Annotated in this window: 59 protein-coding genes, 1 tRNA gene and 1 rRNA gene (1 of these 61 only partly in view); 24 read left to right on the top strand and 37 right to left on the bottom strand. The window is 72.2% G+C overall.

Annotated elements, in window-relative coordinates; all coding sequences use genetic code 11:
• A protein-coding gene (locus NYZ95_RS16910; RefSeq protein WP_262852503.1) for a pyridoxal phosphate-dependent decarboxylase family protein crosses the window boundary here: on the bottom strand, positions 1-666 show its 5' end (the start). It extends 804 nt beyond the left edge of the window; 666 of the gene's 1,470 nt are visible here — the first part of the coding sequence; it begins with the start codon at positions 664-666; its stop codon lies beyond the left edge, outside the window.
• A gap of 113 nt (positions 667-779) precedes the next feature.
• Between NYZ95_RS16910 and kynA the strand changes: the two genes are divergently transcribed.
• Both kynA and NYZ95_RS16900 read left to right on the top strand, forming a co-directional pair.
• Positions 780-1,655, top strand: a complete 876-nt coding sequence (kynA, locus tag NYZ95_RS16905; RefSeq protein ID WP_262852502.1) for a tryptophan 2,3-dioxygenase — start codon at positions 780-782, stop codon at positions 1,653-1,655.
• The gene (locus tag NYZ95_RS16900; protein WP_262852501.1) at positions 1,652-2,437 is read left to right on the top strand and encodes an amidohydrolase family protein; all 786 of its coding nucleotides are present in this window, start codon (positions 1,652-1,654) and stop codon (positions 2,435-2,437) included. The genes kynA and NYZ95_RS16900 overlap by 4 nt, the downstream gene beginning before the upstream one ends.
• Positions 2,438-2,567: 130 nt before the next feature.
• Here NYZ95_RS16900 and NYZ95_RS16895 read toward each other — a convergent pair whose 3' ends face one another.
• Together NYZ95_RS16895 and NYZ95_RS16890 are read right to left on the bottom strand one after the other, a co-directional pair.
• On the bottom strand, positions 2,568-3,329 hold the full coding sequence (locus NYZ95_RS16895) for a hypothetical protein (protein ID WP_262852500.1): 762 nt from the start codon (positions 3,327-3,329) through the stop codon (positions 2,568-2,570).
• 1 nt (position 3,330) lies between these two features.
• Positions 3,331-4,020, bottom strand: a complete 690-nt coding sequence (locus NYZ95_RS16890) for a hypothetical protein (protein WP_262852499.1) — start codon at positions 4,018-4,020, stop codon at positions 3,331-3,333.
• 97 nt (positions 4,021-4,117) lie between these two features.
• On the opposite strand from NYZ95_RS16890, the gene NYZ95_RS16885 reads away from it, so the two are divergent.
• Both NYZ95_RS16885 and NYZ95_RS16880 read left to right on the top strand, forming a co-directional pair.
• On the top strand, positions 4,118-5,164 hold the full coding sequence (locus tag NYZ95_RS16885) for an NAD(P)-dependent alcohol dehydrogenase (protein ID WP_262852498.1): 1,047 nt from the start codon (positions 4,118-4,120) through the stop codon (positions 5,162-5,164).
• Positions 5,165-5,191: 27 nt separating this feature from the next.
• Positions 5,192-5,578 (top strand): DUF1304 domain-containing protein, encoded by a 387-nt coding sequence (locus tag NYZ95_RS16880; protein ID WP_262852497.1) that lies wholly within the window; start codon positions 5,192-5,194, stop codon positions 5,576-5,578.
• 15 nt (positions 5,579-5,593) lie between these two features.
• Here NYZ95_RS16880 and NYZ95_RS16875 read toward each other — a convergent pair whose 3' ends face one another.
• The 5 genes from NYZ95_RS16875 to NYZ95_RS16855 are packed head-to-tail and all read right to left on the bottom strand — an operon-like array spanning position 5,594 to position 10,640.
• Positions 5,594-6,751 carry a MalY/PatB family protein gene (locus NYZ95_RS16875; protein ID WP_262852496.1) on the bottom strand — a complete coding sequence of 386 codons (1,158 nt, stop codon included), beginning with the start codon at positions 6,749-6,751 and terminating at the stop codon, positions 5,594-5,596.
• A gap of 30 nt (positions 6,752-6,781) precedes the next feature.
• On the bottom strand, positions 6,782-7,447 hold the full coding sequence (locus NYZ95_RS16870; RefSeq protein ID WP_262852495.1) for a M23 family metallopeptidase: 666 nt from the start codon (positions 7,445-7,447) through the stop codon (positions 6,782-6,784).
• Positions 7,448-7,478: 31 nt separating this feature from the next.
• On the bottom strand, positions 7,479-8,414 hold the full coding sequence (sigJ, locus tag NYZ95_RS16865) for an RNA polymerase sigma factor SigJ (protein WP_262852494.1): 936 nt from the start codon (positions 8,412-8,414) through the stop codon (positions 7,479-7,481).
• Positions 8,411-9,607: an NAD(P)/FAD-dependent oxidoreductase gene (locus tag NYZ95_RS16860; RefSeq protein WP_262852493.1), complete on the bottom strand. Its 1,197-nt coding sequence runs from the start codon at positions 9,605-9,607 to the stop codon at positions 8,411-8,413. Before NYZ95_RS16860 ends, sigJ begins: the two co-directional genes overlap by 4 nt.
• Positions 9,608-9,662: 55 nt before the next feature.
• On the bottom strand, positions 9,663-10,640 hold the full coding sequence (locus tag NYZ95_RS16855) for a helix-turn-helix transcriptional regulator (RefSeq protein WP_262852492.1): 978 nt from the start codon (positions 10,638-10,640) through the stop codon (positions 9,663-9,665).
• Between the two features lie 71 nt (positions 10,641-10,711).
• Between NYZ95_RS16855 and NYZ95_RS16850 the strand changes: the two genes are divergently transcribed.
• The 3 genes from NYZ95_RS16850 to NYZ95_RS16840 are packed head-to-tail and all read left to right on the top strand — an operon-like array spanning position 10,712 to position 12,177.
• A complete protein-coding gene (locus NYZ95_RS16850) occupies positions 10,712-11,146 on the top strand; it encodes a VOC family protein (RefSeq protein WP_262852491.1) in 435 nt (144 codons plus the stop codon).
• 9 nt (positions 11,147-11,155) lie between these two features.
• Complete coding sequence (locus tag NYZ95_RS16845) at positions 11,156-11,914, top strand: class I SAM-dependent methyltransferase (RefSeq protein WP_262852490.1); 759 nt, start codon at positions 11,156-11,158, stop codon at positions 11,912-11,914.
• 53 nt (positions 11,915-11,967) lie between these two features.
• Complete coding sequence (locus NYZ95_RS16840) at positions 11,968-12,177, top strand: hypothetical protein (protein WP_262852489.1); 210 nt, start codon at positions 11,968-11,970, stop codon at positions 12,175-12,177.
• A gap of 2 nt (positions 12,178-12,179) precedes the next feature.
• Here NYZ95_RS16840 and NYZ95_RS16835 read toward each other — a convergent pair whose 3' ends face one another.
• A complete protein-coding gene (locus tag NYZ95_RS16835; protein WP_262852488.1) occupies positions 12,180-13,370 on the bottom strand; it encodes an epoxide hydrolase family protein in 1,191 nt (396 codons plus the stop codon).
• A 61-nt stretch (positions 13,371-13,431) separates the two neighbouring features.
• On the opposite strand from NYZ95_RS16835, the gene NYZ95_RS16830 reads away from it, so the two are divergent.
• From NYZ95_RS16830 to NYZ95_RS16790, 9 genes are all read left to right on the top strand, one after another.
• The gene (locus NYZ95_RS16830; RefSeq protein WP_262852487.1) at positions 13,432-14,421 is read left to right on the top strand and encodes a helix-turn-helix transcriptional regulator; all 990 of its coding nucleotides are present in this window, start codon (positions 13,432-13,434) and stop codon (positions 14,419-14,421) included.
• A 19-nt stretch (positions 14,422-14,440) separates the two neighbouring features.
• On the top strand, positions 14,441-15,841 hold the full coding sequence (gene leuC, locus NYZ95_RS16825) for a 3-isopropylmalate dehydratase large subunit (protein WP_262852486.1): 1,401 nt from the start codon (positions 14,441-14,443) through the stop codon (positions 15,839-15,841).
• A gap of 74 nt (positions 15,842-15,915) precedes the next feature.
• Positions 15,916-16,713: a flavodoxin family protein gene (locus NYZ95_RS16820; RefSeq protein ID WP_262852485.1), complete on the top strand. Its 798-nt coding sequence runs from the start codon at positions 15,916-15,918 to the stop codon at positions 16,711-16,713.
• A gap of 14 nt (positions 16,714-16,727) precedes the next feature.
• Entirely contained in the window at positions 16,728-17,825 is a 1,098-nt protein-coding gene (locus NYZ95_RS16815; protein ID WP_262852484.1) for a FecCD family ABC transporter permease, read from the top strand.
• A gap of 21 nt (positions 17,826-17,846) precedes the next feature.
• Positions 17,847-18,854 carry an ABC transporter substrate-binding protein gene (locus NYZ95_RS16810; RefSeq protein WP_262852483.1) on the top strand — a complete coding sequence of 336 codons (1,008 nt, stop codon included), beginning with the start codon at positions 17,847-17,849 and terminating at the stop codon, positions 18,852-18,854.
• Positions 18,851-19,678, top strand: a complete 828-nt coding sequence (locus tag NYZ95_RS16805; protein ID WP_262852482.1) for an ABC transporter ATP-binding protein — start codon at positions 18,851-18,853, stop codon at positions 19,676-19,678. Before NYZ95_RS16810 ends, NYZ95_RS16805 begins: the two co-directional genes overlap by 4 nt.
• Positions 19,678-20,421, top strand: coding sequence for a class I SAM-dependent methyltransferase (locus tag NYZ95_RS16800; RefSeq protein ID WP_262852481.1), 744 nt, complete (start codon positions 19,678-19,680; stop codon positions 20,419-20,421). The genes NYZ95_RS16805 and NYZ95_RS16800 overlap by 1 nt, the downstream gene beginning before the upstream one ends.
• The gene (locus tag NYZ95_RS16795) at positions 20,418-21,062 is read left to right on the top strand and encodes a DUF2238 domain-containing protein (RefSeq protein WP_262852480.1); all 645 of its coding nucleotides are present in this window, start codon (positions 20,418-20,420) and stop codon (positions 21,060-21,062) included. Before NYZ95_RS16800 ends, NYZ95_RS16795 begins: the two co-directional genes overlap by 4 nt.
• A 64-nt stretch (positions 21,063-21,126) precedes the next feature.
• Positions 21,127-21,546 (top strand): PPOX class F420-dependent oxidoreductase, encoded by a 420-nt coding sequence (locus tag NYZ95_RS16790; RefSeq protein ID WP_262852479.1) that lies wholly within the window; start codon positions 21,127-21,129, stop codon positions 21,544-21,546.
• Positions 21,547-21,733: 187 nt separating this feature from the next.
• On the opposite strand, the gene NYZ95_RS16785 is transcribed toward NYZ95_RS16790, so the two are convergent.
• The gene (locus tag NYZ95_RS16785; protein ID WP_262852478.1) at positions 21,734-22,894 is read right to left on the bottom strand and encodes a PucR family transcriptional regulator; all 1,161 of its coding nucleotides are present in this window, start codon (positions 22,892-22,894) and stop codon (positions 21,734-21,736) included.
• Positions 22,895-23,038: 144 nt separating this feature from the next.
• Here NYZ95_RS16785 and NYZ95_RS16780 point away from each other — a divergent pair, with 144 nt between their 5' ends.
• The 4 genes from NYZ95_RS16780 to NYZ95_RS16765 are packed head-to-tail and all read left to right on the top strand — an operon-like array spanning position 23,039 to position 27,292.
• Positions 23,039-24,391, top strand: coding sequence for a flavin-containing monooxygenase (locus NYZ95_RS16780; protein WP_262852477.1), 1,353 nt, complete (start codon positions 23,039-23,041; stop codon positions 24,389-24,391).
• Positions 24,388-25,218: an SDR family NAD(P)-dependent oxidoreductase gene (locus tag NYZ95_RS16775; RefSeq protein WP_262852476.1), complete on the top strand. Its 831-nt coding sequence runs from the start codon at positions 24,388-24,390 to the stop codon at positions 25,216-25,218. Before NYZ95_RS16780 ends, NYZ95_RS16775 begins: the two co-directional genes overlap by 4 nt.
• Positions 25,215-26,588: an MFS transporter gene (locus NYZ95_RS16770; RefSeq protein WP_262852475.1), complete on the top strand. Its 1,374-nt coding sequence runs from the start codon at positions 25,215-25,217 to the stop codon at positions 26,586-26,588. The genes NYZ95_RS16775 and NYZ95_RS16770 overlap by 4 nt, the downstream gene beginning before the upstream one ends.
• Positions 26,585-27,292: a TSUP family transporter gene (locus NYZ95_RS16765; protein ID WP_262852474.1), complete on the top strand. Its 708-nt coding sequence runs from the start codon at positions 26,585-26,587 to the stop codon at positions 27,290-27,292. The genes NYZ95_RS16770 and NYZ95_RS16765 overlap by 4 nt, the downstream gene beginning before the upstream one ends.
• Positions 27,293-27,467: 175 nt before the next feature.
• On the opposite strand, the gene NYZ95_RS16760 is transcribed toward NYZ95_RS16765, so the two are convergent.
• The 6 genes from NYZ95_RS16760 to NYZ95_RS16735 all read right to left on the bottom strand — a co-directional run bounded on the left by NYZ95_RS16760 (position 27,468) and on the right by NYZ95_RS16735 (position 32,665).
• Entirely contained in the window at positions 27,468-29,213 is a 1,746-nt protein-coding gene (locus NYZ95_RS16760; protein WP_262852473.1) for an AMP-binding protein, read from the bottom strand.
• A gap of 59 nt (positions 29,214-29,272) precedes the next feature.
• On the bottom strand, positions 29,273-29,719 hold the full coding sequence (locus tag NYZ95_RS16755) for a nuclear transport factor 2 family protein (RefSeq protein WP_262852472.1): 447 nt from the start codon (positions 29,717-29,719) through the stop codon (positions 29,273-29,275).
• The gene (locus NYZ95_RS16750) at positions 29,658-30,977 is read right to left on the bottom strand and encodes an NAD(P)/FAD-dependent oxidoreductase (protein ID WP_262852471.1); all 1,320 of its coding nucleotides are present in this window, start codon (positions 30,975-30,977) and stop codon (positions 29,658-29,660) included. The genes NYZ95_RS16755 and NYZ95_RS16750 overlap by 62 nt, the downstream gene beginning before the upstream one ends.
• Entirely contained in the window at positions 30,974-31,174 is a 201-nt protein-coding gene (locus NYZ95_RS16745; RefSeq protein WP_262852470.1) for a ferredoxin, read from the bottom strand. Before NYZ95_RS16745 ends, NYZ95_RS16750 begins: the two co-directional genes overlap by 4 nt.
• 37 nt (positions 31,175-31,211) lie before the next feature.
• Complete coding sequence (locus NYZ95_RS16740; protein WP_262852469.1) at positions 31,212-32,108, bottom strand: pyridoxamine 5'-phosphate oxidase family protein; 897 nt, start codon at positions 32,106-32,108, stop codon at positions 31,212-31,214.
• A gap of 80 nt (positions 32,109-32,188) precedes the next feature.
• Positions 32,189-32,665, bottom strand: a complete 477-nt coding sequence (locus tag NYZ95_RS16735; protein WP_262852468.1) for a VOC family protein — start codon at positions 32,663-32,665, stop codon at positions 32,189-32,191.
• A 111-nt stretch (positions 32,666-32,776) separates the two neighbouring features.
• Here NYZ95_RS16735 and NYZ95_RS16730 point away from each other — a divergent pair, with 111 nt between their 5' ends.
• Entirely contained in the window at positions 32,777-33,367 is a 591-nt protein-coding gene (locus NYZ95_RS16730) for a CGNR zinc finger domain-containing protein (protein ID WP_262852467.1), read from the top strand.
• A 70-nt stretch (positions 33,368-33,437) separates the two neighbouring features.
• Here the strand turns inward: NYZ95_RS16730 and NYZ95_RS16725 are convergent.
• Positions 33,438-33,511: transfer RNA gene (locus NYZ95_RS16725), tRNA-Pro, on the bottom strand.
• 100 nt (positions 33,512-33,611) lie between these two features.
• Between NYZ95_RS16725 and NYZ95_RS16720 the strand changes: the two genes are divergently transcribed.
• The gene (locus NYZ95_RS16720) at positions 33,612-34,838 is read left to right on the top strand and encodes an APC family permease (protein ID WP_262852466.1); all 1,227 of its coding nucleotides are present in this window, start codon (positions 33,612-33,614) and stop codon (positions 34,836-34,838) included.
• A gap of 40 nt (positions 34,839-34,878) precedes the next feature.
• Complete coding sequence (locus tag NYZ95_RS16715; protein ID WP_262852465.1) at positions 34,879-35,493, top strand: alpha/beta fold hydrolase; 615 nt, start codon at positions 34,879-34,881, stop codon at positions 35,491-35,493.
• 8 nt (positions 35,494-35,501) lie between these two features.
• Here NYZ95_RS16715 and der read toward each other — a convergent pair whose 3' ends face one another.
• The 19 genes from der to NYZ95_RS16620 all read right to left on the bottom strand — a co-directional run bounded on the left by der (position 35,502) and on the right by NYZ95_RS16620 (position 53,828).
• The gene (der, locus tag NYZ95_RS16710; RefSeq protein WP_262852464.1) at positions 35,502-36,851 is read right to left on the bottom strand and encodes a ribosome biogenesis GTPase Der; all 1,350 of its coding nucleotides are present in this window, start codon (positions 36,849-36,851) and stop codon (positions 35,502-35,504) included.
• On the bottom strand, positions 36,848-37,540 hold the full coding sequence (cmk, locus tag NYZ95_RS16705; protein WP_262852463.1) for a (d)CMP kinase: 693 nt from the start codon (positions 37,538-37,540) through the stop codon (positions 36,848-36,850). The genes der and cmk overlap by 4 nt, the downstream gene beginning before the upstream one ends.
• A 26-nt stretch (positions 37,541-37,566) precedes the next feature.
• Positions 37,567-38,649 (bottom strand): prephenate dehydrogenase, encoded by a 1,083-nt coding sequence (locus tag NYZ95_RS16700; RefSeq protein ID WP_262852462.1) that lies wholly within the window; start codon positions 38,647-38,649, stop codon positions 37,567-37,569.
• Entirely contained in the window at positions 38,646-39,383 is a 738-nt protein-coding gene (locus NYZ95_RS16695) for a pseudouridine synthase (protein ID WP_262852461.1), read from the bottom strand. Before NYZ95_RS16695 ends, NYZ95_RS16700 begins: the two co-directional genes overlap by 4 nt.
• Positions 39,380-40,051: an SMC-Scp complex subunit ScpB gene (gene scpB, locus NYZ95_RS16690; RefSeq protein ID WP_262852460.1), complete on the bottom strand. Its 672-nt coding sequence runs from the start codon at positions 40,049-40,051 to the stop codon at positions 39,380-39,382. The genes NYZ95_RS16695 and scpB overlap by 4 nt, the downstream gene beginning before the upstream one ends.
• A complete protein-coding gene (locus NYZ95_RS16685) occupies positions 40,038-40,898 on the bottom strand; it encodes a segregation and condensation protein A (protein ID WP_262852459.1) in 861 nt (286 codons plus the stop codon). Before NYZ95_RS16685 ends, scpB begins: the two co-directional genes overlap by 14 nt.
• Positions 40,895-41,230 carry a hypothetical protein gene (locus NYZ95_RS16680; protein ID WP_262852458.1) on the bottom strand — a complete coding sequence of 112 codons (336 nt, stop codon included), beginning with the start codon at positions 41,228-41,230 and terminating at the stop codon, positions 40,895-40,897. The genes NYZ95_RS16685 and NYZ95_RS16680 overlap by 4 nt, the downstream gene beginning before the upstream one ends.
• Positions 41,215-42,102, bottom strand: coding sequence for a ParA family protein (locus NYZ95_RS16675; RefSeq protein ID WP_262852457.1), 888 nt, complete (start codon positions 42,100-42,102; stop codon positions 41,215-41,217). The genes NYZ95_RS16680 and NYZ95_RS16675 overlap by 16 nt, the downstream gene beginning before the upstream one ends.
• A 100-nt stretch (positions 42,103-42,202) precedes the next feature.
• Positions 42,203-43,138 carry a site-specific tyrosine recombinase XerD gene (xerD, locus tag NYZ95_RS16670; protein WP_262852456.1) on the bottom strand — a complete coding sequence of 312 codons (936 nt, stop codon included), beginning with the start codon at positions 43,136-43,138 and terminating at the stop codon, positions 42,203-42,205.
• Entirely contained in the window at positions 43,139-44,251 is a 1,113-nt protein-coding gene (gene ald / locus NYZ95_RS16665; RefSeq protein WP_262852455.1) for an alanine dehydrogenase, read from the bottom strand.
• Positions 44,252-44,304: 53 nt separating this feature from the next.
• Positions 44,305-44,955 (bottom strand): NUDIX domain-containing protein, encoded by a 651-nt coding sequence (locus tag NYZ95_RS16660; protein WP_262852454.1) that lies wholly within the window; start codon positions 44,953-44,955, stop codon positions 44,305-44,307.
• A complete protein-coding gene (gene pyrG / locus NYZ95_RS16655; protein ID WP_262852453.1) occupies positions 44,952-46,646 on the bottom strand; it encodes a CTP synthase in 1,695 nt (564 codons plus the stop codon). The genes NYZ95_RS16660 and pyrG overlap by 4 nt, the downstream gene beginning before the upstream one ends.
• A gap of 175 nt (positions 46,647-46,821) precedes the next feature.
• A complete protein-coding gene (locus NYZ95_RS16650) occupies positions 46,822-47,718 on the bottom strand; it encodes a copper transporter (RefSeq protein ID WP_262852452.1) in 897 nt (298 codons plus the stop codon).
• Positions 47,718-48,884, bottom strand: a complete 1,167-nt coding sequence (gene steA, locus NYZ95_RS16645; protein WP_262852451.1) for a putative cytokinetic ring protein SteA — start codon at positions 48,882-48,884, stop codon at positions 47,718-47,720. Before steA ends, NYZ95_RS16650 begins: the two co-directional genes overlap by 1 nt.
• A 68-nt stretch (positions 48,885-48,952) precedes the next feature.
• Positions 48,953-50,656, bottom strand: coding sequence for a DNA repair protein RecN (gene recN / locus NYZ95_RS16640; RefSeq protein ID WP_262852450.1), 1,704 nt, complete (start codon positions 50,654-50,656; stop codon positions 48,953-48,955).
• Between the two features lie 2 nt (positions 50,657-50,658).
• Complete coding sequence (locus NYZ95_RS16635) at positions 50,659-51,645, bottom strand: NAD kinase (protein WP_262852449.1); 987 nt, start codon at positions 51,643-51,645, stop codon at positions 50,659-50,661.
• Positions 51,642-52,475, bottom strand: a complete 834-nt coding sequence (locus NYZ95_RS16630; RefSeq protein WP_262852448.1) for a TlyA family RNA methyltransferase — start codon at positions 52,473-52,475, stop codon at positions 51,642-51,644. Before NYZ95_RS16630 ends, NYZ95_RS16635 begins: the two co-directional genes overlap by 4 nt.
• Entirely contained in the window at positions 52,472-52,702 is a 231-nt protein-coding gene (locus NYZ95_RS16625) for a hypothetical protein (RefSeq protein WP_262852447.1), read from the bottom strand. The genes NYZ95_RS16630 and NYZ95_RS16625 overlap by 4 nt, the downstream gene beginning before the upstream one ends.
• Before the next feature lie 28 nt (positions 52,703-52,730).
• Positions 52,731-53,828, bottom strand: coding sequence for an HAD-IIA family hydrolase (locus NYZ95_RS16620; RefSeq protein WP_262852446.1), 1,098 nt, complete (start codon positions 53,826-53,828; stop codon positions 52,731-52,733).
• 44 nt (positions 53,829-53,872) lie between these two features.
• Here NYZ95_RS16620 and NYZ95_RS16615 point away from each other — a divergent pair, with 44 nt between their 5' ends.
• Entirely contained in the window at positions 53,873-54,973 is a 1,101-nt protein-coding gene (locus NYZ95_RS16615) for a DUF1015 family protein (RefSeq protein ID WP_262852445.1), read from the top strand.
• Positions 54,974-55,048: 75 nt separating this feature from the next.
• Here the strand turns inward: NYZ95_RS16615 and rrf are convergent.
• A 5S ribosomal RNA gene (gene rrf / locus NYZ95_RS16610) occupies positions 55,049-55,165 on the bottom strand.
• Positions 55,166-55,173 lie beyond the last annotated feature (8 nt).

The following is a 55,173-nucleotide window of genomic DNA, read 5'->3' as shown; positions in this document are numbered from 1 at the left end:
GGGGTCCATGCGCCCGTCGCCGTCGGTGGGCACGGTGACCACGGCGTCCTCCCCTAGGCCGAGGAGGAGTGCCGACTTCTGGACGCTGAAGTGGCTGCCTTGCGTGGCCACGACGAGGAGACGCTGCTGCAGGGAGGCGCGCTCGGCACCGGTGAGGACGCCCGACCCGTGCACGGCGAGCGCGTGCTCGCGGGCGAGGAAGAGCGCGTGCAGGTTGGACTGCGTCCCGCCGGAGGTGAAGACGCCGTCGCCGCCGTCGAACCCGATCCGGCGCGCCGTCCATCCCACGAGGCGACGCTCCATGAAGGTGGCGACCGTCGACTGGTCGTAGGTGTCGACCGAGGTGTTCACCGCCGCCAGCACCGCCTCGGCGGCGACGGCGGCGACCGCCACCGGGCAGTTGAGGTGCGCCGCGTACGCGGGATGGTGGAACCACACGGCGTTCTCGACGAACATCGCGTCGATCTCGCGCAGCGCGCGCGCCTCCCCGACAGGGGCGTCGTCGAGGTCGACGTCGGCGACGAGGCGCGCGAGGGCGTCACGGGGTCTGCCGGAGAACGGCGCAGCGACGGAGGCGACCCGTGCGGCGAGTCGCTCGACGACCTCGTGGAGAGTGTCGGCGTAGTGTGCGGACGTCTGGTGCGTCAGCAGGGCGGACCGAGTCATGCGGGCTCCTTCGGCGGTGGGACAGGAGACGCTTGTTAGGTATGGCTTGCCTAAGTTAGCGCAAGCTGGAGTCATGCGCTCGTGCACTGCGTCACATCGCATACGGTGTCGGAGTGAGTGCTCCCCAAGCGCCTGAGGGCGTACGCGACAACACCCGGGCCGTCGAGGACGGGGTGGTGACCGACTTCCGCGACCGCATGACGTACGGCGGCTATCTCGACCTCGACACGCTCCTGTCGGCGCAGCGGCCGGTCAGCCGGCCCGAGCACCACGACGAGCTCTTGTTCATCGTCCAGCACCAGACGACCGAGCTCTGGCTCAAGCTCGTGCTCCACGAGCTGGAGAGCGCGTGCCGGCTGCTGCGCGCCGACGAGCTCGGCCCCGCGCTCAAGCGGGTGGCCCGCGTCAAGCACGTCCAGGCGACGCTCGCCGAGCAGTGGTCGGTGCTGGCGACGCTCACGCCGTCGGAGTACGCGCAGTTCCGCGGGGTCCTCGGCAACGCCAGCGGCTTCCAGTCGTACCAGTACCGCGCCGTCGAGTTCGTCCTCGGCAACAAGAACGCCGCGATGCTCAAGGTCTTCGACGCCGAGCCTGCGCACCAGGCGATGCTGCGACGCGTCCTCGAGGAGCCGACGCTCTACGACGAGTTCCTGCGCTACCTCGCCCGCGCCGGCTACGCCATCCCGGAGGCCGTGCTGGAGCGCGACGTGACCAAGGCATGGACGTTCACCGCCGACCTCGTGCCCGTCTTCACCGCGATCTACGCCGACACCGAGGCGAACTGGTCCGCGTACGAGACGTGCGAGGAGCTGGTCGACCTCGAGGAGAACTTCCAGCTCTGGCGGTTCCGCCACCTGCGCACCGTCGCCCGCATCATCGGGCACAAGCGTGGCACCGGCGGGTCGAGCGGCATCCCGTTCTTACAGAGGGCGCTCGACCTCACGTTCTTCCCCGAGCTCTTCGCCGTCCGGACCGAGATCGGCTCGTGAGTCCGGAGCGCGTGCCCGCGCGGGTCGTCGACCACCACGTCCACCTCCAGCTCGTCGACGTCGCGGCGCTCGGGGACTCCGATCTCGCGGGCGTGGTCGACCTCGGGGCGAATCCGACGGTCGTCGCCGGCCTCGCCGGTTCGCTGTCGGCCGCCGGCGGCCTCCAGGTCTCCTACGTCGGGTCCTTCCTCGCTGCGCCGGGCGGCTATCCGTCCGACCGCGCATGGTGCCCGCCTGGTGCGGTGCGCGAGGTCCTCTCCCCCGCCGACGCCGGTCTCGCGGTGGCCGAGCAGGTCTCGGCCGGCGCCTCGGCCGTCAAGGTGACCCTGCACGCCGACGCCGGGCCCGCGCTTGACGCCGCGTCCCTCGCCGCGATCGTCATCGCGGCGCACGCGTACGAGGCACCCGTGCCGGTCGTCGCGCACGTGGAAGGTGCTGGCACGACCGAGCTCGCGATCGCCGCCGGGGTCGACGCGCTCGCCCACACCCCGTGGACGGAGCGGGTCGACGACGCCCTGGTCCGGCGCGCTGCCGAGGCAGGCCAGGCGTGGATCTCGACGCTCGCGATCCACGCCGACGACCCGGACGCCGAGGCCGTCGCGCTGGACAACCTCGCCCGGTTCTTCGCGGCAGGCGGCCGCGTCCTCTACGGCACCGACCTCGGCAACGGCGACCTCCCGCTGGGGATCAACGACGTCGAGATCGCCGCCCTGCGCAGAGCCGGCCTCGACGACGCCGCGCTCGCTGCCGCACTGAGCGACCCCTGGCCCCTCACCCAGTAGCCCCGAGCCACCCCTCCGGCCGGTCGAGTAGCCCCGAGCCGCCCCTCCGGCCGGTCGAGTAGCCCCGAGCCGCTAGGCGAGGGGCGTATCGAGACCCCGCCGCAGACTGCTTGTACCTGCCACCGGTCGCTCAGGTCGCGGGGCGATCCGGAGCGACCGGTTGAGTTCCGTCCTGCGACGAGAGCGCCGTCGATATCAGGGCGCTCTGTTCAGGCTCTGCCTCTCGCAACCTCGGTGGCGCCGGGGACCAGGCTTTGAGGTGTTGCAGGACGTCCCCGTAGAACGAGTCGACAAGGTCCAGGACAGAGTCGATGAAGGAGCCGCGACCTCGTCCGCGTTTCGCACCCATGGGCGCTGTGACTGCGACCCGGAACGACTTCAGCTCTCGCGCGGGGTCCAGAACCAGGAGCTTGGGGTCCTCGCGGACCATGCTCAGCAGCTCCGCGGCTCCAGCACCGCGGGACCTGGCTGCGAATACCTCGACGCGGGTGTTGTCGGGTGCGTGCTTGAGCTGGCGCACTAGCCAGTTCACTCGTGTAAGGGGGCGACCGTTCCCCGGAGCGTCGATGTCGACCGAGCAGGTGATCCGGCCAGCCCGCAGGTCAGCGCGGACGTCGATTGGACCGACTGTGTTCGGAATGCGGATCGATCCCGAGAAGCTGCTCGTGGTCACGAGCTCGTCGAGCAGCCGCTGCGATCGAAGGCCGGGGTCACCCAGTTCCTTTCGACTGATGACAGGCACGACGTCGGTGCCGAGCTGCCGCCCCAGTCGAAGGCTGGTGAACCGCAGTAGCGCGTCAAAGCGCTCGACAACCGTCTGTGCACCTTTGTCGGTGGCTCGGAGGGTTCCCGCCGAGACTCCCTCCCGAACCGCAACCCAGCTGGAGCCCATGTCATCGAACTCCAGTGCCCCGGATCGCGGGTGCTCGAGGTATCGGATCAGTTCGCCGAGAATCCACGCCTGCTCCGGATCGGAAACTCCGTGGTGCTACTTCTGCATCACCACGGTCGCGACGATGTACGACCACGACCAATGGTGAAGTGCGACCTTTCGAAGCTTTCTTTTGTCGACCTTCGTCGGATGTTGTCCCGGCATCGGGGGAAATCTCGTTGCTCACCGTGACCACCGCATCAAAGCCCTGCTCCCGCGCGACGTCGAGGTAGTGCTCCAGCTGATCGGTACGGAGTTCGTTCTTTCCAGTCTTCACCTCGACGAGCGCCGTCCACTCCCTGCTACCTCGTCGGACGCGAATCAAGCCGTCGGGGATCACACGTGCATCACCGAGAAGAAACGGGACTTCGATGAACGTCTCTGCACGACCAGCAGGAGCGCCCACGTCCTTCAGAAGTGCCCGACCGAACTCGTCGACTGCCGCAAAGACCGCAAGCAGCGCCGATGTCGCACGGCGCTCTTGCTCCTCTGCCCCGTTGATCCCCGACGTGGGAATCAAACGGGCTTGGTGCCAGGTCTCCTCAGTCACAACGCCCCCATTCGTCGTCAACGCGAAATGTCCGCGATGATAGTCCGAGAAGGTAGGCGCTGCACCGTATTCCGTCGTTTTGATCAGGCGAATCGCGGCCACCAGGACGCCAGGGAGGGGGCGCGAACACCACGCCGTGCGCCACTACCCGTCTGACAGACTCGGCCCCGGTCCGTCCGCGACATCCCGAGGAGTGCAGATGACGTCCACCGTCCCCGCCCTGGTGACTCCGTCCGCCGGTGCGCCGTTCGCGCGTGCGAGCGTCGAGCGGCGCGACGTCGGCGAGCACGACGTCCTCATCGACATCGCGTACGCGGGCATCTGCCACTCCGACATCCACCAGGCGCGCGAGGAGTGGGGCGCGTCGATCTTCCCGATGGTCCCCGGCCACGAGATCGCCGGCGTCGTCCGCGAGGTCGGCGCGGGTGTCACCCGGCACGCGGTCGGAGACCGCGTGGGCGTCGGGTGCTTCGTCGACTCGTGCCGCGCGTGCGCCCCTTGCCTCGCCGGCGAGGAGCAGTTCTGCGAGCGTGGCAACGTCCCGACCTACAACGGCCGGGGCGCCGACGGGTCGCCCACGTACGGCGGCTACGCCACGCAGATCGTCGTCGACGAGAGCTACGTGCTCCGCATCCCCGAGGGGATCGCTCTCGACGTCGCCGCGCCGTTGCTGTGCGCGGGGATCACGACCTACTCGCCGCTGCGCCACTGGGGGGCCGGCCCCGGCACGAAGGTCGCCGTCGTCGGGATGGGCGGGCTCGGGCATCTCGCGGTCAAGATCGCGCACGCCCTGGGTGCCGAGGTCACCGTGCTGAGCCACACGCTGAGCAAGAAGGACGACGGTCTGCGCTTCGGCGCCGACCACTACGAGACCGGGGACCGCGACACGCTACGGCGCCTGCGCGGGACGTTCGACCTCATCGTCAACACCGTGTCGGCGGACCTGCCTGTCGACGCCTACCTCCGTACGCTCGCGCTCGACGGCACGATGGTGTTCGTGGGCGCCCCCGAGAACAAGCAGCAGTTCTCCGCCTTCTCCCTGATCGGCGGCCGTCGCCGCCTGGCGGGGTCCAACATCGGCGGCATCCGCGAGACCCAGGAGATGCTCGACTTCTGCGCCGAGCACGGCATCGGGGCCGAGATCGAGACGATCACCGCCGACGACGTCGACAAGGCGTACGACCGCGTGGTCGCCTCCGACGTGCGCTACCGCTTCGTCATCGACACCGCCACCATCCCTGCCTGATCGGCGGCGAGGGCTGATCATGCACGTATGACCGTCCTCGCGTTCGTCTTCGCTGCCCTGGCCGCGCTGCTCCACGTCTGGATCTTCGTGATGGAGTCGCTGCGGTGGGAGCACCCACGCACGCGGCGTACGTTCCAGATGAGTGCGACCGAGGCCGCGGCGACGCGGGAGATGGCGTTCAACCAGGGGTTCTACAACCTCTTCCTCGCCGTCATGGCCCTCGTCGGTCTGGTGCTCCTGGCCAGCGACGAGACGCCGGTCGGACGGGCGCTGATCCTCGCCGGGTGCGGGTCGATGCTCGGCGCCGCTGTCGTCCTCGTCGCCCGCTCGCCCGAGCGCCTGCGCGCCGGGCTCGCCCAGGGCACCGCCCCGTTCCTCGCCGTCGTGTTCGTCGTCCTCGCCGCCGTCGTGTGACGCCGGGCCGGATGCTCAGCCGGCGACGGCGGCCGCCATCCGCTCCACGACCTCCGACAGGATCGCGCGCGAGGTCGCGAACGTGACCCGAGCATGCCCCGCACCGCCCGTCCCGTACGGCAAGCCGCCGCTGAGCGCCACCCTCCCCCGCTCGAGCAGCACCGAGGCGGGGTCGTCCCCCAGGTCGAGCGCGCGGCAGTCGAGCCAGCCCAGGTACGTGGCCTCCGACGGCACCCACCTCACCGCAGGCAGTCGCGCGTCGAGCTCCTTGGCGAGGTGGTCGCGGTTCTCCTCGAGCCCGCGGAGGACCGCGTCGAGCCAACCGCCTCCCTCCCGCAGCGCCGCCGTGTGCGCGATCAGGCCGAGCTGACTCGCTCCGTGCCCCACGACCTCGGGCATCCGCGCGAGGTCGGCGTACGCCGACGGTCCCGCCGCGACGACCGCCGCCTTCGCCCCCGCGAGGTTCCAGGCCTTGGAGGCCGACAAGACGGCGAACGCGTCGTCGCTCCCGTCGACCGAGAGGTAGGGGGTGAACGTCGCCCCGTCGAGCACGATCGGCGCGTGGATCTCGTCGGAGACCACGCGGACCCCGTAACTCCGCGCCAGCTCGGCGACCGCCGCGAGCTCCGTACGCGTATGGGCGACCCCGGCCGGGTTCTGCGGGTTGCACAGCAGGTAGGCCGCCGGTCCCCCACCGGCGACGGCGTCCTCGAAGGCGGCCCCGAGCGCGTCGAGGTCCAATCGGCCGTCCTCCCCGAGCGGCGCCTCGCGCACCTCACGGCCGGTCTTCGCCATGAAGTCGAAGAACGGCGGGTAGACCGGCGTGCTCACGACGACCCGCGACCCCGGCGCGGTGACCAGGCCGACGACCTCCGTCAGACCGGTCATCACGTCGGCGACCATGAGGGTCCGGCCGACGTCCAGACCGTCCCAGCCCCACCGCTGCGACGCGAACGCGGCGAGCGCCTCCGCGTAGGCGTCACCGAACGCGTAGCCGGTGTCACCGCGCCGGACGGCGTCGGTGACCGCACGGACGACCGGCTCGGCCAGAGGGACGTCCATCTCGGCGATGAAGGCAGGGAGCACGTCCGGCGGGTGCAGGCGCCACTTCACGCTGGTGCGGCCTCGCAGGTCGGCGAGGGTCAGCTCTTCGAGCGGGTTCGCGATGCTCATCGCCTCCATCCTCGTACGCCGCACCAACCGTCAGCGCGTGACCTTCAGGCGGAGCACACGGCGCGGGCTGACGGCGTCGCGGTAGGAGCCGCGGGCCGGCCGGACCTCGACGTGCAGGTGCGGTCCGTCCGGAGCCCCGCGGGCACCGCTGCGGCCGACAAGGTCGCCCTTGCGCACGCGGTCGCCGTGGGAGACCACTCGTCGCGAGAGGTGGCCGAGCAGGACGTCGCGTCCGCGCGAGCGGATGATGACCGCCCGGTCGCCGTACGCCGACCCGATCCCCCTCGTGACGACGCGTCCCGCCACCCCGGCGTACACGCGCGTGCCCTTCGGCATGGCGAGATCGAGCCCGTGGTGGAACCCCTTGCGGCCGCTGCAGCGCGGCGACGGCGCGTACCAGGGGGCGCTGGTGCAGCCGTACGGGATCATCCGCCGGTGGGCACCGGCGAACCAGCGGGACGTGTAGCAGCGCCTGTCGGTCGTCCAGAACCGCTTCACGCCGGTGGGGGTGCGGCGCGGCCCGACCTTGCAGGCGGGCGCCCTGGCCACGTCCACCGAGGGTGCCGACACCGCGACCGTCGGCGTCGTGGCGGACACCGACGGAGAGGCGATCCGCACCGGGGACGCATCTGTCCCGGCACACCCCGCCAGCACGAGCATGCACGCGCTCGTGGTCAGGACGGCGGCAGGACGCATCTCTGCAACCTACGCCCCGGTCGGCCTCTCGTCAGGCCGAGCCGGAGCGTCCGGCTGCAAGGCGTGCCAGGTCGGCGGTGCGGCCCACGTGTCGCAGCTTGTCCGGGTTGACCACCGACCACACGTGGGCGATCCGCCCCTCGACGACGTCGAGGCCCATCACCGCGATGATCCCGCCCCCGACTTCGGCCGCCGCCGACACCACGACACCGGGTCCGCCGTTGACGCTCGTCCCCTCGATCGCGACCGGCAGACCTCGCCGGGTGAACCCGGCGAGCAGCCGTGCGACGGCGTCGCGACCGGCGACGGGCCGCGTGATGGCGAACCCGGGCGGAACGTTGCCGCCACCGTCGCCAGTGAAGACGACGTCCTCGGCGAGCACCTCGGCGAACGCGTCGACGGATCCGTCCTGGCAGGCGGCGAGGAACTCGTCCACGAGCCTCTGGCGGCGCGCGGCGTCGTCGTCGTAGCGGCGCCGCCCGTGGGCGACGTGCCGGCGCGCCCGGGAGACGAGCTGCCGCGTGGCAGCGACCGACCTGCCGAGCACGGAGGCCGCCTCCTCGTGGGAGTAGCCGAAGACGTCGTGCAGGAGGAACGCCGCACGCTCGGCCGGGCTGAGGCTCTCCAGCAGCACGAGGAAGGCCGTCGAGACGTCGTCGGCGAGGGCGGCGTGCGCGTACGCGTCGGGCTGCGGCGTGCTGCCGACGGCGGCCAGCGGCTCGGGCAGCCAGTCGCCCACGTACTGCTCGCGGCGCCGGCGCGACGACCGGAGGACGTCGATGCTGAGTCGTGTCGCGATCGTCGTCGTCAACGCGTCGGGATTGTCGGCGTCGTCGACCGCGAGGAGCCGCACGAGGGTCTCCTGCGCGACGTCCTCCGCCTCGGACACGGCGCCGAGCATCCGGTAGGCCACGGCGAACGCCAACGGGCGGAGTCTCGCGAGGTCGTCGTCCTCGAGCGCGGTCATGACGCGATTCTCTCCGCGGAGGAGGCCACGGCCTCGGGAGCGCGCAGGTGCCTGCGCCGCGCGACCCACGGCGACGGGTGACGGAAGAGGAGACGCGCCGAGTCGAGGACCACGTTCTTGTAGACGATCGCCGTACGTCCGGTGAGGATCTGCTCCTTCGGAGTCCCGTCGGCCCGCAGCAGCTGGACGAGGCCGGAGCGCCGTCCGAGGCTGAGGCACTCGTGCCAGTAGCGGAACCGCACCGAGCGCGGGCGGCCACCCGTGAGCGCGGCCACGACCGACTCAGCAGCCGGCGCGGCGGTGAAGGCACCCGTACGGCATCCCATCGCGAGGGAGTCGCCCCACGGCCCCGCCACGGCAGCGGCGTCACCGACGACCCATACGTCGGGGTGCGACGTCGAGCGCATCGTCGTGTCGACCCGTGCCCGCCCGGCCGCGTCCACCGCGACACCTGACGCGGCGACGAGCGGTGACGGTGCGAAGCCGCCGGCCCAGAAGCACAGGTCGAACTCCACCCGTTCTCCGTCGGCCAGCACGAGGGCGTCCGGCTCCACCTGCGCGACCCGGCCGACCGTCCGTACGACACCGAGGGCGTCGAGCGCGGCGACGAGGTGGGTGCGCGCGGCGGCGGACAACCATCCCCCCGGCTCGCTGCCGCTGACCATCCGTACGTCCAGCGCAGGCCAGCGGTCCGCGACCTCGCTGGCGATCTCGAGGCCGGTCAAGCCACCTCCGCAGACCACGACGCGTCCCGAGGAGGACGCCAGCTCGCCGAGGCGCCGCGCCGCTCCCGCCGCCGCTCCGCGGTCGTCCAGGCGCACCGTGTGCGCGGCCGCGCCGGGGACGGTGTCCGCGGCGATCCTGCTGCCCGCCGCGAGGACCAGCGTGTCGTACGGGAGGACGGCACCGTCGTCGAAGACGAGGCGGTGCGCGTCGGCGTCGACGGACCGGACGCGGGCGATCCGCAGCGTGAGCGCGAGCCCGGCGACGAGGTCGGCGAGCGCCATCGCGCGGATGCTCTGGCCGGTCGCCGCCTGGTGGAGGCGCGGCCGTTCGACGAACTCCGGCGACGCCGCGACGAGGGTGATCGCGACCTCGTCCTGGTAGAGCCGGCGCGCGAGCCGCTGCGCCGCAGCCAGGCCCGCGTAGCCGGCGCCGAGGACGACGATCTGGTGCTTCTCGTGTGTGGTCATGCCCCCTCCGACGGCGAGCACGACCCACGTGTGACACACGCGTCCGGCCGGCAGGTCACGAAGCGTCGTACTGCGCGACCAGCTCCCGGCCGATCCTCAGGAGCTCGGCACGGACCTCCTCCCCCTCGGCCACCTCGACCCGGCCGCCCCACCCGGCGAGCTGCTCGGCGACCGACACCGCCAGGTGCGCCGCGACCCGGACCCGGACACGTCCGTCCGGCCCGGCCTCGCCCGGCACGCAGTGGCGGCCGAAGTGGTCGCGCAGGATCGGCACGGACCGTGCGTCGACGAGGACGACCGCCGAGACGAGGGAGCGGCGTCCCTCCATGGTGTCGACGACCTCCCGCCACGCCTCCTCCAGTGAGAAGTCGTCGGGGCGCTGCGCAGCCTCGTCGGTGACCTCGGCCGTACGGACCCTGTCGACCCGGAACGTCCGGCGACCGCGGTCCGTACCGGCGACGAGGTACCAGACGTCGTCCTTGTCGACGAGTCCCCACGGGTCGACCGTACGGACGCTCGGCGCGCCCGCCCTGCCCTCGTACGTCAGCCGCACGCGACGACGCTGGACCACCGCCGCCTGCAGCGCCTCGAGCACCGGCGGGCGCTCGCGTACGTCGGCGCCCCACGCGGCCGTGTCCACGTGGACCGCGTCGGCCGCCCGCTCGGCGTCGACGCGAAACGTCTGCGGGAGCGCCCGCACCAGCTTGCGCAGCGCCGAGCGCACCTCGGGCGAGAGGGACGCGGCGGGGCCGGCGAGCAGGAAGAGCGCCTGCGCCTCCCCTGCGGTGAGACCGGTCAGGTCCGTGCGCGCACCCCCGACCAGCGACCAGCCCCCGCCGCGGCCGGGCTGCGGGTAGACGGGAACCCCCGCCGTCGACAGCGCCTCGAGGTCGCGGCGCGCGGTCGCGACGGACACCTCGAGCTCCGCGGCGACCTCGGCGGCGGTCACGCGACCGCGCGTCTGCATGAGAAGGAGGGTGGCCACGAGCCGGTCTGCACGCATAACGACGATCGTCGCAAAGAAAGTGCTCATTTGGTGATCACTTTGACGACGAGGATGGAGATATTCCTCCGATGAACGACCTCCAGACAAAGGACAGAGACATGCTTCGCGGACTCGCCACCCTCACGCTCTTCGCCGACGACCTTCCCGCCGCACGCGACTGGTACGCCGAGGTCCTCGGCGTCGCGCCTTACTACGCCTTCCCGAGCGCCGAGGCGCCCGGATACGTCGAGTTCCGGCTCGGCGACCACCAGCACGAGCTGGGGATCATCGACGCCCGGTACGCCCCGCCCGGGCAGACCCGGGGTCCGGCGGGCGTCGTCGCCTACTGGCACGTCGACGACCTCGAGGGCGCGCGCGACCACCTGCTCGCGCACGGCGCCACCGCGCACCTGCCGATCACCGAGCAGGGAGACGGCTCGGGTTTCATCACCGCCTCCGTCGTCGACCCGTTCGGCAACATCCTCGGGATCATGAACAACCCGCACTACCTGGAGATGCTCGAGCAGATGACGGGCGCGAGCGCGCGGGCCTAGATTGCGAAGATGAGCTTCGACGTCGCGCCGGAGTCGTACCAGCGGTTCATGGGCAGGTTCGCCGAGCCCCTCGCCGACCGCTTCGCACCGCTGGGCGACCTCCACCGCGGGGAGCGCGCCCTCGACGTGGGGTGCGGGCCCGGCGCGTTGTCGGAGCGGCTCGTCGCGCTGCTCGGCGCGGACGGCGTCGCTGCGATCGACCCGTCACGCTCGCTCGTCGAGGCCGCCCGGGCACGCCTCCCCGGCGTCGACGTCCGCCGCGCGGCAGCCGAGGACCTCCCGTTCGCGGACGGCGCGTTCGACGCTGCGCTGGCACAGCTCGTCGTGCACTTCATGGACGACCCGGTTGCCGGGCTCAGCGAGATGGCGCGGGTGACCACGCCGGGCGGGCGCGTCGCGGCGTGCGTGTGGGACCACGCAGGAGGGACGGGGCCGTTGTCGACGTTCTGGGACGCCGTGCACGACGTGGACCCCGACGCTCCCGACGAGTCCGGACTCGCCGGGAGCCGCGAAGGCGACCTGGCCCGGCTCCTCTCCCGCGCGGGGCTCGCCGACGTCGAGACCGTCACGCTGACCGTGCGGGTGGCGTTCGACTCCTTCGAGGACTGGTGGACGCCGTTCACCCTCGGTGTCGGGCCCGCCGGCACATACGTCGGCGGGCTCGAGCCCGACGCCGCCGCCACGCTGCGCGAGCGCTGCCGCGCCCTCCTGCCGGAGCCGCCGTTCACCCTCGGCGCCACGGCCTGGGGCGCGTACGGGCGGGTCTGAGGCCCCGGCCTGCGCCACGATTGCCTGGCGGGACGACGGGTACCGGACTCGACATGACCAACGCATCGAACGAACCGCTCGACGTCGGCGACGACGAGGCCATCAACGACGACTCCGCAGAGGCGGACGAGATCCGCTCCTCGGCGTCGACCGGCAGCGCCGGAGACGCCGTGCGCGAGAACCAGGGCGACGACGACCAGGACGCCGAGCCCTCGGGCAACGCGCCGCCGGGAGAGGCGCCGAACGACCCCAGCGGCCGCTGAGGTCACCGCAACGGCCGGAAGAACTCTCGTACGTCCGACACCCACAGGTCCGGCACCTCCATCGCCGGGAAGTGACCACCTCGGTCGAAGGTGGACCAGTGGGTGAGTTCGCCGCCAGGGTCGGCGAACGCCCGTACCGTCGTGTCTGCCGCGAAGACGGCGTACCCCGTGGGCGGAGCCGCCGCGGGTCCTCCTGAGCCGCTCGCGGTGTCGCCGTGCTGCGCGGCCATCGCCTTCCACGCCTGGATGCCTTCGTACGTCGCGTGCGCCGACGTCGCGCCCGCCTGCCGGAACCAGCTGAGCGACACGTTCGTGAGCAGCTGGTCGAGGTCGACCGCCTCCTCGGGGAGCTCCGCCGCAGGGTCGGTCCACTCGTGGAACTTTTCCACGATCCACGCCAGCTGAGCGACCGGAGAGTCGCTCAGGGCGTACGCGAGCGTCTGAGGTCGGGTCGCCTGGAGGTGGAAGTAGCCGAGTCCTTCCTCGCGGAAGGCGTTGAACCTCACGACCCGGTCGCGGTCCTCCCCCTCGAAGTCGTCCGGGTCGAGAGGCGGTCCGAACGGGGTCGAGGCGGCCGTGCCGGTGAGGTGCATCCCGACGACCTGCTCCGGTGCGAGGGTCGCGAGCATCCCCGCAACGCCCGCGCCGGCGTCGGTGGCCTGCAGCCCGTACCGGTCGTACCCGAGGCGACCGGCGAGCTCGGCCCACGCGCCCGCCACGCGGAAAAGGTTGCCCCAGCCGACGTTCAGGGGCGTGGACAACCCGTATCCCGGCAGGGTCGGAACCACGACGTCGAACGCGTCGCCCGCCTCTCCCCCGTGCGCCGCCGGATCGGTCAGCGGCGCCAGGACCCGGAGGAACTCGACCGACGAGCTCGGCCACCCGTGCGTGAGCAGCAGAGGTAGCGCGCCCGGTTCGGGAGAGCGGACGTGCAGGAAGTGGACGTCCTGGCCGTCGACGGTCGTGACGAACTGCGGGATCTCGTTGAGGCGCGCCTCCTGGGCGCGCCAGTCGAAGCCGTCCACCCAGGTGTCCGCGAGCCGGCGGAGGTACTCGGTGGGGACCCCGCGGCTCCAGTCGGAGCCCGCCGAGAAGGCGGGCCAGCGCATGCGCCTGATCCGCTCGTGGAGGTCGTCGACGTCGCTCTGAGGGATGTCGATCCGGTACGACCGTACTGCTGCGTTCTCGTTCATCTGCCGACCGTAGGCGTGCATGCGGAAGACCTGCTTCCGCGTTCAGGGGCAGGATGGGGAGGTGCTCACGACCTCGGCACGGCTGCTCCAGCTGCTCTCCCTGCTCCAGTCCCAGCGCGACTGGACGGGCCCGGCCCTGGCCGAGCGGCTCGCGGTCACGACGCGGACCGTCCGCAGCGACGTCGGACGTCTGCGCAGCCTCGGGTACGTGGTGGAGGCGTCACCGGGAGTCGCAGGCGGGTACAGGCTCGCGCCCGGCGGCACGCTCCCTCCCCTGCTCCTCGACGACGACGAGGCCCTCGCCGTCGCGATCGGGCTGCGGACCACCGCCAGCGGCGTCGACGGGTTCGAGCAGACCGCGCTGAGCGCCCTCGTCAAGCTCGAGCAGATGCTGCCGAGCAGGTTGCGTCACCGGCTCGTCGACCTCCTCGCAGCCACGGTCGCGCTGCCGGTCGAGTCGGCCGACGTGCCGGTCGACCGCCTGGCCGCGATCGCCGACGCCGTCCGGTCCCGTGAGAGCGTGCGCTTCTCGTACGAGGCCGCCGACGGCACCGTGACCCGCCGGACGGCCGAGCCCCACCGGCTCGTGCACACCCGGGGTCGCTGGTACCTCGCGGCCTGGGACGTGGCGCGCAACCGGTGGCGCACGTTCCGGGTGGACCGGATGCGCTTGCGGACACCCAACGGCCCGCGGTTCGTTCCCCGTGACGAGCCTGACGGAGACCTCGTCGGGTTCGTGGAGCGTGCCGTCGGGACCGCGACGTGGCGGGTGCGCGCCCGCGCGCACGTCCGGTCGCCGGCGGCGCAGATCATCGCGCGGGTCCCGCCGGCCGTCGTCGTGGAGGAGGTGGACGCCGGATCCTGCTTCGCCTACGTCGGTTCGGACTCGCCCGAGCAGCTCGCGCTGTGGCTCGGTCTCCTCGACGCCGACTTCACCGTCGACGGCCCTGCCGAGCTCGCTCCCGCGCTGCACCGCGTCGCTGAGCGCTACGCCCGTGCAGCGTCCGCGCTCGAGGCGCGGACGCAGGACGGCAACGAGGTCGGATCGTAGATCGGATATCCTCGCGGCCGTGCCGAAGACGCTCAGCGAGAAGGTGTGGGACGCCCACGTCGTACGCCGGGGATCCGGCGAGGAGCCCGACCTTCTCTACGTCGACCTCCACCTCCTGCACGAGGTGACGAGCCCGCAGGCGTTCGAAGGCCTCCGGCTCGCCGGGCGCCGCGTACGCCGCCCCGACCTCACGCTGGCGACCGAGGACCACAACGTCCCGACGACCGACCTCGACCAGCCGATCGCCGACCTGCTCTCCCGGACGCAGGTCGAGACGCTGCGGCGCAACTGTGCCGACTTCGGAGTACGTCTGCACCCGATGGGAGACGTCGAGCAGGGCATCGTGCACGTCGTCGGTCCGCAGCTCGGGCTCTCCCAGCCCGGTACGACCATCGTCTGCGGCGACTCCCACACCTCCACCCACGGCGCGTTCGGAGCCCTCGCCTTCGGCATCGGCACGAGCGAGGTCGAGCACGTCCTCGCCACGCAGACGCTCCCCCAGGCGCGGCCTCGGACGATGGCGGTCACGATCACCGGCGGGCTGCCCTCCGGCGTCACCGCGAAGGACCTCGCCCTCGGCCTCATCGCCCGTACCGGGACCGGAGGCGGCCAGGGACACGTCGTCGAGTACCGCGGCCCGGTCGTCGAGGCGCTCTCGATGGAGGCGCGGATGACGCTCTGCAACATGACGATCGAGTGGGGGGCCAAGGTCGGGATGATCGCCCCGGACGAGACCACCTTCGCCTACCTGGAGGGGCGCCCTGAGGCTCCGCGCGGCACGGCCTGGGACGAGGCCGTCGCCCACTGGCGGACGCTGCGCACCGACGACGACGCCACGTTCGACCGGGAGATCGTCCTCGACGCCGGTGGCCTCACCCCGTACGTCACGTGGGGCACCAACCCGGCCCACGGCGTCCCGCTGGGGTCGGTCGTCCCGTCGCCCGAGGACTTCGCCGGCACGGACGCCCAGGCGGCCGCTTCCCGCGCCCTCGACTACATGGGCCTGAGCGCGGGGACGCCGATGCGCGAGGTCGCGATCGACACCGTGTTCATCGGCTCCTGCACGAACGGCAGGCTCGAGGACCTGCGCGCCGCTGCCGCCGTCCTCGAGGGGCGGCGGGTGGCCGACGGGACCCGCCTGCTCGTCGTACCCGGCTCCGCCCGGATCCGACTCGAGGCGGAGGCCGAAGGCCTCGACGCGATCTTCACGGCGGCGGGCGGCGAGTGGCGGGGCGCCGGCTGCTCGATGTGCCAGGGCCTCAACGCCGACCGCCTGAGTCCCGGCGAACGCAGCGCGTCCACGTCGAACCGCAACTTCGAGGGGCGCCAGGGCCGGGGCGGCCGCACCCACCTCGTCTCCCCGCCGGTCGCCGCAGCGACCGCCGTGGCGGGCCGGCTCGCGTCGCCCGCCGACCTCTAGCACCTCCCGAAGACATCGGCGCAAACCCTCTATCATATATTCATCGTCAGCCGACGGAGACGAGAGGGGCCGGCATGCGCGTAGGAGTGGTGCTCGGGACGGGGCACGGCGAGAACGGCACGACCGGTGCGCTGGTCGACGACCTGCTCGCCCGTGTGCGTACGCACACGCCGGTCGAGGTCGACCTGGTGCGCACCGACGAGCTCGCCCTCGGCCCGAGCTGCCCCGCCTGCCTGGCGTGCATGACGGCCGGCGAGCAGGCATGCCCCAACGCCGACAACGCCCAGCCGGCCCGTGCGCTCATGGACGCGGCCGATCTGGTGGTCTTCGCCACCCCCGTCCACAGCTTCACGCTGTCGGCGACGATGAAGCGCTTCGTGGACCACTTCGCCTACCTGATCCACCGGCCGCGTTACTTCGGGACGCCTGCGGTGCTGCTCTCGACCGCCGCAGGCGCCGGGCACGACGCCGCCCTCGGCTACCTGCAGACCGCGATCCGGCGCTGGGGCTTCCACACGGTCGGCCAGCTCGGCGTGAACGGGCCCGGCTTGCAGAAGGCCCCGTACCGCGCCAAGGTCGACCAGGCGCTGGACGAGCTCGCGGCGAGCGCCGTCAAGGCGGTGGAGGACGGCGTCGAGCCGACCCCGACGACGTCGGACCTGATCGGGTTCCGCGTCGCGCGCCTGCTGGTCGAGTCCAGCCGCGACGAGGGGCCGGTCGACGCGGCGTACTGGGACGAGCGCGGGTGGTTCGACGCGGACTGGTTCACCGACGCCAAGGTGCCTCGCCTGCCGAACGCCCTGGCGGGGTTCGTGGAGGGCCGGATCCGCAAGGGCATCGCCAGCGGCTCCGCGAAGCCGTACCGGGGCTGAGCAGGCGCACCCTCATGCCGTCCACCGTCGTTCTCGCACCCCTCTCGGCACGCTCGTCCAACGACCCGCTCGGTCGCCGGCGCCGGCGTCGCCGCAACGCCGCCGTCCTCACCGCCCTCACCGCCGTCCTCGCCGTGAGTGCGGTCCTCGGGGTGGCGATCGGGCCGGTGTGGGTCGCACCCGCTGACGTCGTCCGGATCCTCGTCGGCCATCTGACGGGCTCGCCCGCGGAGGGCCTCGACCTCTCGGCAGACGCGATCGTGTGGGACGTACGGCTGCCGCGCGTGCTCCTCGGCATCGGCGTCGGCGCCGGCCTCGCGGTCTGCGGCGCCGCCCTGCAGGCGATGGTGCGCAACCTCCTCGCCGACCCGTACCTCCTCGGGATCAACTCAGGAGCCAGCAGCGGCGCCGCGGCCACGATCCTCTTCGGAGTCACGCTCGGCCTCGGCGAGCACGCGCTCGCGGGGAGCGCGTTCCTCGGCGCGCTGGCCGCCTCTCTCCTCGTCTTCGTCGTCGCCCGGACCGCCGGACGGATCACGTCCGTACGCCTGCTGCTCACCGGTGTGGCGGTCGGGTACGCCCTGTCGGCGGTCACGAGCTTCCTCGTCTTCGCGTCGGGCTCCGCGGAGGGCGCTCGCTCGGTGATGTTCTGGCTGCTCGGCTCCCTCGCGCTGGCCCAGTGGGGCGGACCGCTCGCCGCCCTGCTCGTCGTCGTGCTCGCCACCGTGCTCGTCCTGACGTTCTGGGCACGGCGCCTCGACGCCCTCGCCATCGGCGACGAGACCGCCCACGTCCTCGGCATCGGTCCCACCCGGTTCCGCACCCAGCTGCTCGTCGTCGTCTCGCTGTGCGTCGGGGTGATCGTGGCCGCCTCAGGGTGCATCGGGTTCGTCGGCCTCGTCGTCCCCCACCTCGCGCGTCGGCTCGTCGGGTCGGCGCACGCGTGGGCCGTCCCCGCCTCCGCGCTGCTCGGCGCGACCTTCCTCCTGTGGGCCGACCTGCTGGCCCGGATGCTCATGCAGCCGCGCGAGCTGCCGATCGGGATCATCGCCGCCCTCGTCGGAGCTCCTTTCCTCCTCCTGCTCATCCGGCGACTCCACCCGTCGTCCTGACCTCCCGCCCGAAGGAGCACCATGAAGCACCGGTCGTCCCGTCACGTTCTCGCCGCCGTCGCTGCAGCGCTGTCGCTGGCGGTCGCCGCGTGCGGCGCCACCCCGGCTCAGGTCGCCGGCGACGCGGCTGCCGCGCCGGAGGGCTTCCCACTCACCGTCACGAACTGCGGGGCGCAGGTCACGTTCGACGCTCCGCCCGAGCGGGTGGTCCTGCTCAGCAGCTCGGCGGTCCCCTTCCTCGCCGACCTCGGCCTGCTCGACAAGGTGGTCGCGCGCGCCGGCGCCTATCCCGCCGCGTACTACGACCAGGAGACGCAGGAGGCTCTCGACGCGATCCCGCTCCTGACCGACGCGCTCGACTCGTCCGGCCACCTGCAGATCTCCAAGGAGACCGTCCTCGCACAGAAGCCCGACCTGGTCCTCGGCGAGGCGGAGAACCTCACCCGGGAGACCCTCGGGGCGGCAGGCATCCCCCTCCTCGACGAGCCCGCGATGTGCCCCGAGGGAGTCACCGACCCGAGCTTCGACGACGTCGCGGAGCAGATGACGGCGTACGCCCGGGTCTTCGGCGTTCCCGAAGCCGGCGCCCGGGCGGCCGAGGCAGCAAACGACCGTGTCGCTGCCGTCCGCGCCGCGATCGCCGACGCCCCGCGCCGCGAGACCCGGACGGCAGCGGTGCTCTACCCCACGGTCGGCGGCGGGACGACCTACGCGTACGGAGCGCACTCGATGGCCCAGCCTCAGCTGGAGGCCGCGGGGTTGGAGAACGTCTTCGGCGACGTGCAGGAGCGGGTCTTCGAGGTGTCGCTCGAGGAGCTCATCGGCCGCGACCCGGACGTGCTGGTGCTCCTCCACTCCGACGGCGACCCCGCTGCCGTGAAGAAGGCGGTGACCTCGATGAACGGGGCGGACACCCTCACGGCGGTGAGCGAGGACGAGATCCTGGTGCAGCTCTTCAACTTCACCGAGCCCCCGACGCCGCTGTCGATCGACGGGCTGGAGAAGATCGTGGAGCACTTCGGCCGATGATCCGCGCGTCGGGCATCACCTTCTCCTACGGCACGCGGTCCATCCTGTCCGGGATCGACCTCGCCGCCCCGCACGGCCAGGTGCTGGGTCTCGTCGGCCCCAACGGCAGCGGCAAGACGACGCTGCTGCGCACGCTCCACCACGCCCTCGTCCCGCGGACCGGCTCGGTGCTGATCGACGGCGACGACCTCCGCCGGCTCTCCGCCCGCGAGATCGCGCGCCGGATCTCGGTCGTCGTCCAGGAGTCACCGGGCGACCTCCCCCTCCTCGTGTCCGACATGGTCCTGCTCGGTCGTACGCCGCACCGCTCGTCGTTCGCCCGCGCCGGCGCCGAGGACGACCAGATCGCGGCACGCGCGCTCGCACGCGTGGGTGCGCTGCACCTGGCCGCGACGCCGTTCGACGGCCTGTCGGGCGGCGAGCGGCAGCGGGTGCTCATCGCGCGTGCCCTCGCCCAGGAGTCCACGCACCTGCTGCTCGACGAGCCCACCAACCACCTCGACGTCCGCTACCAGCACGAGGTCCTCGACCTCGTCCGCGACCTCGCCGTGAACGCGCACCACACCGTCGTCGTGGTGCTGCACGACCTCAACCTCGCCGCGTCCTACTGCGACCAGGTGCTGCTGCTGCACGACGGCCAGGTCGTCGCGCGAGGCGCCCCAGACGACGTGCTGACACCCGAGCACCTCGAGCCCGTGTACGAGGTCGAGGTGCGCAGAGTCGCGCTCGACGACGGGTTCCAGCTGGCGTTCCGCCCGCGCCGCGCCCGCGCCGACGCGCCACGGTCGACACCCCATACCGCACCCCGTCCCAGGAGCGCCTGATGAGCATCTCCCCCACCCGTACGCCCGACCACGTCCAAGAGGCGATGAACGCGTACTGGAGCCGGCGCTCGGTCCCGTACGACGCCTACCAGGAGCGACCCGAGCGTCGGGAGGACGACTGGGCCGCCTGGCGCGGGGTCTGGCAGGACGCGCTCGGCGAAGCGCCGCTGGACGTCCTCGACGTCGGAACGGGCAGCGGGTACGTCGCCCGCGTCCTCGCCGACCTCGGCCACCGGGCGACCGGGATCGACCTCGCGGACGGGATGCTCGAGCGGGCCCGCACCCACGCGTCGACGACGGCGAACCCGCCCCGCTTCACGCACGGCGACGCGGTCTGCCCGCCGTACCCGCCCGGCTCCTTCGACGCCGTCGTCAACCGGTACGTCATGTGGACTCTGCGCGAACCCGCCCGCGCTCTCCAGGCATGGTGGGACCTGCTGCGACCGGGCGGCACGGTGGCGGTCGTCGACAGCACGTGGTTCCCGCAAGGGCTCTACCTCGACGCGAGCGAGGCGTTCCGGGCGGCGTACGACGAGGACGTGCGCCGGGCGCTCCCGCTCGCCGAGGCGACCGGCATCGACGCCACCGTCGCGTTGATCGAGTCGGCAGGATTCGAGGACGTGGAGGCCGTCGAGCTGCGCAGCATCCTCGCGCTCGACGAGGCGCACGGCGTCGCGCCTCACCACGAGATCAGGGTGCAGCACCTCGTCCGGGGCCGCCGTCCCGATAGCGTAGGCGCATGACCGACGACGCCGTTGCTGTACGGCATCCCATCCCCACGCTCGTCCGGCGCCTCGACATCGCGGCCAAGCTCCTCCTCATCCTCATGCTGGCCTCGGCGCTGGCGTTCCCCGAGGTCGGCAACCTCGAGGACAAGGGCGCGCTCGCCCGCGCGATCGGATACCCCGCGCTCGCCTTCACCGTCCCCATCATCTGGCACGTGTGGTGGCGCGAGCGGGCGTCATTCCCGTGGCTCGCGGACCTCCTCATCACGATCACCTGCTTCACCGACATCCTCGGCAACCGCATGGACCTGTACGACCGCATCGTGTGGTTCGACGACTGGATGCACTTCATGAACACCGGTCTCCTCGCGGCCGCGGTGATCCTGCTGACCCTCCCCCGGACGGCGACGCTCGGGGCGACCGTCGAGCGCGCCCTCGCCTTCGGCGCGACGGCGGCGATCGTCTGGGAGCTGGCGGAGTACGCCGCGTTCCTCAGCAGGCACACCGAGCGGCACAGCGCGTACACCGACACGCTCGGCGACCTCACGCTCGGCGTGCTGGGCTGCCTCCTCGCCGCGGTCGTGATCCACCGCGCCTGGGGACGCGGCAAGCTGCGCACCACCGCCCCGCAGCTGGAGCCGCGCGTCCCGGTGGTCTGAACGGCCGCGAACCCGCGAGGCCAGTAGCGTGGCGGGTACTCCGCCCGAGAGCGAAGGAGTTCCCATGTCGAAGCCCCCGCTGCCTGCCGACGCCGTCGCGCTGCTCGAGCGCCCGAACCCCGCCGTCATCGCGACCGTGCGCAAGGACGGCGCCCCCGTCACCACCGCGACCTGGTACCTCTGGGACGACGGCCGCGTCCTGGTCAACATGGACGAGAGCCGCGTGCGGCTCAAGCACCTGCGGAATGATCCGCGGGTGAGCCTGACCGTGCTCGCTGACGGCGACTGGTCGACGCACGTGACCCTGATGGGCTCGGTCGTCGAGATGAAGGAGGACGTCGAGCTCGCCGACATCGACCGCATCGCCACGCACCACACCGGCCGGCCGTACCCGCGGCGCGACCGTGGGCGGGTGAGCGCCTGGATCGAGGTCGAGCGGTGGCACGGCTGGGGCGCGATGAAGGACTCCGACCAAGCCGGCTGAGACACCCCTGGCTGGTCGAGTAGGGGCGAGGCGCTAGCCGAGACCCCGTATCGAGACCACCCGGCCTCGATACGCCCTCGCCCAGCGGCTCGGACTACTCGACCACCCAGCCCGCCGCTGGTCGAGTAGGGGCGAGGCGCTAGCCGAGACCCGTATCGAGACCACCCCACGGCGTGGGGTCGACGCCCTACTCCGCGTCGGCCAGCCACGCGACGCAGAGCCACCACGCGTCCAGCGCACCGAACGTGCCGAGCGGGTCGATCCCTGTCGTCCGGGTGAAGCGCTGCACGCGGTTGCGCACCGTGTTGGCGTGGACGAACAGCGCCTGCGCGGCCGCCGCGGTGTCGCGGTCGGCCTCCAGCCACGCCCGTACGGCCTGCGCCACCGGGACGGCGCTCGCCCCCAGCTCCCGACGTGCGTCGGCGTGCCGTGCGACCAGCGCGGCGCACAGGTCGGGCCGCGAGAGCACCGCCACCACGCTCGCCATCTCGCCGACGTGGACCGGCCCCAGGCGTCCGACGGACTCGGCGGCAGGGACGACGGCGACGGCGAGCCGGTGGGCGGTGGTGATCTCCTCGACGCCGACCGGGCCCGCGACGCCGACGACGGCGTCGGTCCCCGCGCTCGCCCGTGCCGGTGGCGCCGGACGTGCCGCCGTCACCGTGACGAGAGTGTCCGCGAACGGCGCCGTCAGCGACGCGACCCGCTCGCTGCGCAGCCGGCGCATCATCTCCTCGGCCTGGCGGTCGCCGTTGCGGCCCACCATCACCCAGAGCCCGCCGGCGTAGGGCAGCCCGACCTCCGCCGCGGCCAGCGACGCCGCGGAGCCGCCTTCGAGCAGACGGCGCATCAGCTCGACGTCACGGTCGCGGCGGACGGCGGCCTGCTCGACCTGCGCGTCGCGGTGCGCCCGGATCAGGCGAGCGCGAACGGCCTCGGCCCAGTCGTCGTACAGCTCACGGGCGTCGAGCAGCACTCCGGCGCCCACGTCCTCCGCCGGCGCGAGCTCGCGGGCTCGCGTCCAGATGGCGCGCTCGGCCACGTGGATCGCCCCCAGCACCACCTCGATCGGGATGCCCTGGCTCGCCCTCGTGACCGCGAGCTCCTCGACGAACGCCAGCTCCGCCTCGGTCGGCCCGCGCCGCGCCGCGAGCGCACGGGTGGCTGCGGTGAGCAGCGCGCGCGTGTGGCCGGCGACGTCGGCGACCGGCAGCGAGGACACCTCCGCGATCATCGACCGCACCCCCGACACCGCCTGCGGCAGCAGGTCCTCGTCGGCCATCACGCGTTCGATGAGATCGACGACGGCGGACCACTGGCTGACCGTCCCCCTGGTTTCTCGGAGCATCGGCCCATCATGCCCAGCGTTGTGGCTGTACACAACAACCCGCCCGAACTCGGTGACGAGAGCCACACGCTTTACCGATTTGACCCTCTACCGTTGTGGTCCGGACCACCCCCGGTCCGGCCCCCCGAAGAGGAGCACCACCGCATGACCCACCACGCCCGCGTCGCCGTCATCGGCGCCGGAGCTGCCGGCCTCGCCGCCACCAAGGCGCTGCTCGACGTCGGCGCCGACGTCGTCACGTACGAGAAGGGCGACCGACCCGGCGGTCTGTGGGTGCGCGACAACACCAGCGGCCTCTCCCCCGCGTACGCCTCGCTGCACCTCAACACCAGCAAGGGGCGCACGGAGTTCGCCGACTTCCCGATGCCGCAGGACTGGCCCGACTACCCGTCGGCCGACCACATCGCCGGCTACCTCGCGGACTACGCCCAGACCTTCGGCGTGACCGACCGGGTCCGGTTCAGCACGACCGTCGCCGCTGTCGAGCGCACCGCCGACGGCGGTTGGACGGTCACCACCGAGGCCGGGGAGACCGACCGCTACGACGCGGTGGTCGTCGCCAACGGACACAACTGGGACCCGAAGTGGCCGAGCCCGGCGTACCCGGGCGAGTTCGCGGGGACGCAGATGCACGCGCACGACTACCGCAGCGCCGACGTCTTCCGCGACCGGCGCGTCGTCGTCGTCGGCATGGGCAACTCCGCGATGGACATCGCCGTCGACGCGTCGTACGTCGCCAAGGCGCCGGTGCTCCTCTCGGCGCGGCACGGGGTGCACATCGTCCCGAAGTACCTGTTCGGCAAGCCGGCCGACGCCACGGGCGCGGCGATCGCGGGGCTCCCGTGGAAGGTGCGCCAGCGGATCGCCGAGACGATGCTGCGTCTCGCGGTCGGACGCCCCGAGAAGTACGGGCTGCCCGCCCCCTCCAGCGGCTTCTTCCAGAACCACCCGACGATCAGCGACACGATCCTGCACCGCCTCACGCACGGCGCGGTCGAGCCCCGGCCCGGCATCGCCCGTCTCGACGGCGAGCACGTCGTCTTCACCGACGGGCGCCGCGAGGAGGCCGACGTCATCGTGTGGGCGACCGGCTACCGCGTGACGATCCCGTTCCTCTCCCCGCGCTGGCTCGGCGCCAACCCCGAGGCGATGCCCCTGCACCACCGGGTGTTCCACCTCGAGGAGCCGACCCTGGGCTTCGTCGGTCTGATGCAGTCGACGGGTGCCGCCCTGCCCGTCGTGGAGGCGCAGGCGAAGCTGTTCGCCGCGTACGTCGGTGGCCGCTACGCGCTGCCGACCCCGCAGGAGCGCCGTCGCGAGGCCGACCGGGTCCTCGCCCGGGCCCGCAGCCGCTGGGGCGACAAGCGGCCCGCGATGCGGATCGACTTCGACCAGTACGTGGCGTCCGTCCCCCGTGAGATCGAGGCCGGCGAGCGCCGCCTCGGTTCCGGCGCTGCCGCCTTCAGCCCTGCCTCGACGGCAGAGGTGCACGCATGAGCCGCCGCGACGCCACGGGGATGCGTGTGCTCGTGACCGGTGCCTCCGGCACGTTCGGCCGAGCCTTGTGTGCTGCCTTCGCTGCGCAGGGTGCCCATGTCGTCGGCCTCGACCTCGCTCCCCGCGATGACGACCCGGTCGAGGTCCTGGCCTGCGACGTCACCGACGACGAGGCAGTGCCGCGGGTCGTCGCCGAGGCGGTCGCACGGCTGGGCGGGCTCGACATCCTCGTCAACAACGCCGGGATCGGTGGGCCCGCACCCGCCGAGCTCGCGCCCGGGGACGAGGTGCGCCGCCAGCTCGACATCAACCTGCTCGGCACCTGGCGCGTCACCGCTGCCTGCACCGACGCCCTCGTAGCCTCCCGCGGGCGGATCGTCATGGTCGCGTCGCGGATGGCGGTCATGCAGCTGCCGCTCGCGGCCGCGTACGGAGCGTCGAAGCGCGCGATGGTCGCCTACGCCGACGCCCTGCGTCTCGAGCTGGGCACGCACGTCGGGGTGACCTGTGTCTACCCGTCGTCGGTCCGCAGCCCGATCCACGACTCGACGGCTGCCGCCGGGCTCTCGCTCGAGGGGATGAGTGCGTACGAGCCGCTCGAAGGTGTCGTCGACGCCGTCCTCCTCGCCGCGCTCTCGCGACGCCCTCGCCGTGACGTCCCCACCACCCGGAGGGGCGCCGTGGAGCTGCTCCTCGCCCGCCACCTCCCGACCTTGACCGACCGGATCGTGGCGCGGACCTTCGCCGAACGCCTCAACGCAGGCGCCTTCGACGGGGCTGCGCTCGCCGCTCGGGCCATCGCCCGTCACCGCGAGTCGCTGCGGTGACGGACATCGAGACCCCCGGGCCCGTACCCGCCGGTGCTGCAGCTGAGGTTATCCCCCGACCACAGCTGAAGCACCTGGCGGCGTACGGGTCCGGGTCCCTCGGGATGGGCGTGTGGGTCACCGTCCCCGGGCTGCTGCTGCTCTACTTCCTCACCAACACGCTCGGCGTGAGCCCGTTCGTCGCCGGGTTGGCGCTCCTCGTCCCGAAGATCATCGACGCGGTCGTCCACCCGACGTTCGGCTCGTGGTCCGACCGCCTCGCGCGTCGCGACGGGCACCGGCGCGGGATGCTGCGCTGGGGCCTCCTGCTCGGCGTGGCGATGTGCGCGATGTTCGCCGTGCCGTCCGGGATGACCGGCGCCTCGGCCGCCCTGTGGGTCGGCTGCTGGTACGTCGTCGGCAACCTGCTGTTCGCCGCGTTCCAGGTCCCGTACCTCACGACCCCTTCGGACCTGCGCGTCGGCTACCACGAGCGCACCCGCGTCTTCATGGTCCGGATGGTGCTGCTGACGGTCGGCCTGCTCGTCGCCGGCGTCGTCGCTCCGGCCATGGTCGAGGACGGCGCGCGTTCCAGCTACGTGCAGATGGCGGCGGTGCTCGGCGTCGCGATGCTGGCCAGCGGCGTGGTCGCCATCCGCGGCGTGCGGCGTCTGACCGAGACGTGCGGCTTCCGCACCCCGGACGCTCGCGCGCACTCCACGCTCGCCGACGTACGGGTGGCGTGGAGCGACCGCGACTTCCGCATGCTCGTCCTCTCGTACCTGTTCACCGGCACCACCACCCACCTCGTCCTCGCGGCCGTCCCGTTCTACGCCACGTACGTGCTCGACGACAGCCGTCTGATCGCCGTGCTCATGGGAGCGTTCCTCGCACCCGCGGTCTTCGCCTCCCCGGTGTGGATGCGGGTCTCGCGACGCATCGGCAAGCAGCGCGGTCTGCTGACGAGCCAGGTCATGTTCGTCGTGGGCACCGCCGCGCTGCTCGCCGGAGAGCAGATTGGTGTCGCCCTGTCCGTCGCGGTGGTCGTCGTGCTCGGCGTCGCCTTCGCAGGGCTCCAGCTCTTCGCGTTCTCGATGGTGCCTGACGCGGTCGCCGCCGCGGAGAGCCGTGGCTCCTCCCGGGCCGGCGCGTACACGGGCGTCTGGACGGCCACCGAGGCGGTCGGGACGGCGATCGGCCCGTACGTCTACTCGGCGGTGCTCGCGATCGGCGGGTTCGCCGCCGCCGTCGACGGCGACAGCCTGCCGCAGACCGACACCGCGTTGCAGGCCCTGCTGATCGGGTTCACGGTGGTGCCCGCCGTGCTGATGACGATCGCGGTCGTGCTCCAGCGCAGGTGCCGGCTCGACCAGTCCGCTCCCCTGCGGTGACGCAGGAGCTGATCCTCGGTCTCGCGCTGCTCGGCATCCTCGTCGGTGCTCTCGCGCAGGCCGCGACCGGGATGGGATTCTCGCTCGTCGCCGCCCCGCTGATGGTGGTGGCGTTCGGTCCACGCGAGGGGGTGGCCGTGACGGTCGCGCTCGCGGCGCTGGCCTCCGTGGTGCCGGTGACGCGGTACCGGCGTTCCGTACGCCCGTGGCTCGTCGGGCGGCTGCTCGTGCCGACCCTTGTGTTCACCCCGCTCGTCGCCTGGGCGGTGCGCGGGGTGGAGACCCGCTGGCTCGCCCTCGCCGGTGGTGTCGGGGTCGTGATCGCCGTGGCGCTGCTGGCGTTCGGGCTGCGCTCGCGGTGGCTGGGCACGCCTCCCGGCGCCGTGGTGGCGGGGGCGAGCAGCGCCGCGCTCAACGTCGTCGGCGGCGTCGGCGGGCCTCCGATCGGCCTCTACGCCGCCAACGCCGGCTGGGGTCCCGAGGTGACGCGCGCGAACCTCGCGGCGTTCTTCCTCGTCCAGAACCTCGCGACCGCCGCGGTCCTGGGGGTGCACGCCCCGGCGCTCGGGCAGCTGGTGGTCCTGGGCATCGGGACCGCCACGGGGATGCTGCTGGCGGAGCGGCTGGCACCTGCGACCGTACGGGCCGGGGTGCTCGCGCTCTCGCTGATCGGCGGGATCGGCCTCGTCGGGACCGCCTTCTGACGCCCCGCAAGCCCCGGCCGGTCGAGTAGCCCGAGCCGCGCACACCCTGGCTGGTCGAGTAGCCCGAGCCGCTAGGCGAGGGCGTATCGAGACCCGCCCGGTCTCGATACGGGCTCCGCTCGCGCTCCGCCCTACTCGACCACCCAACGACTGGCCGGCGTATCGAGACGCTGCTCTACTGCCCTTCGAGGAGCCTCTCGCGGACCACGCGCCGCATGACCTTCCCGATCTGGGACCGCGGCAGCTCCTCGACCACGAAGACCGCACGCGGCAGCGCGTAGCGCGCGACGTGCTTCTCGGCGTGGGCCCGGACCTCGTCCAACGTCGGCTCGACGGCGTCCAGCTCGAGGACGAGCACCGCGACGACACGGTCGTCTCCGCCGGAGGCAGGCAGACCCACGACGGCGACGTCAGCGACGCCGTCGAGCGTACGGAGGTGGTCCTCGACCGGCGACGGGTACACCTTGAACCCGCCGACGATGATCATCTCCTTGACCCGGTCCACGATCCGCACCCATCCGGTCGCGTCCACCTCGACGACGTCGCCGGTGCGGAGCCAGCCGCCGGGGAGCAGCTGCTCGGCGGTCTCCTCCGGGCGGTTCCAGTACCCGAGGAACACCTGCGGCCCGCGCGCCAGCAGCTCGCCGCGTCGTACGCCGTCAGCGTCGGGCTCGACGATGACCGTGGGATCGTCGATGTCGACGATGCGGATGTCGGTGTTCGGGAACGGCACACCGAGGGTTCCGGGCCGCCGCGACGGGGCGCAGGGGTTCCCGAGCGCGATCGGCGCGCACTCAGTCATCCCGTAGCCCTCGATGAGAAGACCGCCGGTGAGCGCCTCCCACCGCTCGACGGTCTCGGCCGGGATCGGCATCGCGCCCGCGAAACCCAGACGGATCTGCCGCAAGGCGTCGGTCGGCGGCCGTGACTTCTCCTTCGCGGCCTCGGCGATCCGGTCGAACATGGGCGCCACACCAGCCATAAAGGTCGCAGGGCGCCGCTTCATCGCCTTCAGCACCTCGGCCGGATCGAAGTTCGGGAACATCACGAGCGTGGCGCCGATCTGTCCCGGCAGGTTGAGGCAGAACGTCAGCCCGAACGCGTGGAAGAACGGGAGCACGCCGTACACGGTCTCCTGCCCCGGCCGGAAGCCTGCCCACGCCTCGCCGTGCACGAGGTTCGCGACCAGGTTGCGGTGGGTGAGCATCGCGGCCTTCGGTGTGCCGGTCGTGCCCCCGGTGTACTGCAGCAGGGCCAGGTCGTCGCCGTGGATCGGTACCGCGGCCGGGGCAGGCTCGTCGCCGTCGGCCTGTCGAAGGAGGTCGTGCCAGTCCGCGACGTCACGCGGAACGACACCCCGCAACGCCGCACGCTTCTCGCGCGCCGCCGCGACAGGGAGACGGAGCAGGAGCTGAGAGCGCAGCGGCAGGTCCCGCGCCATGTCCACGCTGACGACCTGCGTCAGTGGCGTGCGGGCGGTGGCCGGCAGCACCCGTTCGACCGCCTTGTGCCACACGAGCGCGTACTGGGCGCCGGAGTCGGCGAGCAGGTTCTCCAGCTCGTCGGCGGTGTACGTGGGGTTCAGCTCGACGACCACGGCACCGAGCCGCAGCACCGCGTGGTACGCGACGACGTGCGACGTGCAGTTGGGGAGCACCAGCGCGACGCGGTCCCCCGGACCGACTCCGAGCCGGCGAAGCGCCACCATCGCGCGCCGGATCTGCTCGTCGGCCTGCGCGTAGGTCGAGGTCGCCCCTAGGAAGTCCAGCGCGACGCGGTCGGGCCAGCGCGCGACGGCGCGCTCGAAGGGAGCGGTGACCGGCTCGTCGGGGATCTCCATCCGGTCGGGGACCCCGGGCGGGTAGTGGCGCACCCACGGCCGCTCGACGTTTTCCTCGCTCGTGTCCACAAACTCCGTCACACCTCTACCATCTCACCCGACTGCGCGGCGGAGCGAGGAGCACCACCACCCTCCGCGGGCTACCACGGCGTCGGCGTCTCCTCACCGCGAGGTCTCGGCCCGAGAATGCGCCGCTGTGCCTGAGCGATGGCGACGTCATTGATGCTGGCGTGCCGCTCGGTCATGTAACCCCCGTCATCGAACAGCCAGTTCTCGTTGCCGTAGCTGCGCCAGAACTGGCCGGACGCGTCTCGCCACTCGTACGCGAACCGGACGGCGATCCTGTGACCGGTGAATGCCCAGAGCTCCTTGCGAAGCGCATAGTCGAGCTCTGTCTGCCACTTCCGGGCGAGGAACTCTCGAATCGCCTGCCTCCCCTCGAGAAAGGTGTCGCGATTGCGCCACCGGCTGTCGGGTGAGTAGGCCTGGGCGACGAGGTCCGGGTCTTTGGTGTTCCATGCATCCTCAGCCCTCTGGACCTTGGTGCGGGCGGTGTGGGGAGTGAACGGTGGGACCGGCATGCGCATCGGGGATCTCCTCGTGAAGGTGCTGGCCAGTAGTGAGGTCGTGGTCGACCAGTTGATGAAGGGCGGCGAGTCGGCTCGTCCGATTGACCGTGAGCGCGCCGACGAGAGAGTGGCCTCGGCGGTATTCGACGACCAGTCGACGCTTGTCCGGGTCGCGCTCGGTGACGGTGTGGGTGTGCGCGAGCTGCGGTAGACCGATGCTGCGGATCCGGGCGCCGTGGATGTCCGACCAGAACGACGGAAGGCTGGCTGCCGACCACCGCCCGGTGGCCAACAACCGACCGGCCGCGGTACCGGTCTCGACGGCGTTGCTCCAGTGAGGGAGCGAGACGGACCCATCGCCGACCAGGGGGTGGGGCCGGCTCGCGACGTCACCTACCGCAAGCACGTGCGGCAGATGCCGCCCGTCGTGACCGAGCGCCCGGCCCTGTGCGTCGACCCGGATGCCCGGGTCGAGGACGAGACCAGACTCGGCCAACCACTCGGTGTTCGGGGTGGCGCCGATCGCCACGACGACGACGTCGGCGGGGACCCATCCGCGGGAGGTGCGAAGGCCGCTCACGGTGCCGCTGGGGCCTCGGGTCACCCCGGTGACGTGACGGTTGCTGTGGACCCTCACCCCGGCGTCGTGGTGCATGGCGCTCACGAGTGAGCCGACAGCCTCTCCGTACGGTGCGAGCGCGTGGGCGTCACGCATGACAAGGGTGGTGTCGTGTCCGGCTTCAGCAGCCGCTGAGGCGAGCTCACTGCCGATGAACCCACCCCCGACGATGACGAGCCGACGCTTCGGCGCCATCAAGGATCTGAGTCGGACGGCGTCGGAGCGTGTGCGCAGGGTGAGGACGCCCTCGGGCATGCTCGGGTCGGTGTCGAGGCGCCGAGGCCTCGCCCCGGTCGCGATGACGACGGTCTCGAAGTCGACGACGGAGCCGTCGCTCAGGGTGAGATGACGTTCCTGCGCGTCCAGCCTGACAGCGGCAACGCCAAGCTGCCAAGTCGCCGGGAATGCCTGATGGTCAGCGAGCTCGAAGCTGGTGTCGTCCAGGACCGGCGCGCTGAACACCTTCTTCGACAGGGGTGGGCGGTCGTACGGTCGGTCCGCCTCGTCGCCGATCAACCGCAGGGGCCCGTGGTAGCCGTGCTCCCTGAGCGATCGCGCGGCGCGCAACCCGCTGAGGGAAGCGCCGACGATGACGACTCCCGGTCCGCTGCTGCTCGGCGACGCGGTGCCGAGCGCGTCGACGGACCAGCGCGTCATGCGCCCGACTGGACGACGGTGATCGCCTTCACAGGGCACGCGCCGGCACCGGCGAGGACCGCGTCCCGGTACTCGGCCGCCGGGCGCGCGACGAAGGTCAGCTCCTCGTCGTCGTTGAAGGCGAACACGTCTGGCGCGGCGAAGACGCACTGGCCGTGGTTGTCACAGGTGTTCAGGTCCACGGTGATGGTGAGCATCGCGGGATTCTCCCGTTGGTTCGAAGGTGGTCATTGGTCAGGGACTCGTCCGCGAGGGGACCGGGTCGGTCCAGGGGTGCGGCAGCAGTCCCGACGTTGCGTGGACGGTCCGGACATGGAAGTCGACGGCTCGCTGGGCCCCCGGCATGTCGACGAAGTCGGCGGCGTCCCACAGGACTGAGGCAGTCCCCGAGATCTGCAGCCCGGCGCCTGTCTTCCAGTCGAGGAACAGCAGGCCGGTCTCACGGTTCTCCTGAAGGTTCCCAAGGGTCATGAACATCGCGTTGCCGACGTAGTCGGGCCAGCGCAGACGGGTCTCGTCGACGACCTGGACGAAGCCCGGGCGACCTCCGCGGTGCGAGGCGTCGACTGCGCCGTCGGCCGAGCTGGTGCTGACGACGAAGAAGTCGGCCGCGGCGACAAGGTCCCGCTGGGCTGCCGTCAGCGAGGTCGTCCGCCGCGGTGCACTCCGCGGTGCAGTGCGGGCGTCGGGCCGCGGTGAACGGGCGGCGATGTACTTGGGGCAGTTGGCGTAGACCTGCTCCAGGTCCACGCGAATTCCGGTCTCGGTGGGGTGGCTCGTTCCGTTCAGGCGCATCCGTCGTCGAGTCGCCGGTTCGAGGGCAAGCATCCCGACCTCGACCTCCGACCGGGCCAGGACCGCAGCCAAAGGGTCGTGCTCGGGCGGCGTGGCCTCCACCGTGAGCTGCCGGGAGGAGACGGCCCGGACGAACCCCGGCGGACTGCTCAGGACCGTCGTCCAGAGGTGGCCCGACTGGTCACCGGCACCCAGGAAGAGCACCGGCTGGGTCGCCAAGAAGTCGCGCGCCACCTGGGGGATCTCGGCCCCGATGGCACCCAGTGAGAACGCTGCCTGTTCGGCCATACCGGCACGGGCTTGGACGGTGCGCTCGCCGACGTGGTACTGCGCCATGGACGGGCCTTTCTCGGGGGAAGCGGAGAGCGAGAGCGTGCGGTCCCTGCCGCCCCGTGATGTCACGGGGCGGCCAGACCTCAGAAGAACCCGCAGGTCGGCGCGTCGGCGTGGGGCGCCGCGCCGCTGGCGCCAGTCGGGGCGTAGACCTCGAGTCGGGTGCCGTCGGGGTCCTCGAAGAAGATCCCGCCGGACTGCAGGCCCTCACCGTGCGGCACGACGCCGTCGTAGGAGAGCGTGGCGCCGAGGTCCTTGACCGTCGCCTCGACCGCCTCCACCTCCTCGATGGTCTCCACCTGGAAGGACAGGTGATGCAGCCCGGCGCGGGTCCCGTCGAAGGCCGCGTCGGCCTGCTCCCACAGCGTCACGAGGAGGCGTCCCTCCCTGCCCAGGAAGGCGAACTTGCGTGAGTTCTCTCCCCCCTCACCCATCACGTCGAGACCGAGGACCGCGACGTAGAAGTCGCGACTGCGATCGAGGCTCGTGACCGAGAGGCCGACATGGCCGGTGCTCAGCTGCTGAAGGGGGGTCGGCCTGATCGCCTGCGTGCTGCTCATGCCTTGCTCATTTCCTGTCGTGGTCGAGGCCGGTTGTTCTAACCGGTATGAAAGACGTTAACGGGTTAGGAATCCAACTGTCAACCACCACCCGAGCGGTACGGTGGTGACATGTCCCAGGCCCAGCGATCAACCAACGATCCGACGGAGCGCGCAGCGCGGGACCCTCGTCCGCTCGCGGGAGAGCCGTTGGGGCTCGATCTGGTCAACACCGTGTGGGTGGCGGACGGCGGCCCACATGATCTTCTCGACACCTCAGAGGGCGTCCGCGTCTTTCTGGAGGAGCACGGCCTCGAGCCGGTCCCGAAGCGCCTCGAAGCCGCCACGCGGGCCCGGCTCCTCGAAGCCCGGGAGGCAATCCGTCGGCATCTGTTGCACGGCAACACTCCCGCGGTCTGGCGAGACCTCAACCGCGTGCTGGGCTCGGGGAGGTCGACTCCCCATGTCACCAACGACGAACTGCACTGGGTGTCAGCGACCGAGCGCCCCGAGGACGCACCGGCCTGGCGGGCTGTGCTCAGCTACGCCGAGCTCGTCACGAGCAAGCCCGACCGGATACGCCGTTGTGCGGGTCCGGGCTGCGTCCTGCACTTCTACGACCGCTCCCGCCGAGGGGACCGCCAGTGGTGCTCGATGGCCGGCTGCGGCAACCGCGCCAAGGCGGCGCGCCACTACTCACGGTCCAAGACCCGTCACGAGTGACCGATCGCGACCGATCGCCCCGCTGACGCAATCAGGCTCGGAGATCCGTGATCTCCGAGCCTGAAATCTGTCGGGCTGACAGGATTTGAACCTGCGACCCCTTGACCCCCAGTCAAGTGCGCTACCAAGCTGCGCCACAGCCCGAAGTCCGGCGCTTCCCGCGCCGAACCTGCGGGTCAACCCTAGCAGCCACCGTTCACCATCCCGACACCGGCTCACCCCTCCGGTGTGGTCGGATGGGAGCGTGAACGCCCCCGCCCTGCGCCGCCGGCTCGGCGTGCGCGACGCCGTCGGGATCGCGCTCGCCGCCATGGTGGGCGCGGGCATCTTCGCGGCCCTCGCGCCCGCCGCGGACGCTGCCGGTGGTGGGCTTCTCCTGTCCCTCGCGCTCGCCGCCGCCGTCGCCTACGCGAACGCCACGTCGTCGGCACGGCTCGCGATGCGCTACCCGCAGTCGGGCGGCACGTACGTGTACGGGCGTGAGCGCCTCGGCCCGTTCTGGGGCTACCTCGCCGGCTGGGGGTTCGTCGTCGGCAAGACCGCCTCGTGCGCGGCCATGGCGCTGACCGTCGGTGCGTACGCGTGGCCCGACCACGCGCGTACGGTCGCCGTCGTCGCCGTCGTGGCCGTCACGGTCGTGGACGTCCTCGGCGTCGAGCGCTCGTCGGTGGTCGCGCAGGTGGTCGTCGCGTGCGTCCTCGTCGTGCTCGGCGCCGTCGTCGTCGTGTGCCTCACCGGCCCGTCCGTCGACCCCGCACCCGTCGACCTCACCGGCGCGAGCCCGGCGGGTGTCCTCCAGGGCGCCGGTCTGCTGTTCTTCGCGTTCGCCGGCTATGCCCGGATCGCCACGCTCGGTGAGGAGGTCCGCGACCCGGTCCGTACGCTCGGCCGCGCCGTCCCTCTCGCGCTCGGCATCGCCGTGGTCGCGTATGCCGCCGTCGCGTACGCCGCGCTGGCGGTACTCGGTGCCGACGGCCTGGCCGCCGCGACCGACCCACTGGCCGCCGCTGTCGACGCAGCCGGTGCTCCCGGCCTGGTCCCTGTCGTCCGCGTGACGGCCGCGGTCGCCGCCCTCGGCTCGCTGCTCGCGCTCGTCCTGGGCATCTCCCGGACGACGCTGGCGATGGCACGCGACCGCCACCTGCCGCACGCGCTCGCGGCGATCCATCCCCGTACCCACGTCCCGCACCGCGCCACCGTCGCGATCGGCGGCGTGGTCGCGGTCCTCGCCGCGACCGTGGACCTGCGCGGCGCCATCGGGTTCTCGTCGTTCGGCGTGCTCGTCTACTATGCCCTCGCCAACGCCGCCGCCCTGACGCTGACGCGCGCCGAGCGCCGCCCACCGCGCGCCCTCGCGGGCTTCGGCCTCGCCGCCTGCCTCGTGCTCGCGTGCACCCTCCCGTGGGTCGCCGTCGTCACGGGCGCGGCGGTGCTGCTGGTCGGTGCCGCCGCCTACGCCGTACGCCGCTGACCGCAGCGCCGACGGCCCGGTCTGCGCGTAGGGTCGCGTCATGCCCGTTCCCGTCGTCCTCCTCCCCGCGCTCGGCGAGACCCGTGAGGACTGGGACGAGATCGCGGCGGTGCTCGGTCGCGACCGCGACGTGCACGCGCTCGATCTGCGGGGGCACGGCAAGGCCGACCGCGAGCCCCCGTACACGTTCGCCCGCATGCGCGAGGACGTGGTGGCGACGCTCGACGCGCGCAACCTCGACGAGATCGACCTGGTCGGGCACTCCCTCGGCGGCGCGCTCGCCTGCCAGATCGCCGCCGCGCAGCCGCAACGCATCCGGCGCCTCGTCCTCGAGGACGTCGGTGCGCTGCGGCCCCGTACGCCGAACCCGCCTCAGCGGCCGCCGGGCCCGCTGCTGTTCGACTGGGACATGGTGCTGACCGTACGGCGCCAGCTCGACTCCCCCGACCCGCAGTGGCGCGACGAGCTGGCGCTCATCATCGCGCCGACGCTCGTCCTCGCCGGCGGCCCCGAGAGCCACGTCCCGGACGAGACGATCGACGAGCTCGTCGCACGCGTCCCGGACGCCCGCCGCGTCACCATCCCCGTCGGGCACCTCATCCACCGTGCCGCCCCGCAGGCCTGGCTCGACGCCGTCGTGCCCTTTCTGGCCTAGGGCGTACGTCAGCGACGCTTGCGCTTCTCGCGTACGCGCTGCTGGAGGTGGATCGGCGAGCCCTCGAACCCGAACTCCTCGCGGAGCCGGCGCTCGATGAAGCGCAGGTACTGGTCCTCGAGCTTGCCTGACGTGAACAGGATGAACGTCGGCGGCGCCACGCTGGCCTGCGTCCCGAACATCACCTTCGGCTGCTTGCCGCCGCGCACCGGGTGCGGGTGCTCCGCGACGAGCCGGCCCAGGAACGAGTTGAGGAGGCCGGTGGGCACGCGGGTGTACCAGCCGTCGAGGGCCGTGTTGAGCGCACGCACGACCCGGTCGACGTGCCAGCCGGTCAGCGCCGTGATGTTGACGCGCGGCGCCCACTGGACCTGGACGAGCTCGCGGGTGATCTCGCGATCGAGGTAGTAGCGGCGCTCGTCGTCGACGAGGTCCCACTTGTTGAACGCGATGACGAGCGCGCGCCCCGCCTCCTCGACCTGGCGGATGATCCGCAGGTCCTGCTCCGAGATCGGCTCGCTCGAGTCCAGCACGACGACGGCGACCTCGGCACGCTCGATCGCGGTGGTCGTCCGCAGGCTCGCGTAGTACTCGTGCCCCGACGCCTCCTTGACCCGCTTGCGGATGCCGGCGGTGTCGATGAACCGCCACACCTCGTCGCCGAGCTCGACCAGCTCGTCGACGGGGTCGACCGTGGTGCCGGCGACGCTGTCCACGACGACGCGCTCGGACCCCGCGAGCTTGTTGAGGAGGCTGGACTTGCCGGCGTTCGGCTTGCCGACGAGGGCGACCCGGTGCGGGCCCTCGTCCTCGTCGTCGGTCTCCTGAGGAGCCTCAGGGAGGACGTCGAGGATGATGTCGAGCAGGTCGCCGGCTCCGCGCCCGTGCAGGGCGGAGACGGGGAACGGCTCGCCGAGGCCGAGGTTCCAGAGGGACGCGGCCTCCAGCTCGCCGCGCTCGTCGTCGACCTTGTTGGCCACCAGGATCACGGGCTTGCCCGAGCGCCGCAGGACCTTCACGACCTCCTCGTCGGCGTCGGTGATGCCGATCGTCGCGTCGACGACGAACAGCACCGCATCCGCGGCTGCCACCGCCACCTCGGCCTGCGCGGCGATCCGCTCGGCGAGGCCCTTCGCGTCGGGGTCCCAACCACCCGTGTCGACCACGGTGAACTCGCGTCCGCTCCACTCCGCGTCGTACGAGACGCGGTCGCGGGTGACGCCCGGGACGTCCTGGACGACGGCCTCGCGACGCCCCAGGATGCGGTTGACGAGGGTGGACTTGCCGACGTTGGGGCGACCCACGACGGCGAGCACGGGGACGCGTACGGCGTCCCCGTCGTTGACGGATTCGGTCATGAGGGGGATCCTCCGAGATCAGGGACGGCCTTGGCCGCGAGGCGGACGACCTCGTCGATCACTTCGTCGAGCGTCAGGTGCGTGGTGTCGAGCTCGACGGCGTCGGCAGCCTTGGCGAGCGGGGACGTCGCCCGCGACGAGTCGATGGCGTCGCGGCGCTGCAGAGAGGCAGCGGTCGCCTCGACGTGCGCGGCCTCCGACTGGCCCTGCTCGGCGGCCCGGCGGGCGGCGCGCGCTGCGGTGTCGGCGACGAGGTAGATCTTGAGCGGGGCGTCCGGGGCGACGACGGTCCCGATGTCGCGGCCCTCCAGGACGATGCCGTGCGACGCGGCGATGGTCTCGCGCTGGAGCGTGACGAGCCGCTGACGCACCTCGGGCACACGGCTGACCTGGCTCACGGCGTCGGTGACGCGCTGGCTGCGGATCTCGACGGAGACGTCCACCCCGTCGGCGGCGATCGTCGGCGCCTGCGGGTCGGTGCCGGAGACGATGTCGACGTCGCTCGCGGCAGCGGCGACTGCGGCCGCGTCCTCGACGTCGACCCCGCGCTCGAGCACCGCCCACGTCATCGCGCGGTACATCGCCCCGGTGTCCAGGTAGGCAAGGCCCAGCCGCGCGGCCACACCTCGCGCCGTGCTCGACTTGCCCGATCCGGAGGGGCCGTCGAGAGCGATGACTACTGGGGGCACGGGGCCAACCTTTCTCAGGGGCTTGTTCACAGGTACGCGGTCCAGCCGCGGTCGGTGAGTGCGGCGGCGAGCTCCTCGGCCCGCTCCGCACGCACCGCGATCTCGGCCACACCCACCGGGCGGCCGAGGTCGTGGTCGATGCGCAGGTCTTCGATGTTCACTCCCGATTCTCCCGTATCACGGAAGAGACGTCCCAACTCGCCCGGCTGATCGGGGACCTGGACGAAGACCGTGGTCAGCGCCGGGGTGCGCTCCTCGCCGTGCTTGCCCGGGATCAGGCGCGTCCCGGAGACCCCGCGACCGAGGACGTCCTCGATGACCTGGCCGCGTTCGATGCCGTCGAGGAGCTCGTCGAGGTCGTCGCGCACCCCTCGGAGCAGCTCGACCAGCGGGAGCCGGTTGGCGTGGAGGATCTGGCGCCAGAGGGTGGGATCGCTGGCCGCGATCCGCGTGACGTCGCGCAGGCCCTGCCCCGCGAGCGCCAGGTGCTCGGCAGGGCCGCCGTGCAGCCTGGAGGCGGTCAGCACCGACATCACCTGAGGCAGGTGGGACACGCGGGCGACGGCGAGGTCGTGCTCGTCGGGCGGCATCTCGACCAGCGTCGCGCCGACCGCGCGAGCGACGTCGCGCACGCGCTCGAGCGTCACCTCCGCCGCTGCCGCGTGCGGGGTGATCGCCCACGCGCGCCCCTCGAACAGCGTCTCGGACGCCGCCGTCGGGCCGGACCGCTCGCTGCCGGCCATCGGGTGGCTGCCGACGTAGCGCTCCAGCCCGTCGGTGCCGGCCGAGGCGAGCGCCTCCAAGGGCGGCAGCTTCACGCTCGCCACGTCGGTGACGACCGCGGACGGCCACTCGGCCAGGGCGTCGGCGACGACCTCGGCCACGAAGTCGGGCGGCACGGCCACGACGACGAGCGCGACCCTCTCCGGATCGTCGATCGTGCCGGCACCCAGCATCTGCGCCGTACGGGCGTGCTCGGGCTGGGCGTCACGCAGGTGCACGCGGACGCCGGCCCGGGTCAGCGCCAGGGCGACCGACGTCCCGACGAGACCGCACCCGACCACGAGGACGGGACCCTCGAGCGTACGGGGCGAGACGTCGGCACTCACAGCTCCACGCTATCCAACAGCACCCCGAGCTCCTCGGACGTGAGCTCGCGCAGGTCCCCGGGCTTCATGCCGCCGAGGTGGAGGCCACCGAACCCGGTCCGGGTCAGGCGGACCACCGGGTGACCCACGGCGTCGAGCATCCGGCGCACGATCCTGTTGCGACCGAGGTGGATGTCGAGCTCGACGATGCTGCGGTCCGCGGCCGTCTGCTTCACGACGAACCGGTCGACCGCGACCGGGCCGTCGTCGAGCGTGATGCCCTCGCGGAGCGTCCGGCCGAGGCCGCGGGCCACCTGGCCCTGGACCTCGGCGACGTACGTCTTGGTGATCTCGTACGAGGGGTGCGCCATGCGGTTGGCGAACTCACCGTCGTTGGTGAGCAGCAGCAGCCCGCTCGTGTCGGTGTCGAGGCGCCCGACGTGGAAGAGCCGCTCCGGGCGGTCGGCCACGTACGACGACAGGTCTGGCCGGCCGTGCTCGTCGCTCATCGTCGAGACCACCCCGCGGGGCTTGTTCAGGACGAGGTACACGTGGTCCGTCGCGGGCGGGATCCGCTTGCCGTCGACGTGGATGACGTCCGTACGGGGGTCGACGCGACGTCCCATCTGCGTGACGACCTCGCCGTTGACCGAGACGCGGCCGCGCTCCATGAGGATCTCGCAGGCGCGTCGCGAGCCGACGCCCGCCTGGGCGAGCACCTTCTGCAGGCGGACGCCTTCGGGCAGCTCGGTCATGCGTGGTTCCCTTCGTTCTCTTCGTTCGCGTCGTCGCCGGGCGCGGTCTCACCCGCGGCGGCCGGGACGACCGTGGTGGCGCCCAGTTCTTCCGGGTCGTCCATCTCGCTCATCTCGGGCAGGAACGGCGCCAGGTCGGGCAGCTCGTCCAGGCTCGAGAGACCCATGCGCTCCAGGAAGTACGGCGTGGTCGCGTACAGGATCGCTCCCGTCTCGTTGTCCGCACCGGCCTCCGCGACGAGACCGCGCGTCACCAGCGTGCGCATGACTCCGTCGACGTTGACCCCGCGGATCCCCGAGACCCGCGCACGCGAGATCGGCTGCCGGTAGGCGACCACGGCCATCGTCTCCAGCGCTGCCTGGGTGAGGCGCGCCTGCTGGCCTTCGAGGACGAACCGCTCGACCGCACCGGCGTACGCCTCCCGGGTGTAGAACCGCCACCCCCCGGCGACCTGACGCAGCTCGAAGCCACGCTCCTCGTCGTCGTACGACCGTGCGAGCTCGACCAGCGCCACCTCGACGTCGGCCGGCGGGTGCCCGACGGCGGAGGCGAGCACGAGCGCGTCCAGCGGCTGGTCGGCGACCATGAGCACGGCCTCCAGCGCGGGGCGCAGCGGGTACGACGGCGCCTCTGCGGTGCCCGGGTCCGTCGCGTCAGTCTCGTCCATCGTCATCCTCACCCTCGGCCACCGGGGCCGACCCCTCGTCGTCTTCGTCGAACTCCGCACCGACCTCGATCTCGCCCTCCTCGCTGCCGGTCCACCGGATGGTCAGCTCGCCCAGAGGTGTGACCTGGTCGAACGCGACCACCCCTTCGCGGAACAGCTCGAGGAGCGAGAGGAACCTCGCCACCTTCGTCAGCGTGTCCGGTGCGTCGGCAACCAGCGTCCGGAAGGTCAGCGACGACCCCCGGCGCAGCCGTTCGACGACCACGACGGCCTGCTCCCGCACGCTGACCTGCGGTGCGTGCAGGTGCGCCAGCGACAGCACCGGCGGCGCCTTCGGCTGCATCGCCTTCGCGGCGAGGACCGCCAGCTCCTCCGGACCGATGCTGATGAGCACCTCGGGCAGCAGCGTCGAGAACCGCTCCTCGAGGGCCACCGCGCGGGGGAACCGCTTCGCCTCCTCGTCGAGACGTTCACGCATCCGTGCCGCGACCTGCTTGAAGGCGCGGTACTGCAGCAGGCGCGCGAACAAGAGGTCTCGTGCCTCCAGCAGCGCGAGGTCGTCCTCGTCCTCGACCTCGGCTTGAGGCAGCAGGCGGGCGGCCTTGAGGTCGAGCAGCGTCGACGCGACGAGGAGGAACTCGGTCGTCTGCTCCAGGTCGCCGTCGGGGCCCATCGCCTTCAGGTGCGCGATGAACTCGACCGTCACCTTCGACAACGCGATCTCGGTGATGTCGAGCTTGTGCTTGGCGATCAGCTGGAGGAGCAGGTCGAACGGACCCTCGTACGCGTCGAGGTGGACGACGAACCCCGTCGAGGCCGTCTGATCGCCTACCTCGGGTGAGCTCACGTGACCCCGAGCCGTCGGGCGAGCTCGCTGTCGGACCCGTTCTCGTCGTAGTCGGCCAGCGCGATGGCGAGCGCTACACGGATCAGTCGCCCACGGTCCAGAGCCTGGCCGAGGTCGCGCCGCAGCTGCAGGCGCGTGTGCTCGAGCTCGAGCAGCTCGTCGGAGGTCATGTAGACCGTCACCTTGCTGTCGTGCTTGACGCGTCCGCTGGAGCGTCCCGAGGCACCGTTCGACTCCTCGACGGCGGCCGGGGCGGCCTCCGGCGCGGGCTCGGGAGTGGTGGTCGGTCGGAAGAGCTCGTCAGCGCCAGGAAGTTTCACGCGCCGGGGCACCGGACGAGCACCTCCCGTGCAAGCTGTCGATACGCATCAGCACCCGGCGAGTCGGGCGCGAAGTCCAGGATGGGCTCTCCGGCCACCGTGGCGTCGGAGAATTTCACCGTCCGGCGGATCACCGTGTGGAACACCTTGTCTCCCCAGCCGTCCACGAGCGTCTGGAGCACCTCGCGGCTGTGGAGGGTCCGGCTGTCGTACATCGTGCCGAGCAGGCCGATGATCTCGAGGTCGAAGTTGGTCCGCTGCCGCACCTTCTCGATGGTCTCCTTGAGCAGGGCGACCCCGCGCAGGGCGAAGTACTCGCACTCCAGCGGGATGAGCACCCCGTCGCAGGCCGTCAGCGCGTTCACGGCGAGCAGGCCGAGCGACGGCTGGCAGTCGATGAGGATGACGTCGTAGTCGTTGAGCACCGGCCGCAGCATGCGCGCGAGGGTCTGCTCGCGCCCGACCTCGTGGACGAGGTGCATCTCGGCACCGGACAGGTCGATGCTCGACGGCAGCAGGTGGAGGTTCTCGGTGCGGGTCTTCAGCAGGACGTCCGACACCTTGACGTCGTCGTGCATGAGCAGGTGGTAGACGGTCGCGTCGAGGTCGTGCGCGGGGATGCCCAGACCGACGGTCATCGAGGCCTGCGGGTCGAAGTCCACCAGCAGGACGCGACGCCCCGTCTCCGCCAGGGCGGCCCCGAGATTGATGGTCGTGGTGGTCTTGCCGACCCCGCCCTTCTGGTTGCAGAGCGCGATCACGTAGGCCGGGCGCCCGCTCGGTGGCTGGGGCTCCGGAAAGGTCGGTAAGGGGCGACCGGTCGGCCCGATCTCGGCGTCGGCCGACGGTCCGAGGTCGCCGAGCAGATCCCTGGTGTCGTTCATGCGCACTCGATCCCGTGGCTGTGCTTTCCCGTGCTGGGGCTGTCTGGACTGTACCAAGTCGACAAGTCTCCACTCCCGCGCCACGCGGAGGTGTGACAGGTCACGCGAGGGCGCGCGGATGGGCGGTCGCGTAGACCTCCCGCAGCTTGTCGATCGTCACCAGCGTGTACACCTGGGTGGTCGTCACCGAGGCGTGCCCGAGGAGCTCCTGGACGACGCGGACGTCGGCGCCGCCGTCGAGCAGGTGGGTCGCGAACGAGTGGCGCAGCGTGTGCGGGGAGACGTCGCCACCGATCCCGGCCTGCTGGGCCGCCTTGGACAGCACGGCCCATGCGCTCTGGCGCGACAGCCGGCCGCCGCGCGAGTTGAGGAAGACCGCTCCCCCGTTGTCGCGGCCGCTGACCAGGCCCGGACGGACGTCGAGGAGGTACTTCCGCAGCGCGTCCACGGCGAAGCGACCGACCGGCAGCATCCTCTGCTTGCCGCCCTTGCCCCGCAGCAGCACCTGGGCGACCTCGAGGTCGAGGTCGTCCACGTCCAGCCCGACGGCCTCCGAGATCCGCGCGCCGGTGCCGTACAGCAGCTCCAGCAGGGCGCGGTCCCGGACCGCGAGCTCCGTCCCGGCTGCCCCGGCGGCGTCCAGCAGCGCCTCCACGTCCTCGACCGCGAGCGCCTTGGGCAGCCGTCGCGGTGGCGCCGGCGGCTTGACCTCCGCGGCCACGTCGCGTCCGACGACCCCCTCGCGGACCGCGAACTTGTGGAACCCGCGGGCAGCCACCAGCGTCCGGGCCGCGCTCGGCGCCGACAGTGCCACGTGGTCCTCGTCGCCCTCACGCAGGTGCGCGAGAAAGTCGGTCACGTCGGCTTCGGCGATCTCGTCGACGGAGGTGATGCCGCGGCTGTCGAGGTACGCGGCGTACCGCCGCAGGTCGCGCCGGTACGACGACAGGGTGTTGGCCGCGAGACCGCGCTCGATCGCGAGATGGCTGAGGTACTCCTCGACGAGCCGACCGACGGGGTTCCGGTCGTCGGCCACCTACGCCACGACCTCGTCGGGCGACACGCAGGCGAGCCCGTGCGCCTCGGCGACGCCTTCGTTGGTGATCCGGCCGTCGTGCACGTTCAGTCCGGCACGCAGTGCCGGGTCGGTCCGCAGGGCGTCACGCCACCCCGCGTCCGCGAGCGCCAGCACGTACGGCAGCGTCACGTTCGTGAGGGCGTACGTGGAGGTGTGCGGGACGGCACCCGGCATGTTCGCGACGCAGTAGAAGACGGACTCCTCGACGACGAACGTGGGCTCCACGTGGGTCGTGGGACGTGAGTCCTCGAAGCAGCCTCCCTGGTCGATCGCGATGTCGACGAGCACGCTCCCCGGACGCATCGCCGCCACCATGTCGTGGCTGACCAGCCGAGGAGCCTTGGCTCCGGGGACGAGCACCGCACCGATGACGAGGTCGGCGGCGGCGACCGCACCCTCGACCTGGTAGCGGTTCGACGCCACGGTCTGCACCCGTCCGCCGAACTCGATGTCGAGCTGACGCAGCCGCGCCACGTTGATGTCGAAGAGGGAGACCCGTGCCCCCATCCCCACGGCCACCGCCGCGGCGTTGCGTCCGGAGACGCCACCGCCGAGCACCACGACGTCGGCAGGGTGGACCCCGGGGACGCCGCCCATGAGCACGCCGCGCCCCTCCGGGGCCAGCAGATGGTAGGCGCCGACCTGGGCCGCGAGCTTGCCGGCGACCTCGCTCATCGGCGCGAGCAGCGGCAGCGTGCCGTCGGCGGCCTGGACGGTCTCGTACGCGATCGCCGTCGTCCCCGACCCCACCAGCGCGTCGGTGCACTCCCGGGAGGCGGCGAGGTGGAGGTAGGTGAAGAGGACCTGGTCACGCCGCAGGAGGTGGTACTCCTCAGGGATCGGCTCCTTCACCTTGAGCAGCAGGTCCGCGGTGCCCCAGACGTCGTCCGCGCCGGGAAGGATGTCGGCGCCGGCACGGACGTACTCCTCGTCCGGGATCGACGAGCCCACACCCGCCCCGGCCTCGACGACCACCTCGTGGCCTGCCTCGCGCAGCTCGCGCACCCCGGCCGGGGTGATCGCGACGCGGTACTCGTGGACCTTGACCTCGCGTGGGACGCCGACCTTCATCGTGCTCTCCTCCCCGGGGCCGCACGTCGCGCGGCGCACCGACACAGCCGATCCTAGGCGCGGGCACCCCCGCGCGCGCTCACGAAGCAGGCCAGAAGGCCCGCGACGGCGAGCGAGTTGGTGATCCGGCCGTCGAGCACCGCGGCCACCGCCTCCTCGAGCGGAACCCACACCGCGGTCATGTCGGCCTCCTCGTCCAGGCGCTCGGTGCGGGCGTCGTCGCTGACGGGCTCCAGCCCGCGGGCCAAGAACACCTCGACACGCTCGTCTGTGAAGCCCGGGGACGAGCGCAGGGTCACGAGGGACTCCCACGACGAGGCGACGAGGTCGGCCTCCTCGGCGAGCTCGCGAGCCGCCGCGTCACGCGGTGCCTCCCCCTCGATGTCGAGCAGACCCGCGGGGAGCTCGACGAGGCGGTGACGGACCGGGTGGCGGTACTGCTCGAGGAGCAGCACGCGACCCTCGTCGTCCTGGACCACGATGCCGACGGCGTCGGCATGGCGCACGGTCGTCCGGTGGATCGCCCCACCCTCGGGCGTCGCCACCTCGTCGAGGACCACGTCGACGAACGACGAGGCGTACGGCGTCCGGCTCGCGCGGACGGGCCAGGACTCGGCACGGTCGCCGAACCGCTCCCCCTCGGCGAGCAGCAGCCCCGGCAGGCCCGGATGAGGGACCCGGCCGGGGTCCGCCGCCGCGCTCACGCCGTGGCTTCGGCCGGGTGCCGCCGCAGCCCCGCCTCGTCGACGGGCAGCCGCAGCTCGCGCTGGCGGTCGATCGCCGCCGAGACGAGCCCGGCGAACAGCGGGTGGGGGCGGGTCGGGCGCGAGCGCAGCTCCGGGTGCGCCTGCGTGCCGACGTAGTACGGGTGCTCCTCGCGCGGCAGCTCGACGAACTCGACGAGGTGGTTGTCCGGCGAGACCCCGGAGAAGACCAGGCCTGCCTTCTCCAGCGTGTCGCGGTAGCCGTTGTTGACCTCGTAGCGGTGGCGGTGACGCTCGGAGACCTCCGTCGCCCCGTACGCCTCCGCGACGACCGATCCCGGTGTCAGCCGCGCCGCGTAGAGCCCGAGCCGCATGGTGCCGCCGAGGTCGCCGGCGCCCTCGACGAACGCCTCCTGCTCGGCCATCGTGGCGATGACCGGGTGCTCGGTCGAGGGGTCGAACTCGGTCGAGCTCGCGTCGGGGATGTCGGCGCGCTGACGGGCGTACTCGATGACCATGCACTGCAGGCCGAGGCAGAGGCCGAGCGTCGGGACCTTGTGCTCGCGCGCCCAGGTGAGCGCACCGAGCTTGCCCTCGATGCCACGGATCCCGAAGCCGCCGGGCACGCAGACCGCGTCCACGTCACCGAGCCACTGCTGCGCGCCCGCGGGCGTCCGGCACTCGTCGGACGGCACCCACTTCACGTGGACCTTCGCCTCGTGCTCGAAGCCGCCGGCCCGCAGCGCCTCGACGACCGAGAGGTAGGCGTCGGGCAGGTCGACGTACTTGCCGACCAGGGCGACGGTCACCTCCTCCTCGGGCTCGTGGACGCGGTGCAGCAGCTGGTCCCACTGCTTCCAGTCGACGTCGCGGAACGGCAGGTCGAGCCGCCGGACAACGTACGCGTCGAGGCCCTCGGCGTGCAGGACCTTCGGGATGTCGTAGATCGACGGCGCGTCCGCAGCCGTGACGACCGCCTCGGCGTCGACGTCGCACATCAGCGAGATCTTGCGCTTGACGCCGACCGGGATCTCCCGGTCCGAGCGGCACACGATCGCGTCCGGCTGGATGCCGATCGAGCGCAGCGCGGCCACCGAGTGCTGCGTCGGCTTGGTCTTGAGCTCCCCCGACGGGCCGATGTACGGCACGAGCGAGACGTGGAGGAAGAAGCAGTTGTCGCGGCCGATCTCGTGCCGGACCTGACGCGCGGACTCGAGGAACGGCTGGGACTCGATGTCACCGACCGTGCCGCCGATCTCGTGGATCACGACGTCGACGTGCGGGCCGCCCATCGAGAGCATGCGGTCCTTGATCTCGTTCGTGATGTGCGGGATCACCTGGACCGTGTCGCCGAGGTAGTCGCCGCGCCGCTCGCGGGCGATGACCTCGGAGTAGACCTGGCCGGTCGTCACGTTGGCGCGGCCGACGAGGTCCTCGTCGAGGAACCGCTCGTAGTGGCCGATGTCGAGGTCGGTCTCCGCACCGTCGTTGGTGACGAACACCTCGCCGTGCTGGAACGGGTTCATCGTGCCGGGGTCGACGTTGAGGTACGGGTCGAGCTTCTGCATCGTGACCCGCAGACCGCGAGACTTCAGCAGCCGTCCGAGACTGGAGGCCGTGAGCCCCTTGCCCAGGGAGGAAGCTACGCCGCCGGTGACGAAGACGTGCTTGGTGGGCACCGAGTTTGCCAAGAGAACTCCCGTGATCGTGTGGGCCGTCATTGGAACGCTGCGCGTCTGAGGGCTGCGCTCTGGGAGACGACAACCCGATCAGTGCACACGCTCACGGAGTTTCACCCTACCAAGTCTCGGCAACGACCTGGGACGCCACGCGGACGACGGCATCCCGCTGTGACCCTCCGTACGGTCACGCGGCCGGCGGGAAGGCTCCGCCGTCGGCCCCGGACGTGCCGTAGTGCCCGGCGTCTCCGGCGGCTTCCCGCTGGAGCGCGAGGACGGTCACGACGTCTCCGAACGGCACCCCGAGCACGTCGACGGTGGACACGGCGTCCGCGCCCGTCCCGCCCCGTACGGCCTCGACGGCGCCGCCGCGTGCGCCCGCCCCGACCGGTCCGGCGACGAGGGTTCCGGCGCCCGCTGCGTCCAGGCCGCCGACGAGGGACGTGAGCAGCTCGCCGCGGCCCTGGGAGAGGTTGTCGCGCGAGCCCGCGACCACGACCGCCAGCTGCGCCCGGTGCGTGGGGCGAGGGTCGGAGGTGAGCAGCTTCCCCTCCGCGAAGGCCGCCAGGATCGTCTGGGCATGGGCATCGGCCGGGGTGGTCTCCTTGGCCGACAGGGCCCGCCCGAGGGCAGCGGCGACCAGCTCGTAGTTGGCCAGCCCGTCGGTCGGGGTGTCGGCCACCCCCTTGAGAGCTTGCTGCGCGATGCCGCTGGTGAACTGCCGGTCGGCGGGGTCGAGCAGGCGCTCGGTCAGCGCGACCGTGCCGACGACCGAGCCGCCGGCGGCCTTCAGCGCCGTACCGACCGCCTCGACGGACTCCTCCGAGGCGCCGGGGAGCGTCACGAGCACGACGGACCGGCCGGTGAGACGGCCGGTGACGGGAGCCGTGCCGAGCGTCTCCTGATAGGCGTCGGCCACCTTCCGGGCGGCCGTGTCCTCGGCCGTCGCGACCGGCGCGGGACGGTCGGCGGCCACCGCGGGCTCCGGCTCCGCCCCGTCGAGCACCCCCGCTCCGAGAGCGATCCCGGCGGAGAGGGCGAGGACGAGCGCGGCACCGCCGACGACGAGCGAACGGATCGGCATCAGCCTCGGATCTCCTGAGCAGTGGTGGTGAGCCAGTCGCGGGCCGACTCGAGCCACTCGGCACCGACCGGCGTCGTGGCGAGCGCGGCGCCGAGGGCGACCAGGGCGACGAGCAGGACGAGCAGCACCTGGAAGAGGGTGAACCGCGGCCGGTGCAGGCCGACCATCGCGCGCGCGTCGACAAGCCTGGCGCCCAGCCGCAGCCGCGTGAGATAGCGGGTCGCACCGCCCGAGCGCGCGGAGTCCAAGAACTCCTCGAGGGTGCCGAACCCACCGACGGTGACGACCACGCGCGCGCCGCGGGCGTCGGAGAGGAGCAGCGCCGCTTCCTCCGACCCGCTGGTGCCGGGGAACTCGACCGCCGTCCGCTGCAGGCGCTCGAGACGCTCTTCGGTCTCGGCGTGGAGACGGGACTCGGTGACGACGATCTCGCCGGCGGCACGCAGCGTACGGTCACCCATCTGCGACAGGTCGCCGACCACGACGGCGGGGTCGTACCCGGCCGCGACCAGGGCATCGGCCCCGGAGTCGACGCCGACGAGGACGGGCTTGCGCTCCTTCAGGTAGCGCCGCATCGTCTTGAGCTCGGCGGCGGACTCGGGCCCGGAGAGCACGACCACCACCTCACGGCCGTCCAGCGACGTCGCGAGCTCGGGGATGCCGACACCCTCGAGCAGGAGGGCATGCTCGCGACGCAGGTACTCGCCGCTGTTGGCGGTCAGCGTCTCGAGCTGCACGGCCATGCCGGTACGCCCACGACTCAGCATCTCCGCGACGAGCTCGTCGTCGACGAGCGTGCCCTCGGCGACCACCTCGTCGCCTCGCACGAGCTGCGCTCCGTCGAGGCCGACCTTGTCTCCGTCCTTGACCCGGGTGAACAGCTCCGTCCCGACAGCGTCCAGGAGCGGGACGCCCGCACCGACCAGCACCTGCGGCCCGAGGTTCGGGTAGCGCCCGGTGCTCGTCGGCGCCGTGTTGACCACCGCGACCGCTCCCCGCAGGCGCAGTGCCTCGGCCGTCGTACGGTCGAGGTCGGGCAGGTCCACGACGGCCACGTCCCCGCTGCGGACGCGCTTGACGTCGCGTGCGCTGCGCACGAGGCGGACCGGTCCCTGGACGTCGAGCGTGGTGTCAGGGGCGGTTCTCCGGAGATTCAGCAGGCTCACCGTCGTCATGCTGCCACCGGGGTCGGCAGGAAACCGGCAGGCCGCGTCCCGGCGTGTCCTGCGACCGCTCAGCGCAGCGCGCGGTCCTCGGCGGCGAGGTCGACGAGCTCGCGGGCGTGGGCCTCCGCGGTCGCCGAGCCCTCCAGGCCGGCGAGCATCCGCGAGAGCTCCGCGACCCGCTCGTCGTCGTCGAGGAGGGCGACGTCGCTGGTGGTGACGGTGCCGTCGTCGGACTTCAGCACGTGGTAGTGACGGTCGCCGAACGCGGCTACCTGCGGGAGGTGCGTGACGACGACGACCTGGGCGTTGGCCGCGAGTCGGGCCAGGCGCCGGCCGACCTCGATCGCCGCCTTGCCACCGATCCCGGCGTCCACCTCGTCGAAGACGAAGGTGGGCACGCTCGCCTTGTCGGCGAGCACGACCTCCAGCGCGAGCATCACCCGCGAGAGTTCGCCGCCGCTGGCGCCCTTGGCGAGCGGCCGCGGTGCGGCACCGGCGTTGGCCGCGAGGAGCAGCTCGACGTCGTCGACCCCGTCCGGTCCGAGGTCGGCGGGCTCGGGCGTCTCAGGGGTACGCACCTCCACCTCGAGCCGCGCGTGGGGCATCGCGAGCGCCTCCAGCTCGGTCTCGACCGACGCCGCGAGCCGTCCGGCCGCGTCCCGTCGTCGCGCGCTGATCTCGGCGGCACGGGCGAGGAGGTCGGACTCGAGCGCCGCGATCTCCTCCTCGAGCGTCGCGATCCGGTCGTCGTCGCCCTGCAGCGTCTTCGTACGCTCGCGCGCGTCCTCGGCCCACTGCAGCACGTCGGCCAGCTCGGGCCCGTACTTGCGGGTGAGGCCGGTCAGCGCGGCGCGGCGCTCCGAGACCGCGGCCAGGCGCGCCGGGTCCACCTCGACGCCGTCGGAGTACGAGGCCAGCTCGGAGGCGACGTCGGTCACGGTGAAGCGGACCTCCTCCAGGCGGCGTGCCTGCACGTCCAAGGCCGGGTCGTGCTCGCGCACCGCGTCGAGCAGCGCGCCTGCCTGCCCGAGGAGGTCGAGCACGTCGGCGGCGTCGTCGACCTCCGACAGCAGCGTGTGCGCCTCGGCGGCGGCCCGGACCAGCGACTCTGCGTGCGCGAGCCGTCCCTCCTCGACGCGCAGCGCCTCGTCCTCACCCTCCTCCGGCGCGACGGCCGCGATCTCGTCGAGGCCGAAGAGCAGGACGTCGAGCTCGCGCAGCCTCTCCTGTCGGGCGGCGACGAGCTCGTCGTACGCCCGCCGGGCCTCGTGCAGCCGCGCGTACGCCGGGGCGTACTCCGTGAGCAGGCCGACCACGTCGCCGAACCGGTCCAGCGCCTCTCGCTGGGCGCTCGTGCGGAGCAGCCGGTGCTGGTCCGACTGGCCGTGCACGGCAACCAGCTGCTCGCTGACCCGCGCCAGGACTCCCGCCGGCACGGAGGCACCGCCGAGGTAGGCGCGCGAGCGCCCGTCGCGGCCGATCGTGCGCGCGACCACGAGCTCGTCGCCGTCGAGCTCGGCAGGCGTGTCGTCGAGCACCGCGCGGACGGCGTCGAGGCCGCCGACGTCGACCGTCGCCTCGACGCGGAGCCGGTCGGCGCCGTGCCGGACGAGACCGGCGTCGGCGCGGGCGCCGCGCAGGAGACCCAGCGCCGTGACGACCATGGTCTTGCCGGCGCCGGTCTCACCGGTGATGACGGTCAGCCCCGGACCGAGCGACAGCTCGGCGTCCGCGATCACGCCGAGGGAGGACAGCCTGATCTCCTGCCACACGGTCAGACCCCCTCTGTGCGGTCGGGAGCCGGGCTCGCCTCGGCCTGGGCCTGCTCGCTGTGCCGCTGGGCGGCCGCGCCGCGCCAGCCGCTGACGGGCAGGTCGAACTTGCGGACGAGCCGGTCGGTGAACGGGGCCTGGTGCAGGCGTGCCAGACGGATCGACTTCTCCCCCTGCCGGACCTCGACGCGGGCGCCCGGCGGAAGCTCGTACGTCCGGCGTCCGTCGCACCACAGCACGCCTGAGGCAGGCGCCTCAGGGATGACCTGGATCGCCAGGAGCGACGTCGGTGACACGACCATCGGCCGGGCGAACAGCGCGTGGGCGCTGATGGGCACCATCAGCAGCGCCTCGACCTCCGGCCAGACGACCGGGCCGCCGGCGCTGAAGTTGTAGGCGGTCGAGCCGGTCGGGGTCGCGCACACGACCCCGTCGCACCCCCACCGCGAGACCGGGCGGTCGTCGATGGCCACCACGACCTCCAGCATCCGCTCGCGCGAGGCCTTCTCGACGGTGGCCTCGTTGAGCGCCCAGCTGCGGGCGACCTCGCGGTCGTCGACGAAGACGCGCGCGTCGACGGTCATCCGCTCCTCGACCGTGTAGTCGCGTGCCACCACGCGCCGGACGGTGTAGTCGAGGTCGTCGACGTCGGCCTCGGCCAGGAACCCGACGTGGCCGAGGTTGACCCCGACGAGCGGGGTCCCGCAGTCACGGACGAGCTCGGCGGCACGCAGGATCGTGCCGTCACCGCCGAACACGACGGCGAGCTCGCACCCGCGTCCGGCGTCGTCGGTCACCGGCACCACCTCGGCGTCCGGGAGCCCCCAGCGCCCCAGTGCCTCGGCGTCCTCGGTGACGACCCGGACGGCGATCCCCTCGGCGGCCATCGCCTGCGCGAACTCCGCGGCGACCTTGCTGGCCTCCTCGCGCCCCGTGTGGGCGAGGATCAGCACACGTCGCCCCTGCGACGACGACGGCGCGACGCTCATCGCTGCTCTCCTCCACTCGGCCGGCCCAGCGGTCCGGCGTCCACCGCAGCACGCACCTCGTCCTCGGTGACTCCTGCGGCGTCTCGCCGGAACCACCCAAAGTACTCGACGTTGCCGGTCGGTCCGGGCAACGGGCTGGCGGCCACCGCGCGCGTCCCCCAGCCGATCTCCGCTGCTGCGGTGCACACGCCCATGACGGCCTCGACGTGGAGCTCGGGGTCGCGGACGACGCCCTTCTTGCCGACCCGCTCCTTGCCCACCTCGAACTGCGGCTTGACCATCAGCACCATGTCACCGTCGTCCACGCACAGGCGCGCGAACGCGGGCATCACCAGCGTCAACGAGATGAAGGACAGGTCGGACACGACGAGCTCGACCTGCCCGCCGATCGCCTCCGGCGCGAGGTCACGGACGTTCGTCCGGTCGTGCACGTCGACCCGAGGGTCCTGCTGGAGCGCCCAGACCAGCTGGCCGTACCCGACATCGACCGCGACCACCTCGCGTACGCCGCGCCGCAGCAGGACGTCGGTGAACCCGCCGGTCGAGGCGCCGGCGTCGAGGCACCGGCGTCCTTCCACGCTCAGCCCGAGCGGCTCGAAGGCCTCGAGGGCCCCGAGAAGCTTGTACGCCCCGCGCGACGCGTACCCGGGGTCCGACTCCGCGTCGCGGACCACGATCGCCTGGTCGGTCGTCACCTGGGTGGCCGCCTTGCCGGCGCGCGCTCCCGCGACCGTCACCCGACCCTGCGCGATCAGGTCGCTGGCCTGCTCGCGCGAGCGCGCCAGGCCGCGGCGGACGAGCTCGGCATCGAGGCGCAGTCGCCTGCTCACGGGACCTCGGGGCGAGGCGGGGGCGGGCCGGGCGGCGCAGGCGGGCGGGGGCCCGGCGCCTGGCCGGCGGTCTGCAGCACCTCGCGCAGCTTCGCGTGGACCGCCTCGTAGACCTCGAGGTGGGAGTCGACGGGGAGGTCGGCGAGCCGCTCGAGGTCGCTCAGGACGGCCTCGACCCGAGGGTCGCGTGCCGCCTGCTCGTGGTCGGCGGGTCCGCCATCGGTCATTGCGCGCTCCTTCGTGTCGGCTCGTCGATCATCGCACTCCCCACTGACGGAGCGCGTCTCGTACGGCGCTCGTGTCGAGCCGGTCACCAGACTCACCACCGACCTCGTCGCGCCGGTGCCACGCCAGCCCGACCGCTGCCCGCAGCAGGTCCACGGCAGCCTGCCCGTCCTCGGGGACGGCCCCTCCGTCGACGACCAGCCGGCCGTCCCGGCACAGCACCGCCACGCCGCCGCAGCGCGCCGCCTCCAGACCGTCGACCGTCACAGGGCGCTGCAGCAGCTCCAGTCCTCGCAGGTCAGGAGCCAGGTACGTCGGCCGAGCGTACGCGCCGGCGGCGACGGCCGTGTCGAGGTCGCACACACCCGTGAAGACGAGCAGGCTGTCTGCGCCGACGTTGTTCGCGCCCTCGATGTCGGTGTCGAGGCGGTCGCCCACGACCAGCGGTCGCTCGCCGCCGACGCGCAGGACCGTCTCGTCGAACAGCGGCGCGTACGGCTTGCCGGCGACCTCGGGGACGCCTCCGGAAGCGGCGGCCACGGCGGCGACGAGCGTCCCGTTGCCGGGTGCCATGCCGCGCTCGGTCGGGATCGAGGTGTCGGTGTTGCTGACGATCCACGGGACCCCGGCCGCGACCGCGTAGGCGCCCTCGGCGAGCTGGGCCCAGCCGAGGTCGGGCGAGAAGCCCTGGACGACCGCGGCGGGATCGTCCTGCGCGGAGCGCACCGGCACCAGGCCCCGTTCCTCCAGCGCCTGGACGAGGCCCGCTCCCCCCACGACGAGGACTCGCGAGCCTGCGGGGACGAGGTCGGCGACGAGCCGTCCGGCCGCCTGTGCCGACGTGACGACGCTGTCGTCCTCGGTCGGCATCGAGAGCGCGCGCAGCTTCGCGACGACGTCCGCCGGCGTCCGGGAGGCGTTGTTCGTCACGTACGCGAGGCGCATCCCGTGGCCGGCGGCCTCGCTGAGCGCCTCCGCGGCGTGGTCGACAGCGCCGTCGCCTCGGTAGACGACACCGTCGAGATCGAGCATCGCGACGTCGTAGGCGGCCCGCAGCGGCGTGTCGCACGCCGCGAGCGCAGGGACGAGACGGCGGCGGGGATCGGGGGGATTCGTGTGGTCGGGCATCGCCGACCAGCGTAGGCCCCGCGGCCCTGGCCTACGATGCACCGGTGGACAACGGCGTGATCCGCCCGTTCAGGGCTGTGGGTTTTCGAGGCGGCAGCGACGTCGTGACGTCGCGCACCTACGTACCGTCGGTCAGCTGGTCCCGCGTTCCTTCTGACCTTCCTCCTCACCACGTCCTCCGGCTGCTCGAGCCGGCGTTTCGCGACGACGACCCGCAGAAGGCGGCACGCACCGCGTCCGCGTGGTTCGACGACGGCGTCCTGGAGCAGGACTCCGAGCCGTCCCTGTACGTCTCCCGCACGCAGGAGGGCGGCCATGAAGCCGTCGGCGTCCTGGCACTGGTCGATCTCGAGGCAGGTCGCCTCCGGCCGCACGAAGACGTGATCGCCGCGTACGCCATCCGGCAGGCGCGCCTCGCGGAGGCCACCCGTGCGCACTGGGAGCCGATCACCGCCTACACGACGCAGGAGCCGGTGGCGCCGCTCCTCGATGCCCTGACGGCCGGTCGGCCGGACCGCCGGGCCGGCGCCGAGGGGCGTACCGACGAGGTCTGGGCCGTCTCCGAGCCCGGGGCGATCGGCGCGCTCACCGCGCGGCTCGCGTCGCAGCCGTTGGTGATCGCCGACGGGCACCACCGCTACGCCGCGTGGCGGACGTCCCCTGAGCGTGCCGGCCGCTACGCCCTCACCCTGGTCCTCGATCCCCCCTCGATGCGGGTCGGTCCGATCCACCGGGTGGTCGCCGACATGGACCTCGACGAGGCGCTCAAGGGACTCCCGCTCCCTGTCGTGGAGCTCGGCGGAGGTGACGAGGCGGGACGCTTCGTCGCCGTGGGCGAGTCACGCTGCGTGCTCACCGACGGGCACCGGTTCCTCGGCGTCGACGCGTACGAGTGCGCCCCGCGCTGGGTCGAGGACGTCTTCACCCCGCACCACGGCCTGGAGTCCGACGCCGTCGCCTACGACCCCGACCCGCGCAGCGCCGCGCGCGCCGCCCGAGAGGCCGGCGGTGTCGCTCTTCTCCTCGCCACTCCCGCGCTCACGACGGTCACCCGCGCGGCGACCACGGGACGGTTGCTGCCCCACAAGTCGTCGTGGTTCCGCCCCAAGCCGCGGGTCGGCATGGTCATGCGCCGCTGGGAGTGATGCGAGCAGCGCCGAAAGGCACGCAAAAATGACCGTAGGCCGTCACCAGTGGTGACGGCCTACGGCCTAAATATTGTCCGGCGGCGTCCTACTCTCCCACACAGTCTCCCGTGCAGTACCATCGGCGCTGAAGGGCTTAACTTCCGGGTTCGGAATGTTGCCGGGTGTTTCCCCTTCGCCATGGCCGCCGTAACCCTTTG

Origin of the sequence: Mumia quercus (assembly GCF_025506335.1) — a bacterium.
GTDB classification, from domain to species: Bacteria; Actinomycetota; Actinomycetes; order Propionibacteriales; family Nocardioidaceae; genus Mumia; species Mumia quercus.
This window is presented reverse-complemented; position numbering and strand designations above follow the sequence as displayed.

Bases quoted from the DNA above. Each gene is read 5' to 3' on its own strand.
- NYZ95_RS16895 (WP_262852500.1), bottom strand. From the start codon at position 3,329: ATGGGCTCCAGCTGGGTTGCGGTTCGGGAGGGAGTCTCGGCGGGAACC.
- NYZ95_RS16885 (WP_262852498.1), top strand. From the start codon at position 4,118: ATGACGTCCACCGTCCCCGCCCTGGTGACTCCGTCCGCCGGTGCGCCG.
- NYZ95_RS16880 (WP_262852497.1), top strand. From the start codon at position 5,192: ATGACCGTCCTCGCGTTCGTCTTCGCTGCCCTGGCCGCGCTGCTCCAC.
- NYZ95_RS16875 (WP_262852496.1), bottom strand. From the start codon at position 6,751: ATGAGCATCGCGAACCCGCTCGAAGAGCTGACCCTCGCCGACCTGCGA.
- NYZ95_RS16870 (WP_262852495.1), bottom strand. From the start codon at position 7,447: ATGCGTCCTGCCGCCGTCCTGACCACGAGCGCGTGCATGCTCGTGCTG.
- sigJ (WP_262852494.1), bottom strand. From the start codon at position 8,414: ATGACCGCGCTCGAGGACGACGACCTCGCGAGACTCCGCCCGTTGGCG.
- NYZ95_RS16860 (WP_262852493.1), bottom strand. From the start codon at position 9,607: ATGACCACACACGAGAAGCACCAGATCGTCGTCCTCGGCGCCGGCTAC.
- NYZ95_RS16855 (WP_262852492.1), bottom strand. From the start codon at position 10,640: ATGAGCACTTTCTTTGCGACGATCGTCGTTATGCGTGCAGACCGGCTC.
- NYZ95_RS16850 (WP_262852491.1), top strand. From the start codon at position 10,712: ATGCTTCGCGGACTCGCCACCCTCACGCTCTTCGCCGACGACCTTCCC.
- NYZ95_RS16845 (WP_262852490.1), top strand. From the start codon at position 11,156: ATGAGCTTCGACGTCGCGCCGGAGTCGTACCAGCGGTTCATGGGCAGG.
- NYZ95_RS16840 (WP_262852489.1), top strand. From the start codon at position 11,968: ATGACCAACGCATCGAACGAACCGCTCGACGTCGGCGACGACGAGGCC.
- NYZ95_RS16835 (WP_262852488.1), bottom strand. From the start codon at position 13,370: ATGAACGAGAACGCAGCAGTACGGTCGTACCGGATCGACATCCCTCAG.
- NYZ95_RS16820 (WP_262852485.1), top strand. From the start codon at position 15,916: ATGCGCGTAGGAGTGGTGCTCGGGACGGGGCACGGCGAGAACGGCACG.
- NYZ95_RS16815 (WP_262852484.1), top strand. From the start codon at position 16,728: ATGCCGTCCACCGTCGTTCTCGCACCCCTCTCGGCACGCTCGTCCAAC.
- NYZ95_RS16810 (WP_262852483.1), top strand. From the start codon at position 17,847: ATGAAGCACCGGTCGTCCCGTCACGTTCTCGCCGCCGTCGCTGCAGCG.
- NYZ95_RS16805 (WP_262852482.1), top strand. From the start codon at position 18,851: ATGATCCGCGCGTCGGGCATCACCTTCTCCTACGGCACGCGGTCCATC.
- NYZ95_RS16800 (WP_262852481.1), top strand. From the start codon at position 19,678: ATGAGCATCTCCCCCACCCGTACGCCCGACCACGTCCAAGAGGCGATG.
- NYZ95_RS16795 (WP_262852480.1), top strand. From the start codon at position 20,418: ATGACCGACGACGCCGTTGCTGTACGGCATCCCATCCCCACGCTCGTC.
- NYZ95_RS16790 (WP_262852479.1), top strand. From the start codon at position 21,127: ATGTCGAAGCCCCCGCTGCCTGCCGACGCCGTCGCGCTGCTCGAGCGC.
- NYZ95_RS16785 (WP_262852478.1), bottom strand. From the start codon at position 22,894: ATGCTCCGAGAAACCAGGGGGACGGTCAGCCAGTGGTCCGCCGTCGTC.
- NYZ95_RS16780 (WP_262852477.1), top strand. From the start codon at position 23,039: ATGACCCACCACGCCCGCGTCGCCGTCATCGGCGCCGGAGCTGCCGGC.
- NYZ95_RS16775 (WP_262852476.1), top strand. From the start codon at position 24,388: ATGAGCCGCCGCGACGCCACGGGGATGCGTGTGCTCGTGACCGGTGCC.
- NYZ95_RS16755 (WP_262852472.1), bottom strand. From the start codon at position 29,719: ATGCGCATGCCGGTCCCACCGTTCACTCCCCACACCGCCCGCACCAAG.
- NYZ95_RS16750 (WP_262852471.1), bottom strand. From the start codon at position 30,977: ATGACGCGCTGGTCCGTCGACGCGCTCGGCACCGCGTCGCCGAGCAGC.
- NYZ95_RS16745 (WP_262852470.1), bottom strand. From the start codon at position 31,174: ATGCTCACCATCACCGTGGACCTGAACACCTGTGACAACCACGGCCAG.
- NYZ95_RS16740 (WP_262852469.1), bottom strand. From the start codon at position 32,108: ATGGCGCAGTACCACGTCGGCGAGCGCACCGTCCAAGCCCGTGCCGGT.
- NYZ95_RS16735 (WP_262852468.1), bottom strand. From the start codon at position 32,665: ATGAGCAGCACGCAGGCGATCAGGCCGACCCCCCTTCAGCAGCTGAGC.
- NYZ95_RS16730 (WP_262852467.1), top strand. From the start codon at position 32,777: ATGTCCCAGGCCCAGCGATCAACCAACGATCCGACGGAGCGCGCAGCG.
- NYZ95_RS16715 (WP_262852465.1), top strand. From the start codon at position 34,879: ATGCCCGTTCCCGTCGTCCTCCTCCCCGCGCTCGGCGAGACCCGTGAG.
- der (WP_262852464.1), bottom strand. From the start codon at position 36,851: ATGACCGAATCCGTCAACGACGGGGACGCCGTACGCGTCCCCGTGCTC.
- NYZ95_RS16695 (WP_262852461.1), bottom strand. From the start codon at position 39,383: ATGACCGAGCTGCCCGAAGGCGTCCGCCTGCAGAAGGTGCTCGCCCAG.
- scpB (WP_262852460.1), bottom strand. From the start codon at position 40,051: ATGGACGAGACTGACGCGACGGACCCGGGCACCGCAGAGGCGCCGTCG.
- NYZ95_RS16675 (WP_262852457.1), bottom strand. From the start codon at position 42,102: ATGAACGACACCAGGGATCTGCTCGGCGACCTCGGACCGTCGGCCGAC.
- ald (WP_262852455.1), bottom strand. From the start codon at position 44,251: ATGAAGGTCGGCGTCCCACGCGAGGTCAAGGTCCACGAGTACCGCGTC.
- NYZ95_RS16650 (WP_262852452.1), bottom strand. From the start codon at position 47,718: ATGCCGATCCGTTCGCTCGTCGTCGGCGGTGCCGCGCTCGTCCTCGCC.
- NYZ95_RS16635 (WP_262852449.1), bottom strand. From the start codon at position 51,645: ATGAGCGTCGCGCCGTCGTCGTCGCAGGGGCGACGTGTGCTGATCCTC.
- NYZ95_RS16625 (WP_262852447.1), bottom strand. From the start codon at position 52,702: ATGACCGATGGCGGACCCGCCGACCACGAGCAGGCGGCACGCGACCCT.
- NYZ95_RS16620 (WP_262852446.1), bottom strand. From the start codon at position 53,828: ATGCCCGACCACACGAATCCCCCCGATCCCCGCCGCCGTCTCGTCCCT.